Below are 56303 nucleotides of genomic sequence, written 5' to 3'. Positions count from 1 at the left end.
GTTGGAGGCCGCCGGCCAGCGCTTCTCCTCGGAGACGGATACCGAGGTGGTCGCCCAACTGGTCGACTTCCATCTGGCGCGCGGCGAGAGCCCTGCGGCGTCCGTCGCCGCGACGCTGAAGCGGCTCACCGGCGCCTTCGCGCTCGCCTTCCTCTTTCCCGGCCACGACGATCTCGTGATCGGCGCGCGTCGCGGCTCGCCGCTGGCGGTCGGCTGGGGCGAGGGGGAGATGTATCTGGGCTCCGACGCCATCGCGCTCGCCCCCTTCACCGACCGCATCGCCTATCTGGAAGAGGGCGACTGGGTCGAGATCACCCGCGCCGGCGCCACCATCCACGACGAGACCGACGCCGTCGTCGAGCGTCCGATCGTGGTGGTCTCCGCCGCCGCCTTCCAGGTCGATCGCGGCAGCTACCGCCATTTCATGGCCAAGGAGATCCACGAGCAGCCCGAGGTCGTCGGCCACACGCTGGCGCACTACCTCGATCTCTCCGAGTCGCGGATCCGCCTGCCGATCGCCTTGCCGTTCGACTGGGCGAAGCTCGAGCGGCTGTCGATCGTCGCCTGCGGCACCGCCTATTACGCCGGTCTGGTCGCCAAATACTGGTTCGAGCAGTGGGCGCGGCTGCCGGTCGAGATCGACGTCGCCTCCGAGTTCCGCTACCGCGAGCCGCCGCTGCCGAAGAACGGTCTGGCGCTGTTCGTGTCGCAGTCGGGCGAGACGGCCGACACGCTGGCGAGCCTGCGCTACTGCAAGGCCGAAGGCCAGCACACCGCCGCCGTGGTCAACGTCACCACCTCGACCATCGCACGCGAATCCGAGGCGATCTTTCCGACGCTGGCCGGTCCGGAGATCGGCGTCGCCTCGACCAAGGCCTTCACCTGCCAGCTCTCGGTGCTGGCGTCGCTGGCGGTCTCGGCGGGCCGGGCGCGCGGCGTCCTCTCCGCCGAGGACGAGCGCCGGCTGGTGCGCGCGCTCGGTGATCTGCCGGGGCTGATGGGGCGCGTGCTTCGGCTCGAGCCGAAGATCGAGAAGATCGCTCGTGAAATCTCCAAGGCCGAGGACGTGCTCTATCTCGGGCGCGGATCGAATTATCCGATCGCGCTCGAAGGCGCGCTGAAGCTCAAGGAGATCTCCTACATCCACGCCGAGGGCTACGCGGCGGGCGAGCTGAAGCACGGGCCGATCGCGCTCATCGACGAGACCATGCCGGTCGTCGTGATCGCGCCCCACGACAAGCTCTTCGAGAAGACCATTTCCAACATGCAGGAGGTGGCGGCGCGCGGCGGCAAGATCATCCTGATCACCGACGAGAAGGGCGCCACCGCCGCCTCGGTGCCGATCCTGGAGACGATCGTCCTGCCGGACATGCCGGCGGAAGTCGCCTCGATCGTCTATGCGCTGCCGATCCAGATGCTGGCCTATCACGCCGCCGTCTTCATGGGCACCGACGTCGACCAGCCGCGCAATCTGGCCAAGTCCGTCACCGTGGAGTGACGGACGGATCCTCCGCGACCTTCCTCTCCCGCCGTCGCCGGCGCGCTCGAAATCGGGCGCCGTCGACGGCGGCGCTCGTTCGGGCTCAGGTCTTGTTGATCCCGAGCCGCTTCATCTTCGACCACAGGGTCACGCGCGAGATGCCGAGGGCCTTGGCGGTGTCGACGATGCGGCCGTTGTTCTCCGCCAGCGTCGCCTCGATGGTCTGGCGTTCGGCGTCACGCCGGGCCGCCTCGAGCTTGTGATCGGCGCTCTCCTCGAGCACCGCGACGTCGGGAAAGAGGGCGGCCGCGTCGATCTCGGGGTGGTCGGCGAGCGTCACCGCGCGGACGATGCGATTGCGCAGTTCGCGGATGTTGCCGGGCCAGTCCCAGGCGGTCAGCGCCGCCTCGGCGTCGGCCGCGAAGGCGAGGCCGGCGAGGTCGGCGCGCAGGCGGCCGGCATCGGCGAGGAGCCCGAGCGCCAGCGGCAGAATGTCCTCGCGCCGCTCGGCGAGGGCCGGCACCGCGACCTCGAACACCGCCAGACGCTGATAGACGTCGCGCCGCAGGGTGCCGTCGGCGAGAAGCTCGGCGATCGGCCGGCTGGTGGTCGCCACCACGCGGCCGGCGAAGACCTTCTCCTCACGGGCTCCGAGCGGGCGCCACAGCCGTTCGCCGATCACCCGCGACAGGCGCGGCTGGAAATCGGTGGCGACGTCGCCGACTTCCGCCAACAACAACGTGCCCTCGCCGACGTCGTCGAGGAGGCCCTGGTGTTCGACCCCGCCCTCGATCGCGCCGAAGAGCAGCCGTTCGCCCTCGGCGCCGGTCAGGGCGGCGCCCTCGACGGTGACGAAGGGGCGGTCGGGGGCGCCGGAGGCGGCGTGGAGGCGCCGCGCCAGGGTCTGTTTGCCGATCCCGGTCGGGCCGGTCAGGAGCACGTTCTCGCGGTTTCCGGCGATGCGGTCGAGCGCGGTCAGGACCCGCGCCATGGCGGCCGATCCGGCGGGCATCTCGCGGCCGGCCGGGGCGTCCTCGGTGAGGTCGCGTAGGCGCGTGACGAGAGCGCCGAGATCATAGGGCTTCAGCAGGTAGTCGCTGGCGCCGAGCCGCACCAGCCGCACCGCCTGTTCGACGTCGCCGAAGGCGGTGGTGAAGATCGTCGGGGTCGGGCCGAGCCGTTCGTGCTCCGACCAGAACACGTCCTCGCCGGAGCCGTCGGGAAGGCGGATGTCGCTTACCACCGCGTCGAAGCGGATGCGGGCGAGGGCGTCGATCGCCGCCTCGCAGGTGGTGGCGAGCGTCGGGCGCATGCCCTCCAGGGTGAGCCGGGTGACGAGGGAGGCGGCGAGGATCTCGTCGTCCTCGACGATCAGAACGGCGGGGGCGCGGCTCATGACGCGGAGGTCTCCTCCTCGGCGACGCGGCGCGCCTTCGACAGCGGCAGCGACACCTCGATCTCGGTGCCGCCCGGGGTGCGGCCGCGCGCCACGATGCGCCCGTCGAGCGAGGCGACCGCGCGCACCACCACGCCGAGGCCGATGCCGCGCTCGGTGGTGTCGACCCAGGCGAGGTCGAGGGTGTTGAGCCGTTCGGTGAATTCCGGCTTCAGCCCGATCCCGTCGTCGGTGATGCGGATCAGGCCGCGCCCGCCGCGCCGCGCCACCGAGACCGTGACGACGCCGCCCGAGCCGGCGGCGGCGAGGGCGTTGATCGCGAGATTGAGCACGATCTGACGCACGATCGCGGCGTCGACCGCCCAGTCGTGACCGACGTCGGCGGTCCATTGCAGGCGCGTGTGCCGGCGCTCGGCGAGCGGCGCCAACAGGCGTTCGAGATCGTCGAAGTCGACCGGCTTCATCGCCGTGTGGCGCGTCGAGGGGCGGTGGAGGGAGAGGGTGGTCTCGACCACCCGGGCGATCGCGCGGAGCCCGCGCTCGAGCAGATCGAGCGAGGCGGCGACGGCATCGGGGTTGTCGCGGAAGCGGCGGGCGGTGTCGACCGCGTTGAGCATGCCGCTCAGGGGATTGCGCACCTCGTGGGCGATGGTGGCGGCGAGGCGGCCGAGATCGGCGCTGCGCAAGCGTTCGGCCAAAAGGAGTTGCAGCTGGCTGCGCTCGGTCGAGGCGGCGGCCATGCGATTGTATTCGACGAGCAGGCGATCGACTCGGGTCGCGGTCTCCTTGACGGTCTCGAGCGGGATCGGCCGGGGATCGCCGTCGACCGCGTCGACCAGCGCCGCCTCGAGCAGCCGCAGCGGCTGCAGGAGCCGGCGCATCACGAAGAAGCCGATCGCCGCCAGCAGCACCGCGAGCGCGGCGTTCAGGACGAGCGAGGTCATGTTGGCGGCGAAGCGTTCGTCGCGGATCGGCTTGACGTCGAGCTGCGCCGAGAGGACCGCGACGGCGTGGCCGCCGATCATCAGGGGACGCTGCACCCACAGGCGTCCGCGATCCTCGGTCGAGGTGAGCGAGACCTCCTCGCGGGCGGGCGGCAGTTCCGAGCGCTTCGCCGCGTCGTCGCGGGCGAGGTCGGCGAGCACCTCGCCGCCGACGGCGCGGATCACCAGACGGACCTCGCGCACGCCGTCGTGGTAGGACGCCATCCGCTCCAACACCTTCTGGAGCTCGTTGGTGCGGCCGTTCTCGAGATGCGGGGCGACGGCCGCCGACAGGCCGTCGAGATAGACGTCGCCGATCCGCTCGACGAGCCGCGTCGTCGCGCCCTCGTGCATCAGCACCGCGACCTGGGAGGCGAGCACCGTCACCGCGAAGATCATCAGCGCGCCGACGCTCGCCGCAACGATGGTCTTGGTCGGACGCCGCCGCATGTCCTCGAACTCCGCCTCTCCGTCGAGCGCCCATGCCGACCGACGCGGCGGCAGGCTCTCGGGGAGTCGGACGTTAGCAGTCTCGTCGACCGTCTTCCATGTCGACCGGACCTGTCCCACCTCGCCCTGCCCCCTCGAACTCCAGAACAATTCTTCTGTAGACATCGTGTATAGATCGCCGAAGAAAGAACATCAATCTCAAAAGCGGCATGTTACTATGTTAAGATGCCATGTTAAGAACATTTAACATTGACTTTACTTCATCTGGTTTGCGATAAGTGAATCGCGATACGTGCTTCGATCGGAGCGTGGCGAGAGTCCGCGAAAGGTCGGCGACTGCTTCTTCTCCCGGGGAGGGGAGGTGGACAGCGAAACTCTCGGACCGTCGGCCCGACGGCGCGGTTCGGGTTCCAGAGGAACGGTCGGATCCATCCATGACGAGGAACTTCAACAAGGTCGCGGCGGTCGCCCTGGCGAGCGCCTTCGTGTTCACCGCCGGCTCCGCCGTCGCGGCGCAGCGCCAGCTCGCGCAGGTCGGCGCATGGCGCGCGATCGTCGCCGACCAGGGCGCCGGGCGGGTCTGTTTCGTGATCGCCTCGCCGAAGGAGCGCCTGCCGGCGACCCTGAAGCGCGACCCGGGCTTCGCCTTCGTCACCAAACGCGGCGGCAGTTGGGAGATCTCGTTCGACTTCGGTTATCGCCTCGCTCAGGCGCAGCATTCGCTGCAGATCGGCGCGAGCGCGCACAAGCTCTTCTCCAAGGGGGCGGCCGCCTGGCTCGCCACCGACGTCGAGGAACGCCGGGTGGTCGAGGAGATGAAGGCGGGGCAGGAGATGCAGGTCTCCGCCAAATCCGGCCGCGGCAACGACACGACCGACGTCTACGATCTCGCCGGCTTCACCGCGGCGACGGCGGCGGTCGACAAGGAGTGTGGGCGATGATGCTCGATTGGGAGGCGTCGCGGTCGTTGCATCCGCCGTTGCGCGAGGCGATCGCCGGGCTCTTGGCCGATCCGCGCCGCAAGGCCTTCTTCATCGACTTCGACGGCACCCTGGTCGACATCGCGCTGACGCCCGACGACGTGGTGGTGCCGCGTCACCTGACCTCGTGTCTCGCCGAACTCTCGGTCTGCCACGGCGGCGCCGTGGCGATCCTGACCGGGCGGCCGATCGCCACGGTGGACAGGTTCCTGGCGCCGCTGCGGCTGCCGGGCTGCGGTCAGCACGGGCTCGAGCTGCGTCTGCCGGACGGATCGATGACCGAGGCGCGCTCGGCGGAGGAGATCGCGCCGATCCGCGAGCGTCTCGCAGCCCTGGCGCCGGGCCTGCCCGACGGCGTCACGCTGGAGGACAAGGGCCTCGCCGTCGCCGTGCACTATCGCGGCAATCCGGCGGCGCGCGTCGCGGTCGAGGCCCTGGTCGCGGCGGCGATCGAGGGCGTCGCCGGTCCGTTCCGCGTGCGCCACGGCAAGATGGTGGTCGAGGTGACCCTCGCCGGCGCCTCGAAGGGCGCGGCGCTGCACCGTCTGATGGAGACGGCGTGCTTCTCCGGCCGGGTGCCGGTCGTCTTCGGCGACGATCTCACCGACGACGAGGCCTTCCTGGCGGCGCGCGCCTTCGGCGGCGTCTCGTTCCAGGTCGGCGCGCGTCCCGGCCATGCGGCCGACTTCGAGGTCGGCGGCATCGCCGACGTCCATTGGTTGATCCGCGATTTCGCCGTCGAACGGACGGCGTTGCGAAAGGAGGCCGTATGAAGAATTCCCTCGATCTGGCCGTGCTCGGAAACTGTGAGATCGCGGCTCTGGTCGATGCCGATGCCACCATCGTGTGGTGCTGTCTGCCGCGCTTCGACGGCGATCCGCTGTTCCATGCGCTGGTGGCCGGTTCCCGGGCGGAGGAGGGGTCCTTCGCCATCGACGTCGCCGACAAGCTGTCGACCCGACGCCGCTATCTCACCAACACCGCCATTCTCGAGACCGACATCGCCTCGGCGACCGGGATCGTCCGGATCACCGATCACGTCCCGCGCTATCAGCACTGGGGGCGGATCCTGCGTCCGTCGATGATCGTCCGGCGCATCGAGCCGATCTCCGGTCAGCCGCAGATCACCATCCGCATGCGGCCTCTGACCGATTGGGGCCGGCGCCGGCCCGATCGCACGCGCGGCTCCAACCACGTCCGCTATCTGCTCGAGGATCAGGTGGTGCGCCTCACCACCACGGTGCCGGCGGAGTTCATCGATCGCGAGATCACCTTCGTGCTCGACCGGCCACACGTGCTGGTGCTCGGCCCCGACGAGGCGATCGTCGAGGAGCTGATGGAATTCGAGCGCCGGTCGCGCGAGTGCACCCACGACTACTGGACGACCTGGACACGGGGATTGGCGCTGCCGTTCGAATGGCAGGACGTGGTGGTGCGCTCGGCGATCACGCTGAAACTGTGTGCCTACGAGCAGTCCGGCGGCATCGTCGCGGCGCTGACGACCTCGATCCCGGAATACGGCTCGCCCGGCCGCAACTGGGACTATCGCTTCTGCTGGCTGCGCGACGCGTTCTTCTCGGTCCAGGCGCTCAACCGTCTCGGCGCCACCGCCGTGATGGAGAACTTCATGGGCTGGGTGAAGAACATCGTGGCGCGCTCGCCTTCCGGCTATCTCCAGCCGCTCTACGGGCTCACCTTCGAGAACCGCCTCGAGGAGCGCGAGGTGAAGGAACTGCCCGGCTATCGCGATCTCGGTCCGGTCCGGGTCGGCAACGGCGCCTATTCGCAGGTCCAGAACGACAGTTACGGCTCGGTGGTGCTGGCGCTCGCCCAGAGCTTCTGGGACACGCGCCTGACCCATACCGGCGACCACCACCTCTTCGCCATGCTGGAACCGCTCGGCGAACAGGCGATGCGCCGCTGGAACGAGCCCGACGCCGGCGTCTGGGAATATCGCGGCCGGCAGTCGGTCCACACCCATTCGGCGGTGATGTGCTGGGCGGCGTGCGATCGCCTCGCCCGCATCGCCGATCATCTCGGTCTCGCCGATCGCGCCGCCAAATGGCGCGCCTCGGCCGACTACATCCACGAGGGCATCGTCAAGGAGGCCTGGAACGAGGAACTGAACTCCTTCGCCTCGTGTTTCGGCGGCAAGGACGTCGACGCCAGTCTGCTGCTCCTCGCCGATCTCGGCTTCGTGGCGCCGCGCGACCCGATGGCGCTCGGCACGCTGGCGGAGGTCGAGCGCCGCCTGCGCCACGGCAATCATCTCTATCGCTACGCCGGAGAAGACGACTTCGGCGAACCGGAATCCGCCTTCAACATCTGCACCCTGTGGCTCGCCGAGACCTTGGCGCGTGTCGGTCGCGAGGAGGAGGCCCGCGAGGTCTTCGCCTCGGTCCTGGCCGTCCGCAACGACGTCGGCCTCCTCTCGGAAGGTGTCGAACTCGAAACCGGCGAGCTCTGGGGCAATTTCCCGCAAACCTATTCGATGGTCGGGCTCATTCGTTGCGCCCGGCGACTGTCGAAATCATGGGAGGATGCGTTTTGAGCCGGCTCGTCGTCGTATCGAACCGCGTTCCGAACCCCGCCAACGGCCGCACGCGCGCGGGCGGCCTGGCGGTGGCCTTGGAACAGGCGTTGAAGCAGCGCGGGGGCGTGTGGCTCGGATGGTCCGGCGAGGCGGTCGCCGAGCCCGATCCGACCCCGACGCTCCACGACGCCGGCAACGTCTCCTACGCCTATCTCGATCTGACCCCGGACGACGTCCAGGAATATTACAACGGCTATTCCAACCGCGCCCTGTGGCCGCTGATGCACACGCGGCTCGATCTGACCGAGTTCGCGCGGAAGGATCTCGCCTCCTATCTCGACGTCAACCGTCGTTTCGCCACGGCGCTCGCGGCGATGGTGCGCGACGACGACATCATCTGGGTCCACGACTACCACATGATTCCGTTGGCCTCGGAGCTGCGGCGCCTGGGGCTGAAGAACCGCATCGGCTATTTCCACCACATCCCGTGGCCGGCGCCGGACATCCTGACCGCGCTGCCGCGTCACGACGATCTGGTGCGCGCGCTCCTGCAGTTCGATCTGGTCGGGCTCCAGACCGAGGCGGACGCCGACAATCTCTTCGCCTATCTGACCCGTGAATACGGGCTGCGCTCGAACGGTCGCGGCATCGTCGGCTGGGACGACAAGACGACCCGCATCGCCCATTTCCCGATCGGCATCGAGACCGAGGGCTTCGCCAAGCGGGCGCGGCGAGCCGGCAAGGCTTCCTTCGTGCGCGAGATCACCGAGAGCCTGATGGGCCGCAAGATGATCATCGGCGTCGACCGGCTCGACTATTCCAAGGGCGTGCCGGAGCGGATGGCGGCCTTCGAGAAGTTGATCGAGAGCGACGCAGATTGGATCAACAAGGTCACCTATCTCCAGATCACCCCGCGCAGCCGCTCCGAGGTGCCGGAATATGCCGACATCGAGCGCTCGGTCTCGGAGACCGCCGGCCGCGTCAACGGGCGCTTCGGCGAGGCCAATTGGACGCCGATCCGCTACGTCAACCGTTCCTACGGCCGCACCGCGCTCGCCGGGCTCTACCGCGCCGCCGCCGTCGGCCTCGTCACGCCGTTCCGCGACGGGATGAATCTCGTCGCCAAGGAATACGTGGCGGCGCAGGACCCGGAGGACCCCGGCGTCCTCGTGCTGTCGCGCTTCGCCGGCGCGGCGGCCGAACTGCACGGAGCCATCCTCGTCAATCCCTACGACGGGGAGGGCGTCGCCAAGTCGATCGGTGTCGCCTTGGTGATGCCGCTCGAGGAGCGCCGCGCCCGCTGGCGCGAGATGTGGGCCAGCCTCGTCGAAAATCCCGTCGACGTCTGGGCCACGCGATTCCTCTCGGCCCTCGAGGACAGCCCCCCGAGCCTCGCGAGCCGTCTCCTCGGCTTCATGAAGTCGGCGGACAATCGGTTCGTGACGTCTCGAGGACGAGAGGCGCTCACCGCCCTGTGGTGAGTGCTCGCCCGCTCCGATGCCTCCTCGCCGCATCGGAGCGGGCGGGATCCACCGTGAGACACGCTGCCGCAGCGACCATGAAACACGTTCGATATCGACGGAGATGATCCATGTCTTTTCAGCAACTGTCCGACCGCCTCACCGATCTCCTCGGCGTCGACGTCGGCGTAACCTACGACGATCACGACAATCCCTCGCAGATCCGCCTCTATCGCCCCGATCCGATCGCCGACAGTCTGGTCCAGGATGCGATCGGCCGGGCGCGACAGGAATTTCCCGAGGAGATGCGCACGATTTCCGCCGTGCTCATCTCCTTCGAGGATGCGCTCGGACCGACCCGCCGTCGCGTGACGGTCGGCTGAGGTCCGATCCGCGTCCCCTCCGGCCGCGTCGCCGGTTCGCACCGTCCTCGTTCCACGAGTGAGGTAGCGCCGCCGAGCCGATCCGTCGTCGACGGGTCCGAAGAAGAGCGGTGCCCATGGTGCGAGCCGAGGCGACGGGGGAGGGCGCGGCGCGGAAGGGTGGTGGACGACGGCCTTCCCGACGGAGGACCGCCGTCCGCCGCTCGTTTCGCCGTTCGTCGCCGTGGATACGAACAGACGTTGCCGGAACCTTCGGGACATGCTTTGTGACGGAGCGACAGGGTCTTCGATCGGAAGATCGCCGCCGTTCGGGACGACGAGCATGACTTGGGAGGACAAACCGGCCTCGGTTCGCCGCGCCGCCGGTTTTTCGGTGCACATCTTCACCGCCTCGGGCGGGGCCGTGGCGCTGCTCGCGCTCTATGCGGCGATCGAGCGCGACTTCGCCGCCTGTTTCGCCTGGCTCGGCCTCGCGCTCTTCATCGACGGCATCGACGGCACGCTCGCTCGCGCCGCCAAGGTGACGGAGACGGCGGCCCGCATCGACGGCGTCGTGCTCGATCTCGTCGTCGACTTCCTCACCTATGTGCTGGTGCCGGTGATCGCGCTGTGGCGCTCGGACCTGATGCCGACGCCGGTGTCGTTCTGGCTCGGTCTCGTCGTCACGCTCGCCTCGACGCTCTATTTCGCCGACAACGCGATGAAGACCCGCGACTATTGGTTCCGCGGTTTTCCGGCGCTGTGGAACGTGGCGGTGCTCTATCTCTTCGTGCTGCGGCTGCCGTGGCCGGCGAGCGCGGCGATCCTGGTCGTCGGCACGGCGGCGATGTTCGCCCCCGTCGTCTTCGTCCATCCGTTGCGGGTGAAGAAGCTGCGGGTCGTCACCATCGCCGTGACGATGGCATGGTTCGCGCTCGCGGCGGCGGCGATCGTCGCCGATCTCCACGTCGGCTGGCCGATCAAGGCCGGGTTCCTCGCCGTCGGCCTCTATTTTCTCGCCTTGCCCTTCGCGCGCCATTCGCCCTGGGCCGACGACTGAGACCGAGCCCACGCCGTTTCGGCCCGGGTCGGAGACCGAGGCCTCCGTCGAACGTTCGGCAGCGTTGCGTCGAGCGATTTGGTCGCGCGTCGTTTCGGCATAAGGTCCCAGGGTCTCGGGCGCCCGGTGGCGCCCCTTTCCGATTCCTCCAGTCCAAAGGGACACCGCGCTCCATGACCCATGCGCCGAATTCCCCCGAAGCCCGCGACGTCGCGCATCACCTCCACGGCTACACCAACGCGATTCGCCACGAGGAGATCGGCCCCCTGGTGATCGAGCGTGGCGACGGCATCTACGTCCACGACATCCACGGCAAGCGCTACATCGAGGCGATGGCGGGCCTGTGGAGCGTCGGCGTCGGCTTCTCCGAGCCGCGTCTGGTCGCCGCCGCGACCCGCCAGATGGAGCGGCTGCCCTACTATCACACCTTCGGCCACAAGGCTCAGGGGCCGGTCATCGACCTCGCCGAGAAGCTGATCTCGCTGGCGCCGGTGCCGATGTCGAAGGTGTTCTTCACCAACTCCGGCTCGGAGGCCAACGACACGGTGATGAAGCTGCTGCGCTACCGCGCCAACGCCATGGGCGAGCCGCAGCGCAAGAAGTTCATCTCGCGGGTCAAGGGCTATCACGGCGTCACGCTCGCCTCGGCGAGCCTCACCGGCCTCGTCAACAACCATCGCTCCTTCGATCTGCCGATCGAGGGCGTGTTCCACACGACCGCGCCCCACTATTGGCGCGAGGGCCGTCCGGGCGAGAGCGAGGAGGCCTTCGCGACGCGCTGCGCCGAGGATCTCGAGGCGCTGATCCTGCGCGAGGGGCCGGAGACGATCGCGGCCATGTTCGCCGAGCCGGTGATGGGCGCCGGCGGCGTGATCGTCCCGCCCGCGACCTATTGGGAGAAGGTTCAGCCGGTGCTGGCGAAATACGGCATCCTGCTGGTCGCCGACGAGGTCATCTGCGGCTTCGGCCGCACCGGCAATCTCTGGGGCTCGCAGACCTACGGCATGAAGCCGAACGTGCTGGTGTGCTCCAAGCAGTTGTCCTCGTCCTACCTGCCGATCTCCGCCCTGATGATCGACGAGAGCGTCTATCGGCCGATCGCCGAGGAGAGCGGGCGCATCGGCACGCTCGGCCACGGCTTCACCGCCGGCGGGCATCCGGTCGCGGCGGCGGTGGCGCTCGAGAATCTGGCGATCATCGAGGAGCGTGGGCTGGTGGCGAACGCCGCCCGGGTCGGCGCGCATCTCCAGAGTCGGCTGCGCGCGCTCGAGAGCCATCCGTTGGTCGGCGAGGTGCGCGGTGTCGCGCTGATCGCGGCGGTGGAGCTCGTCACCGACAAGGCGGCCAAGACGGCGCTCGATCCGGCCGGCAAGCTCGGGGCGCTGGTCGCCGGGATCATGCAGGAGAAGGGCGTCATCAGCCGGGCGATGGGCGACGCGATCGCCTTCTGTCCGCCGCTGATCATCACCGAGGCCCAGGTCGACGAACTCGTCGATCTGTTCCGCGCCTCGCTCGACGAGGCGGCCGCCTCAGTGGGGCTCTGAGCGTTCGGTGACGACCGCCGGCCGCACGTCCGGGTAACGGAGCTTGCGTCGATTGCGCCGGCCGCCGAGGGCGAGCCGGTAGCGATCGACGACGCCCTTGGCGATCTCGGTCCAATCGAAGTCGGCGCCGCGCGCGAGCGCGGCCCGGCTCATCTTCGCGTGGGCTTCGTCGTCGACCAGAAGATGCGTGATGTGGGCGGCGAACCCCTCGACGTCGCCGTGGTCGACGAGGAGCCCGGCGCCGCTCGCGCCGATCACGTCGGGAATGCCGCCGACCCGGGTGGCGACGATCGGCAGGCCGACCGCCATCGCCTCGCAGAGGGCGATCCCTTGCGATTCCTCCTCGGAATGCAGGGCGAAGACGCGCGCGCCGGCGAGCGCCCGCAGCACCTCCGCGCGCGGCAGGTCGGCGCGGATCGCCACCCGCTCGGCGACGCCGAGCCGCGCGGCGAGGGCGTGCAATTCGTCGAGATGGTCCTTCGAGGTCAGCGAGCCGACCACCACGAGGCGCGCCTCGGGGACGCGCTCGAGCACGCGGGCGAAGGCGGCGATGGTCCGATCGTGACCTTTGCGCGGGTGGATGACGCCGAGCGCCAGCACCACCGGCGCGCTGCGGTCGTCCGAGCGGGCCGCCGCCAGTTCGTCGAGGAAGATGCCCTGGGGCAGGGCGGCCGGCTCGGCCCGGGTGTTGGCGGCGATCTCGCGCGCCACATAGGGCGTGTCGACGATCAGATCGGTCGCCAGACGCAGCTGCAGGCGTTCGCAGGCGGTATAGAGCCAATGCCGGGCCCGGGCGGCGAGGCAGGGCGCGCGCCGCCAGGCCTCCAGCGTCTCCTTCTCGGTGATGCCGTGCAGCGTCCACACGATCGGGATCCGGCGCAGGCGGCAGGCGGCGAGCACGGCGAGTTCGAAGAGGCCGGAGCCGTGCAGATGCACGACCGCGTTCGGCGAGCGCCTCATCAGGCGCAGGATCGCCGGGACGTGCAGGACGGTGGAGATCATCAGGCGATAGGGCGCGGTGAGATGGATCACCTCGATACCGCGCAGGCGGGTGCGCACGATGGCGCCGCCGACCCGGCGGGGCGTCGCCACGACCCTGAGGCCGTCGACGTCGCGGGTCTCGCCGAGCGTCCGGCACAGGCCGTAGACCGAGGCCTGAACCCCGCCTTCGATGCGTTGCTCCTCGGTCGGGAAAGGGCCGATCATCAAGACGTCGAGGCCGCTCATCACATCTTCCGCCGCTCTGCGTCGCACCCTCGAGGTGCTCTTCTCGTCGAGACGTCCAGCCCCGAGCACACGATGAGACGCCGGCCATGGGACAGGCCTCGTCTCACCGCGTCATCTTAACGAGGCGGGGGGAGGGGTGGAACTCGAGGAAACGTCAACCTTGATTCTTCGTTAACGCCGCCGCGCGGGCAGAGCCCGGCAGGGTGGCGACCTCGCCGGCGCGAAGCGCGAGCGTCTCGCCCGGCACCAGCTCGCGCCATTCCTCGTCGCGGGTGAGGGGGCGGGTCGCGACGACCGAGACGACGTCGTTCGGCGTCGTCTCGGCCGCGAAGTCGACCTGGAGATCCTCGTCGAGCAGGGTCGCCCGGCCGAAGGGGGCGCGCCGCGTCACCACCGAGAGGTGCTTGCCGCAATGGGCATAGAGCGTGCGCCCGTCGCTGAGGAGGGCATTGAAGACGCCGAGGTCGCCGAGGCGGCGGAAGAGCGCGGGCAGGGCGGCGTCGAGGCGGCGCGGCGAGGGCAGGGCGCTCCAGCGCGCCTCGAGTTCGCCGAGGAGCCAGCAGAAGGCGTGTTCGCTGTCGGTGGTGCCGATCGGGCGGTGGCGGCCGAGCGGCAGGCGCTTGACCCCGGCGAGCTGGCCGTTGTGGGCGAAGCTCCACGGCCGGCCCCACAATTCGCGGCCGAAGGGGTGGGTGTTCTCGAGCGCCACGCGGCCGCGATTGGCGCGGCGGACATGGGCGACGACGATGCGGCTCTTGATCGGATAGGCCCGGAGCAGCCGCGCCAGATCCGACCGCGCGCTCGGTTCGGGATCATGAAAAGTGCGGCAGCCGCGTCCCTCATAGAAGCCGATGCCCCAACCGTCGGCGTGCGGCCCCGTCTCGCCGCCGCGCCGGGCGAGGCCGGCGAAGGAGAAGCGGATGTCGGTCGGCACGTTGGCGCTCATTCCGAGGAGTTCGCACATCGATCGGTCCATGGGTCGAGAGGGGCGCCGCCGACTAAAGCGATCCGGGCGTCGGCTCGCCAGCCAGGGAATTGCGTTCGGCCGTCCGGCGAAGAGAAAATTTTGCTCCGAAACGGCGTCCCTTCGGGGGTGAGGAGAAAAAGGACGCGCGTTGCGCAATCACTTGCAGGAACGCATGGCTGGCGGCATTCCTTTCACGGCGAAAGGTGGAACTGGATGAAATATCTCTCGATATGCCGATCTTGCACGAAATATTGCCGAATATGAGTTCAAGTCGGATTAAATAGGAAGCCTTATCCCGGTATTTCAGGAGATCCTTCTCGTATCGAGGGCGAGGGGGATCCCCAATGGACGCGCTGCATCTCGGACTTCTTCTCTCCGGTTCGGTCGCCGCCGGGGTGGTCAATGCCCTCGCCGGCGGCGGGTCGCTGGTGACCCTGCCGATCCTGCTCGGCCTCGGCCTGCCGCCGGTCTCCGCCAACGCCACCAACGCGGTCGCCGCCTGGGCGGGACTGATCGGCGGCAGCCTGCGCTACGCGCCGACCCTCGCCCCGCATCGCCGCACCGTCGGCTGGTTCGCGGTGATCTCGACGCTGGGTGGGGCGATCGGCGGCGCCCTGATGTTGGCGACGCCGCGCGCGGTGCTCCATGCGGCGATGCCGTGGCTCGTCCTCGTCGCCACGCTGACCTTCCTGCTCGCGCCCTACATCCATCAGGCGGTGCGCGGCAAGGCGGCGTGGGACCTCGATCGCACCGGCGATCTCGCCGGCTGGCGCGGCGTCGTCCATTTTCTGGTGTCGATCGCCACGGGCTATTTCAACCCCGCCGGCGGGGTGATGATGGTCGCCGCCTTCCACGGCTACGGCCTGACCGATCTGCGCCTCGCCAATGGTCTCAAGATCGTGCTCGGCATGACGATGACCGGGGCTTCGGTGGCGGTCTTCGTGCTGGCGGGCGCGGTGATCTGGCCGATCGCGCTGCTGATGGTCGCCGGGACGATCCTCGGTGGCTGGCTCGGCGCCGGCCTGGCGCTGCGGGTCGACCGCCGTTGGCTCCGGGGGTTCGTCCTCGCCTGGGGCGGCATGATGTCGGTCGCCTTCCTGGTGCCGGCGTGACGCGCGGCGCGGGCGATCTCGCTCTGGACGCGGGTCGGCCGGCACCCTAGTCTTCCCGCGTCACCCGAGGCGGCGACGAGGAGGATGCGACTCATGAACCTTCGTGACGTTCTGGTTCATCTCGATTCGAGCCCGCGCTGCCGTAGCCGTCTCGATCTCGCCGTCTCCATCGCCGCGACCGACGGGGCGCGTCTCGTCGGCCTCTTCGCCGAGGTCGCGCCGCCGCAGCAGGTCGGCGTGGTGGCGAGCTGGCCGAGCGCCGACTATGCCGCCGCGGCCGCCGCCTCTCGCGAGCTCTTCGCCGAGGCGACGTCCGTCCTCGGCGCCGCCGCCGTCTGGATCGACGCCAATCGCGGCAGCGAGATGGAGGTGACCGGACGGGTGGTCGACTTCTCCCGCCTCTCCGATCTCGTGATTCTCGGTCAACCGCCGGAAGAGCGCGGGCGGACGCCGACCGATCTTCCCGAAAACGTGATTCTCTCCTGTGGCCGTCCGGTGCTGATGGTGCCGCATTCGGGCACCTGGACGACGATCGGCGAGCGGCCGCTCTTCGCCTGGACCAACGGTCGCGCCGCGGCCCGGGCGCTCTCCGACTCGCTCGCGCTGGTGCGCGCCGACGCCGACGCGCTGATCGTCGAGGGCGCGCCGCGCGGCGCACCGCCGGACGAGATGATCGCGCCGTTGGTCGCGCATCTGGCGACGCACGGGGTGCGGGCGCTGCATCGCGTCGTGGTGATCGAGGAGGTCCGTCTGATGGACACGCTGCTCAATCAGGCGGCCGATCATTCGGCCGATCTGATGGCCGTCGGTGCCTTCGAGCACGCGGGCTTTCCCTATGTCGGACGAGGCTCGGGGACGCGCTGGCTGTTGCGGCACATGACCGTGCCGATTCTCTTCTCTCACTGACGCCTGGCCGGATGCGGCCGGCGTCACGGCGCCGGAAAAAGCCGAAAGCCGCCGTTCCCAGAGAGAACGAGCGGCTTTCGTGGCTTCTCGTGAGAGAAGATGGCGGGAGTGACGGGGCTCGAACCCGCGACCTCCGGCGTGACAGGCCGGCACTCTAACCGACTGAGCTACACCCCCGCGTCTCGCCGCCAGGGGCTGACCCCGTCGGCGATGGCGCTCGTTTAAGGCCCACGACGAAGCGTGTCAAGCGGGTGACGAAGAGGAGGTTTCGCGACGAGGGGGCGGTTCTGTGGATAACCGCCGCGTCGACGGCCGCGCGAGCCGCGCTCCGCCACGACTTTCACGGGATCGCGCCCGGCGAGCGAAATTTCTTCGGATCGGAGGGTCGGCGCGGGTCGGCGCGGCGAGGGGAACCGATCGGCGCGAACCCGTCCGAAAGGATCGGGAAATCATCTCGCGGCTTCCTCGGTGCGGTGCGGCGACGCGACCGGGGCTTCCGACCAAAGAGCCTTTCCAAGGTGCTTGCGTCGGTGGTTGGGGTGGGCTAAGCGTGCCTCGTGACGAGACGTCGCACCCGACGTCGTCGTCGTGCCGCCGCCCCGGGGACCCCGTGAGATCGACGCATCGGCGTCCGTTTCCAGGGTGGGCGTGGCGGCGAGAGAAGACCGCGAGGCGCAACGAGGCGCCGCGGCCGTTCGGATCGGGGGAGAGGAACGGGATCGCCATGCAAGGCCTGCTCAGCGAATACCTGCCGATCGTCGTCTTCATCGCGCTCGGTGCCGTCATCGGCCTCGCGCTTCTGGTCGCGCCGTTCCTGGTCGCCTACAAGAAGCCCGACCCCGAGAAGCTCTCGGCCTACGAGTGCGGCTTCAATGCCTTCGACGACGCCCGGATGAAGTTCGACGTCCGCTTCTATCTGGTGTCCATCCTCTTCATCATCTTCGACTTGGAAGTGGCCTTCCTGTTCCCGTGGGCGGTCGCCTTCGGCAAGCTCGGCTGGCTCGGCTTCGGCTCGATGATGATGTTCCTCGGCGTGCTGACGATCGGCTTCGTCTACGAGTGGAAGAAGGGAGCCCTGGAATGGGATTGATCCAGCAACCCGGTCCCCTCGTGGCTCCGAGCCCGAAGGGAATCATCGATCCCAAGACGGGTGAGCCCGTCGGCGCGAACGATCCGTTCTTCATGAACATCAACGACGAGTTGGCCGACAAGGGCTTCCTCGTCACCGCCACCGACGAACTCATCAACTGGGCCCGCACCGGCTCGTTGATGTGGATGACGTTCGGTCTGGCGTGCTGCGCGGTCGAGATGATGCAACTCTCGATGCCGCGCTACGACGTCGAGCGCTTCGGTTTCGCCCCGCGCGCCTCGCCCCGCCAGTCCGACGTGATGATCGTCGCCGGCACGCTGACCAACAAGATGGCGCCCGCTCTGCGCAAGGTCTACGACCAGATGCCCGAGCCGCGCTACGTCATCTCGATGGGCTCCTGCGCCAACGGCGGCGGCTACTATCATTATTCCTATTCGGTGGTGCGCGGCTGCGACCGCGTGGTTCCTGTCGACGTCTACGTCCCCGGGTGCCCGCCGACCGCCGAGGCGCTGCTCTACGGCGTGCTTCTGCTGCAGAAGAAGATCCGCCGCACCGGCACCATCGAGCGCTGAGGCGCTCGCGGTCACACGTCGATGCCGGCTCCGCCGGCTGAGGGAAGAAGGGTCAGGCAAGCGATGGCGCACACGCTCCAGTCTCTCGGCGAGACGATCGCGGCGAAGCTCGAAGGCAAGCTCGAGGGCTGGTCCGTCGGCGTCGACATGGTGACGCTCGAGGTGGCGCCCAAGGCGCTCCTCGACGTGCTCTCGACCCTGCGCGACGACGGCGACTTGAAGTTCGTCAATTTCACCGACGTCTGCGGCGTCGATTATCCGGCGCGCGAGAAGCGGTTCGACGTGGTGCATCACCTGATGTCGCCGACGCTGAACATGCGCGTGCGCATCCGCGTGCAGACCGACGAGGTGACGCCGGTTCCCTCCGCCACGGGGCTCTTCCCCGGCGCCGACTGGTTCGAGCGGGAGGCCTACGACATGTACGGCATCCTGTTCTCGGGTCATCACGACCTGCGCCGGATCCTGACCGACTACGGCTTCGACGGCCATCCGCTCAGGAAGGACTTCCCCACCTCCGGTTTCGTCGAGGTTCGCTACGACGAGGTCGAGAAGCGGGTGGTCTACGAGCCGGTGAAGCTCGCCCAGGAATTCCGGAACTTCGACTTCCTCTCGCCCTGGGAGGGACCCGACTACGTCCTGCCCGGCGACGAGAAGGCGAAGACCAACTGATCGATCGGCGGCCGTCCCGGCCGTCGCATGAGAACGCTTCCCCGAAAGGGGCAAGGACTTGGGAAACGAGGGACCGCGCATGGGCGCCGAAGCGACCGTTCGGAACTTCAACATCAACTTCGGCCCGCAGCATCCGGCGGCCCACGGCGTGCTGCGCCTGGTCCTCGAGCTCGACGGAGAAGTCGTGACGCGCGTCGATCCGCACATCGGCCTGCTGCATCGCGGCACCGAGAAGCTGATCGAATCCAAGACCTATGCCCAGGCGACGCCCTATTTCGACCGGCTCGACTACTGCGCGCCGATGAATCAGGAGCATGCCTTCTGCCTCGCCGCCGAGAAGCTGATCGGGCTCGAGGTGCCGAAGCGCGGCCAGCTGATCCGGGTGCTCTATTCCGAGATCGGCCGTCTCCTCTCGCACATCCTCAACGTGACCACCCAGGCGATGGACGTCGGCGCGCTGACCCCGCCGCTGTGGGGCTTCGAGGAACGCGAGAAGCTGATGATCTTCTACGAGCGCGCCTGCGGCGCTCGCATGCACGCCAATTATTTCCGCGTCGGCGGCGTTCATCAGGATCTGCCCGAGCAGCTCCTGGTCGACATCGGCAAGTTCTGCGAGACCTTCCCGAAGGTGCTCGACGATCTCGAGAGCCTCCTCACCGAGAACCGCATCTTCAAGCAGCGCAACGTCGACATAGGCGTCGTCAGCCTCGAAGACGCGTGGAAGTGGGCGATGTCCGGCGTCATGGTGCGCGGTTCGGGCGCCAAGTGGGACCTGCGCAAGGCGCAGCCCTACGAGTGCTACGACGAGATGGAGTTCGATCTCGCCATCGGCAAGAACGGCGACTGCTACGATCGCTATCTGATCCGCATGTTCGAGATGCGTCAGTCGACCAAGATCATGAAGCAGTGCGTCGAGCGTCTGCTCGGCAAGGACCGCTTCGGCCCGGTGTCGTCGGCGACCCACAAGGTGGTGCCGCCCAAGCGTGGCGAGATGAAGCGCTCGATGGAGGCGCTGATCCACCACTTCAAGCTCTATACCGAGGGCTTCCACGTGCCCGCGGGCGAGGTCTATGCCGCCGTCGAGGCGCCCAAGGGCGAATTCGGCGTCTACCTCGTCTCCGACGGCACCAACAAGCCCTATCGCTGCAAGATCCGGGCGCCCGGCTTCGCGCATCTGCAGGCGATGGACTTCCTCAACCGGGGTCACATGCTCGCCGACGTGGCGGCGATCCTGGGTTCGATCGACATCGTCTTCGGCGAGGTCGATCGGTGAAGGAGATCGATTGTCCCCACCACGGGCCCCAGCCGCCCGCCGTCGTCTGCACCGCCGTCAAGGCGGCCCTCGACGACGGTGAGGTCCACGGGTTCCACTGGTGGGAAGACGATCGGGGAATTCCTTGCGCGCTGTGTGACGACTGCGCCGAGGCGATGGACTCCGACGCGGAACGACCCCACGCCCTCGAGGTGATCTGCGGGGCCTGTTTCGAGTCGATCTGGAACATGAACGATCAGCCGCCGAGGATTTCATGAGCGTCCGTAGGCTCGCCCCTGCCGAGGTCCAACCGGCCTCCTTCGCCTTCTCGCCCGAGAACGAAACCTGGGCGCAGATGGTGTTGACCCGTTATCCCGCCGGCAAGCAGGCCTCGGCGGTGATCCCCTTCCTGATGCGCGCGCAGGATCAGGAGGGTTGGGTCTCCAAGGCGGCGATCGAGACGATCGCCGATCGGCTCGGCATGAAGCACATCCGCGTACTCGAGGTGGCGACCTTCTACACCCAGTTCCAGCTCGGTCCGGTCGGCTCGGTCGCGCACGTCCAGGTCTGCGGCACCACGCCGTGCATGCTGCGCGGCTCCGACGAGATCCTCCACGTCTGCAAGAACCGCATCGCGCCGCATGCCCACGAGCTGTCGGCGGACGGCAAGTTCTCGTGGGAAGAGGTCGAGTGCCTCGGCGCCTGCGTCAACGCCCCGATGGTCGCGGTCTTCTCCGACACCTACGAGGACCTGACCAAGGAGAGCTTCGAGGCGCTGCTCGACGGGTTCGAGCGCGGCGAGACCCCGAAGCCCGGCCCGCAGAACGGCCGTACCGGCTGCGAGGCCGAGGGCGGCGCCACCACGTTGAACGATCCGGGTCTCTACGACGGGACCTACCGGGTCAACATCGTGACCGGCGGCGGAAAGTGAGTTTCGCGTCGCTTCTCCCGGCGAGGGAGGAGCGGGGGAGAGGGTCCGGCCTTCGGGTCGGGCGGTGCCGAGAGGCGAGTGGGAAGAGACCGATGCTCCACGACAAGGACCGCATCTTCACCAACATCTACGGCTTTCAGGACAAGAGCCTGAAGGGCGCGATGTCGCGTGGCCTCTGGGACGGCACCAAGCAGATCCTGGAGATGGGTCGCGACTGGATCATCGACCAGATGAAGGCCTCGGGCCTGCGCGGCCGTGGCGGCGCCGGCTTCCCGACCGGCCTCAAGTGGTCGTTCATGCCCAAGGTCAACGACGGCCGTCCCCATTATCTGGTGGTCAACGCCGACGAATCCGAGCCCGGGACCTGCAAGGACCGCGAGATCCTGCGCAACGACCCGCATCACCTGATCGAAGGCTGCCTGATCGCCTCCTTCGCGATGGGCGCCCATGTCGCCTACATCTACGTGCGCGGTGAGTTCATTCGCGAGCGCGAGGCGCTCCAGCGCGCCATCGACGAGTGCTACGCGGCCAATCTGCTCGGACCGAACAACGTCCACGGCTATCCGTTCGACCTCTACGTCCATCACGGCGCCGGCGCCTACATCTGCGGCGAGGAGACCGCGCTGCTCGAGTCCCTCGAGGGCAAGAAGGGCCAGCCGCGGCTGAAGCCGCCGTTCCCGGCGAACGTCGGCCTCTACGGCTGCCCGACCACGGTCAACAACGTCGAATCGATCGCCGTCGCCCCGACCATCCTGCGTCGCGGCGGCGCCTGGTTCGCCGGGCTCGGCAAGCCGAACAACACCGGCACCAAGCTCTTCTGCGTCTCCGGCCACGTGAACAAGCCCGCCACCTTCGAGGAGGAGATGGGCATTCCGTTCCGCGAGATGATCGAGAAGCATTGCGGCGGCATTCGCGGCGGCTGGGACAATCTGCTCGCGGTGATCCCCGGCGGTTCCTCGGTGCCGATGGTGCCGGCGGCGCAGATGATCGACGCGCCGATGGACTTCGACACGCTGCGCGGCCTCGGCTCCGGCCTCGGCACGGCGGCGGTCATCGTCATGGACAAGTCGACCGACGTCATCCGCGCGATCGCGCGCCTCTCCTACTTCTATCGCCACGAGAGCTGCGGCCAGTGCACGCCGTGCCGTGAAGGCACCGGCTGGATGTGGCGGGTGATGGAGCGCCTCGTGAAGGGCGAGGCCGAGGTCAAGGAAATCGACATGCTGTTCCAGGTGACCAAGCAGGTCGAAGGCCACACCATCTGCGCGCTCGGCGACGCGGCGGCGTGGCCGATCCAGGGTTTGATCAAGCATTTCCGCCCGGTCATCGAAGAACGCATCGCCGCCCGCAAGGGCACGGCGCGCGTGGCGGCGGAGTGAGGAACGGGCATGGCCAAGATCAAGATCGACGGCACCGAGATCGACGTCGCCCCGGAAGCGACCCTTCTCCAGGCCTGCGAGGCGGCGGGCGCCGAAGTGCCGCGCTTCTGCTTCCACGAGCGCCTGTCGGTGGCGGGCAATTGCCGCATGTGTCTGGTCGAGGTGAAGGGCGGCCCGCCGAAGCCGACCGCCTCCTGCGCCATGGCGGTGAAGGATCTGCGGCCCGGCCCCAACGGCGAGCCGCCGGAAGTCTTCACGACCACGCCGATGGTCAAGCGCGCCCGTGAGGGCGTCATGGAATTCCTGCTGATCAACCATCCGCTCGACTGCCCGATCTGCGATCAGGGCGGCGAGTGCGATCTCCAGGATCAGGCGATGGCCTTCGGCGGCGATTCCTCGCGCTTCGCCGAGAACAAGCGCGCCGTCGAGGACAAGGACATCGGGCCGCTGGTCAAGACGGTGATGACCCGCTGCATCCAGTGCACGCGTTGCGTCCGCTTCACGGCGGAAGTGGCCGGCACCGCCGACATGGGTCTGATCTCGCGCGGCGAGGACGTGGAGATCACCACCTATCTCGAGACCGCGATGGCCTCGGAGCTGCAGGGCAACATCGTCGACCTGTGTCCGGTCGGCGCGCTGACCTCCAAGCCCTACGAGTTCAAGGCCCGCCCCTGGGAGCTGACCAAGACCGAGTCGATCGACGTCATGGACGCGCTCGGCTCCAACATCCGGGTCGACGCCCGCGGCCGTGAGGTCGTCCGCATCCTGCCGCGTCTCAACGAGGACGTGAACGAGGAGTGGATCTCCGACAAGACCCGTCACGTGGTCGATGGTCTGAAGACCCAGCGTCTCGATCGCCCCTACGTGCGCGACGCCCACGGCAAGCTCGCCGCCGCGTCCTGGCCGCAGGCGCTCGGCGTCGTGGCCGAGAAGATCAAGGCGACCGCGCCGGAGAAGATCGGCATCATCGTCGGCGATCTCGCCTCGGCGGAAGAACTCTTCGCGATCAAGACGCTCGCCGCCTCGCTCGGCATCGCCTCGATCGACGCCCGCGCCGACGGCTCGCGCCTCGGCACCGGCGGCCGTGGCTCGTGGCTCTTCAACGCCACGATCGCCGGTATCGATCAGGCGGATGCGATCCTTCTGGTCGGCACCAATCCGCGCAAGGAGGCGGCGGTCCTCAACGCCCGCATCCGCAAGCGCTGGCGCAAGGGCGGCTGCCCGATCGGTGTCCTCGGTGAGGAAGCCGATCTCACCTATGCCTACAACTACCTCGGCGAGGGTCCGTCCTCGCTCGACTGGCTCGCCTCCGGCCAGAACGGCTTCCTCGACGTTCTCAAGAACGCCTCGAAGCCGCTGATCATCGTCGGCAACGGCGTCACCACCCGTCCGGACGGCGCGGCGGTGATGGCCAAGGTCGCCGAGATCGGCTTCGCGGTCGGCGCCGTCGGTCCCGAATGGAACCACTTCTCGGTCCTGCACACGGCGGCGAACCGCGTCGCGGCGCTCGACCTCGGGGTGATCCCGGCGGCGGGCGGCAAGTCGACCAACGAGATCCTGGCGGCCTGCGCCACCGGCGAAATCGAGACGCTGATCCTGATCGGCGCCGACGAGATCGACACCTCGAATTTGGGCAAGACCTTCGTGGTCTATCTCGGCACCCACGGCGACAAGGGCGCGCATACGGCCTCCGTGATCCTGCCGGGCGCGGCCTATACCGAGAAGTCGGGCACCTGGGTCAACACCGAGGGCCGGGTTCAGGTCGGTGCCCGCGCCGCCTTCCCCGTGGGCGAGGCCCGCGAGGACTGGGCGATCCTGCGCGCGCTCTCGGCGCTGGTGGGCAAGACCTTGCCCTTCGACAGCCTCGGAGGCCTGCGCGCGGCGATGGTCGCGGCTCATCCCACTTTCGCCGGGGTCGACGAGATCGTGCCCGCGAGCCATGAAGACGTCGCGGCGCTGACGTCGGGCGCCGGCGCGATGAGCGGGGCCGGATTCGTTTCGCCGATCGGCGACTTCTATCTGACCAACCCGATCGCGCGGGCCTCCGCGACGATGGCGGAATGCTCGGCGCTGGCGACGGCGCGGATGCGCGACGCGGCGGAATGAGGGGGAGAGCGTGATGTCCGCATTCTGGGCCGACTACCTCTGGCCTCTCATCATCATCGTCGCCGAATCGCTCGTCCTCCTGGTCGTGCTGCTGATCGGCGTCGCCTATGTCATCTACGCCGATCGCAAGATCTGGGCGGCGGTGCAGATGCGGCGCGGTCCCAACGTGGTCGGGCCCTGGGGTCTCTTGCAGTCCTTCGCCGACATGCTGAAGTTCGTCTTCAAGGAGCCGACGATCCCGTCGGGCGCCAACAAGGGCATCTTCATCTTCGCTCCGTTCTTCGCGACCATGGTGGCGCTGGCCGCCTGGGCGGTGATCCCGGTCGCCGACGGGTGGGTGATCTCCGACATCAACGTCGGCATCCTCTACGTGCTGGCGATCTCCTCGCTCGGTGTCTACGGCACCATCATGGGCGGCTGGGCGTCGAACTCGAAGTATCCGTTCCTGTCGGCGCTGCGCTCGGCCGCGCAGATGGTCTCCTACGAGGTCTCGATCGGCTTCGTGATCATCACGGTGCTGCTCTGCGTCGGCTCGCTGAACCTCTCCGACGTCGTCCGCGCCCAGAGCCATGGGCTGGCGAGCGCGCTCGGCGTGCCGTGGCTGTCGTTCCTGAACTGGTACTGGCTGCCGCTGCTGCCGATGATGGTGATCTTCTTCATCTCGGCGCTGGCGGAGACCAACCGTCCCCCCTTCGATCTGGCGGAAGCGGAATCGGAACTGGTCGCCGGCTTCATGGTCGAATACGGCTCGTCGCTCTACATGCTGTTCATGCTGGCGGAATATGTCGCCATCGTGCTGCAGTGCGCGATGCTGTCGATCCTGTTCATGGGCGGTTGGGCGTCGCCGATCGATCTGCCGCCGTTCAACTGGATCCCGGGCGTGATCTGGTTCGTGCTGAAGATCCTGTTCTGGTTCTTCATGTTCGCGATGGTGAAGGCGTTCGTGCCGCGCTACCGCTACGACCAGCTGATGCGACTCGGTTGGAAGGTGTTTCTGCCCCTCTCGCTGGCCATGGTGGTCATCGTCGCGGGCGTGCTGCAGGTGACGGGCTGGGCGCCCTGAGCCGGAGAAAGGGAGAGAGAGGATGAACATCTCTCTCGCCGGTCTGATCGGGGCCTTCATGGGCGCCGTGGTCGGAGTGATCGATTTCGGCATGATCGCGGCTCTGCTGCGGCGTGCCTGGGAAAAGACGGCGGTCGTCGGCGACACGGCGCAGGCCGCCCGTCGGGAAGTGCTTCTGAAGGTGGCCTTCGTGGTCAACCTCGCGGTGTTCGTCGGACTGGGCTATTGGTTCGGCGCGACGATGGCGGGGTGACCGGGGCGACCGGAAACGAGACGACCGTGGCCCCGGAGCGATTTCGGGGTGAGACGAGGGCAGGTGAGACGATGAGACTCGATCGGGCGGCGAAGTCCTTGTTGCTGAAGGAGTTCGTATCGGCGTTCTTCCTGTCGATGCGCTACTTCTTCGCGCCCAAGGCGACCTTGAACTACCCCTTCGAGAAGGGGCCGGTGAGCCCGCGTTTCCGCGGTGAGCACGCGCTGCGCCGTTATCCGAACGGCGAGGAACGCTGCATCGCCTGCAAGTTGTGCGAGGCGATCTGTCCGGCGCAGGCGATCACCATCGAGGCGGCGCCGCGCGGCAACGACCAGACGCGGCGCACCACGCGCTACGACATCGACATGGTGAAGTGCATCTATTGCGGCTTCTGCCAGGAGGCGTGTCCGGTCGACGCGATCGTCGAGGGGCCGAACTTCGAGTTCGCCACCGAGACGCGCGAGGAACTCTACTACGACAAGGCGAAACTGCTCGCCAACGGCGAACGCTGGGAACGCGAGATCGCTCGCAACCTCCAGATGGACGCACCCTACCGCTGACGAGTAGCTCGACCGGCGATCCCGCCGGGAGAGTGATCGGGGATGACCGATGATCCAGGCCTTTTTCTTCTATCTCTTCGCGGCCGTCACCGTGGCCTCCGCCTTCGGCGTGATCTCGGCGCGCAACCCGGTGCATTCGGTGCTGTTCCTGATCCTCGCCTTCTTCAACGCGGCGGGTCTGTTCGTGCTGATGGGCGCCGAGTTCCTGGCGATGCTCTTGGTCGTCGTCTACGTCGGCGCCGTCGCGGTGCTGTTCCTGTTCGTGGTGATGATGCTCGACGTCGACTTCACCGAGCTGCGCTCGGGGCTGCTCGAGTACATGCCGATCGGCAGCGTCATCGGGCTGATCCTGCTCGCCGAACTGCTGATGGTGGTGGGCGGCTGGGCGATCGAGCCGGGCATGATCGGCCACGGAGCGACACCGATCACGGCGGCGACCACCAACGTGGCGGCGATCGGCGCGGTGCTCTACACGAAGTACATCTTCTTCTTCCAGGTGGCCGGTCTGGTCCTCCTGGTGGCGATGATCGGCGCGATCGTTCTGACGCTGCGCCACAAGGCCTTCGTCAAGCGCCAGAACATCGAGGAACAGGTCGCTCGCGGCCCGGCCACCGCCATCGAGATCGTCTCGGTGGAGAGCGGCAAGGGTCTCTGAGCAAATCACGGCGGGGCAGGGGCCTCGCCGATCAGGGAATTCGCCTCGAGGCACGGCCTCGAAGTCGGGATACCTCGGACGAGACGGGGGAAGTCATGGAAATCGGCTTGTCGCACTACCTCTCGGTGGCCGCGATTCTCTTCACGCTGGGGGTGTTCGGCATCTTCCTCAACCGGAAGAACGTCATCGTCATCCTGATGTCGGTCGAACTGATCCTTCTCGCCGTCAACATCAATTTCGTGGCCTTCTCCACCGCTCTGGGTGACCTCGTCGGGCAGATCTTCGCCCTCCTGGTCCTGACGGTGGCGGCGGCCGAGGCCGCCATCGGCCTCGCCATTCTGGTCGTGTTCTTCCGGACCCGCGGTTCGATCGCGGTGGAAGACGTCAACGTGATGAAGGGTTGATCGATCCATGTTCACGGCGATCGTCTTTCTGCCTCTCCTCGGCTTCCTGATCGCGGGCGCGATGACGCTGCTCGGCCATCCGGTGGCGCCGATGGGAGCCGCCGCCCTCGGTCATGGTCACGACGACCATGGCGCGCAGGGTCATGCCGCCGACGCCCACGGTCACGACGACCACGGCCATGACGCGCATCACGAGGAGAAGCCGTTGGCGCGGCCGGCCGAACTGGTCACCTCCGGCCTCCTGCTGGTGGCTGCCGTGCTCTCTTGGATCGCCTTCGTCCAGGTCGGCCTCGGCGAGCATCACGGCGCCTTCAAGGTCAACCTGCTGCCGTTCCTTCACACCGCCGGTCTCTCGGTCGACTGGGCGATCCGCGTCGACACGCTGACCGCCGTCATGCTGGTGGTGGTCAACACGGTCTCGGCGCTCGTCCACGTCTATTCGATCGGCTACATGAGCCACGATCCGGATCGGCCGCGCTTCTTCGCCTATTTGTCGTTGTTCACCTTCGCCATGCTGATGCTGGTGACCTCCGACAATCTGGTGCAGATGTTCTTCGGTTGGGAAGGCGTCGGTCTCGCCTCCTATCTGCTGATCGGCTTCTGGTTCCAGAAGCCCTCGGCGAACGCGGCGGCGATCAAGGCCTTCGTGGTCAACCGCGTCGGCGACTTCGGCTTCATCCTCGGCACCTTCGGCGTCTATTGGCTGTTCCAGACGGTCGACTACGACACGATCTTCGCCGCGGCGCCGTCGATGGCCGGCAAGACCATCACCTTCCTCGGCATGCAGGTCGACGCGGTGACGACGATCTGTCTGCTGCTCTTCCTCGGGGCGATGGGCAAGTCGGCGCAGTTCCTGCTGCACACCTGGCTTCCCGACGCGATGGAAGGCCCGACCCCGGTCTCCGCGCTGATCCATGCCGCGACCATGGTCACCGCCGGCGTCTTCATGGTGGCGCGTCTGTCGCCGCTGTTCGAGCTGTCGCCGACGGCGCTCACCATCGTCACCCTGGTCGGGGCGGTCACCGCCTTCTTCGCGGCGACGGTCGGTCTCGTCCAGAACGACATCAAGCGCGTCATCGCCTATTCGACCTGCTCGCAGCTCGGCTACATGTTCGTCGCGCTCGGCGTCGGCGCCTACGGTCCGGGCGTGTTCCACCTCTTCACGCACGCCTTCTTCAAGGCGCTGCTGTTCCTCGGCGCCGGCTCGGTGATCCATGCCGTCTCGGGTGAACAGGACATGCGCTCGATGGGTGGCCTCAAGGGGCACATCAAGCTCACCTACCTGATGATGATCGTCGGCACCCTGGCGCTGACCGGCGTCGGCATCCCGATGACCGAGTTCGGCTTCGCCGGCTACAACTCGAAGGACGCGATCATCGAGGCGGCCTATGTCGGCGACAACGCCGTCTCCGGTCTCGCCTTCGCGCTCCTCGTCATCGCCGCGCTGTTCACCTCGTTCTACTCCTGGCGTCTGATCTTCAAGACCTTCTGGGGCGCTCCGCGCGCCTCGAAGGAGGTGATGGATCACGTCCACGAGAGCCCGGCGGTGATGACGGTTCCGCTGATGGTGCTCGCCACCGGCGCGGTTCTGGCCGGCATGGTGTTCTCGGGTCTCTTCATCGGCCACGCCTATGGCGAGTTCTGGAAGGGCGCCGTCTTCACCGGAGCGAACAATCACGTGCTCGAGCACATGCATCACGTCCCGACGGCGGTGAAGTTCGCACCCTTCGTCGCGATGCTGACGGGCCTGATCGTCGCCTATGTCTTCTACGTGGTGAACCCGGCGCTGCCGGAGAAGCTCGCCGCCTCGCAGCAGGGCCTCTATCAGTTCCTGCTCAACAAGTGGTACTTCGACGAGCTCTACGACTTCCTGTTCGTCCGGCCCGCCAAGGCGATCGGCCGCTTCCTGTGGAAGGAGGGCGACGGGCGTATCATCGACGGCTTCGGCCCCGACGGCGTGTCGGCGCGGGTCGTCGCGATCACCGGCAAGGTCGTCGCGCTGCAGTCTGGCTATCTCTACCACTATGCCTTCGCCATGCTGATCGGTGTCGCGGCGCTGGTGACCTATGTGATGTTCGGGGGAGTTCGGTGATGGGCAACTGGCCGGTGCTCACGATCGTCACGTTCCTGCCCTTGGTCGGCGTCGCCTTCATGGCGCTGGTCCGTGGCGACGACGATCTGGCGAAGCGCAACGTCCGCGTGATCGCGCTTCTGACCACGGTGGTGACCTTCCTCGTCTCGCTCCTGATCTGGGCCCGGTTCGATCCCTCGAACCCGGGCTTCCAGCTCGAGGAGAAGTCGGGTTGGCTCGGCAACCTGTTCAGCTACCACATGGGCGTCGACGGCATCTCCGTCGCCTTCGTGCTGCTGACCACCTTCCTGATGCCCTTCTGCATCCTGGCCTCCTGGGACAGCGTGCAGAACCGCGTCAAGGAATACATGATCGCCTTCCTGGTGCTGGAAACGCTGATGATCGGCGTCTTCACCGCCCTCGATCTGATGCTGTTCTACGTCTTCTTCGAAGCCGGCCTCATCCCGATGTTCATCATCATCGGCGTGTGGGGTGGACCGCGTCGGGTCTATGCCTCCTTCAAGTTCTTCCTCTACACGCTGCTCGGATCGGTGCTGATGCTGATCGCGATGCTGGCGATGTATTTCGAGGCGGGAACCGCCGACATCCCGACGCTGCTCGCGCACGGCTTCCCGCTGCAGCTGCAGATCTGGGCCTGGATCGCCTTCTTCGCCTCGTTCGCGGTGAAGATGCCGATGTGGCCGGTGCACACCTGGCTTCCCGACGCGCACGTCGAGGCGCCGACGGCCGGCTCGGTGATCCTGGCGGGCATCCTCCTGAAGATGGGCGGCTACGGTTTCCTGCGCTTCTCGCTGCCGATGTTCCCGCTCGCTTCCGAGATGTTCGCGCCGTTCGTGTTCACGCTCTCGGTGGTGGCGATCATCTACACCTCGCTGGTGGCGCTGGCGCAGGAGGACATCAAGAAGCTGATCGCCTATTCGTCGATCGCCCACATGGGCTACGTCACCATGGGCATCTTCACGATGAATCAGGCGGGCGTGCAGGGCGCCATCTTCCAGATGGTCAGCCACGGCTTCGTCTCGGCCGCGCTCTTCCTCTGCGTCGGCGTGATCTACGACCGCATGCATACCCGTGAGATCGCGGCCTATGGTGGCCTCGTCAATCGGATGCCGTGGTACGGCGTCGCCTTCCTGCTGTTCACCATGGCCAACATCGGCCTGCCCGGCACCTCCGGCTTCGTCGGCGAGTTCCTCACCCTGCTCGGCGCCTACCGCGCCAACACCTGGGTGGCGTTCTTCGCGGCGACCGGCGTCATCCTGTCGGCGGCCTACGCGCTCTATCTGCTGGCGCGGGTGATGAACGGCAAGCTCGAGAAGCCGGCGCTCGCCGGGATCCTCGATCTCGACTGGCGCGAGCGCGCGGTCCTGTTCCCGCTGATCGCGGCGACGGTGTTCTACGGTGTCTATCCGGCGCCGATCCTGAACGCCTCGGAGGCTTCGGTGCAGGCGATGTTGACCAAGGTGACGGCCGCCATCGCGGCGTCGTCCAAGATCGCCCTGTTGGCGAACTGATGAGATCCCCGACCGGGCGTTCCGTCCGGTCGGGCTGGCGAATGAACGGTCGGACCGCGGCTCGGGGGTGAGACGCGGTCACGATCCCGACGACTGGGGCTGAGAGTCAGTGACCATGACACCCGATCTGTTGCCGGCGCTGCCGGAGATTGTCCTCGCGATCGGCGCGCTCGCGCTTCTCATGTTCGGCGTCTTCGCCGGGGAGAAGTCGACCGGCGCGGTCACGTGGGGTGCCGTCGGCCTCCTGGTCGTGACCCTGGTGCTGGTGATCGCCGGTCCGAAGGCGGCGTCGGGTTTCGGCGGCGGCTTCGTCGTCGATCCCTTCTCCTCCTTCATGAAGGTGCTGGCGCTGATCGGCTCGGGCGTGGCGGTGATCCTGTCGGCGCGGCCGGCGAAGACCGACGGCTACGCCCGGTTCGAATATCCGGTCCTGGTGGTGCTCGCGACCGTCGGCATGCTGCTGATGATCTCGGCGAACGACATGATCTCGCTCTATCTCGGCCTCGAGCTGCAGTCGCTGGCGCTCTACGTCGTCGCGGCGATGGATCGCGACAACGTCCGGTCGACCGAGGCGGGTCTGAAGTATTTCGTCCTCGGCGCGCTGTCCTCGGGCATGCTGCTCTACGGCGCCTCTCTGGTCTACGGCTTCACCGGCCACACCGGCTTCGCCGCGATCGGCGCGCAGCTCCAGGGCGCGCACGGACCCTCGCTCGGTGTCGTCTTCGGCCTCGTCTTCATCATGGCCGGTCTCGCCTTCAAGATTTCGGCGGTGCCGTTCCACATGTGGACGCCGGACGTCTACGAAGGCTCGCCGACGCCGGTCACCGCCTTTTTCGCGGCCGCTCCGAAGATCGCCGCCTTCGCGCTCATCGTTCGCGTCTGCGCCGAGCCCTTCGGTCCGGTCGGCCATTCCTGGCAGCAGATCGTCGCCTTCATCGCCATCGCCTCGATGGCGCTCGGCGCCTTCGCCGGTATCGGTCAGAGGAACATCAAGCGACTGATGGCCTATTCCTCGATCGGCCACATGGGCTATGCGCTGGTCGGCCTCGCCGCCGGCACGGTCGAGGGCGTCTCGGGTGTCGCGATCTATCTGGCGATCTACATGGTGACGACGCTCGGCGCCTTCGCGATGATCCTGGCGATGCGTCGCGACGGTCGTCCGGTCGAGGACATCGCCGATCTCGCCGGTCTCTCGCGGAACCGGCCGATCGCCGCCTTCGGTCTGGCCATGCTGATGTTCTCGCTCGCCGGCATCCCGCCGCTGGCCGGGTTCTTCGGCAAGCTGTACGTGTTCCAGGCGGCGGTCGCCGGTCACCTCTACGTGCTGGCGGTGCTCGGCGTGCTCGCCTCGGTGGTCGGCGCCTTCTACTACATCCGCATCGTCAAGGTGATCTACTTCGACGAGCCGGCGGGTGAGCTCGATCCGGCGTCGCTCGAGCAGAAGGTCGTCTTCGCGCTCGCCAGCGTCTTCGTGGTGATCTTCGTCGTCGCCGGCAACGGCCTCACCTCGGCCGCGACCGCCGCCGCCAAGTCTCTGTTCTGATGATCGAGACCCGTCTCGGCCGGGGGCGGCCCGTCCCCGCCGAGGGCGCGCCGTGGCGGGTGCTGCGCAAGATCGCCACCGCTTCGACCAACGTCGACGTGCTCGATCTGGCCCGTGCCGGGGATCCCGGCCGGGTCTGGGTCGTTTCCGAGCGGCAGGACGGCGGGCGCGCCCGGCGCGGTCGCAGCTGGACCTCGGAGCCGGGCAATCTCTACGCCTCGGCGCTGCTGATCGACCCCTGCGCGCCGTTTCATCTCCCCGAATTGCCCTTCGTCTCGGTGCTCGCCGCCGCCGACGCGGTCGCGCGGGCGAGCGGTCGCCGCGCGCCGGGGATCAAGTGGCCGAACGACCTGATGCTGTCGGGGCGCAAGCTCGCCGGTATCCTGCTCGAGACGACGCGCACCGAGGCGGGGCGCACCGCCGTCGCGGTCGGTATCGGCATCAACTGCCGCCACTATCCCTTCGGCACCGAGACGCCGGCGACGAGCCTCCTCGCGGAGGGGATCGACATGCCGCCGGAATTGCTCCTCGACGATCTCGTCGCCGCGTTCGCCGCGCGGTTGGCCGAGTGGGACGAGGGGCGGGGCTTCGCGGCGATCCGGGCGGCCTGGCTCGAGCGCGCGGTCCGGCTCGGTGAGCCGATCCGGGTGCGGCTCGTCGACGGCGAGGACGAGGGGCTCTTCGAGGCGATCGACGAGGCCGGCCATCTGATTCTCGCCCGCGCCGACGGGAGCCGGCGTAAGATTTCCGCGGGCGACGTGTTCTTCCCCGATTCCGGACGGACGTCCGAGGAGTGACGATGCGAAAGCGACCCAGCAAGGGTGACGAATTGGTGTTCCTGCCGCTCGGCGGCGTCGGCGAGATCGGGATGAATCTCGCGCTCTACGGTTTCGGTCCGGAGGACGATCGCCGCTGGCTGATGGTCGACTGCGGCATCACCTTCGCCTCCGAATTCGACGAACCCGGCGTCGATCTGATCTTCCCGGACATTCGCTTCATCGAGGAGGAGCGGAAGAGCCTCGCCGGCATCGTCATCACCCATGCGCACGAGGATCACTTCGGCGCGCTGCTTGAGCTGTGGCCGCGCCTCGAGGCGCCGCTCTACATGACGCCCTTCGCCGCCGGCCTGCTCGAGGCGAAGGCCGCCGCCGAGCCCGGCGCGCGCCAGATCCCGGTCACGCGCTTCACCGCCGGTGACCGCCTGACGATCGGCGATTTCGAGGTGGAGGCGATCTCGGTCGCCCATTCGATTCCCGAGGCGGTGAGCCTCGCGATCCGCACGTCGCTCGGCTGCGTCATCCACACCGGCGACTGGAAGGTCGATCCGACCCCGGTCACCGGCTGGGCGACGGATTTCGACCGTTTCCGCGCCCTCGGCGACGAGGGCGTGCGGGCGCTCGTCAACGATTCCACCAACGTGCTGCGCGACGGGTCGAGCCCTTCGGAGCGGGACGTCGCCGAGTCTCTCGCCGAAATCATCGCCAAGGCGCCGGCCCGCGTCGGGGTGACGACCTTCGCCTCGAACATCGGCCGCATCCGCGCGATCGCGGAAGCCGCGCAGAAGGCCGACCGCAACGTCGTGGTGATGGGGCGGGCGATGCGTCGGGCGATCGACGTCGCGCGCGAATGCGGGCTTCTCGACGGCTTGCCGGAGTTTCTCGACGATCAGGCCTATGGCTGGCTGCCGCGCGACAAGGTGGTGGCGCTCCTGACCGGGTCGCAGGGCGAGAGCCGGGCGGCGCTCGCCCGCATCGCCGCCGGGGATCACCGCCATGTGGCGATGTCGCCGGGCGACATGATGATCTTCTCCTCGCGGACGATTCCCGGCAACGAGAAGTCCGTCAACGCGATCATGAACGCGCTCGCCGCCAAGGGCGTCAAGATCGTCACCGATCGCGACGGCCTCGTCCACGTCTCCGGCCATCCCCGGCGCGGCGAGATGCGGATGCTCTACGAGGCGGTGCGGCCGCAGGTTTCGGTGCCGGTCCACGGCGAGGCGCTGCATCTCGCCGTCCATGCCGATTTCGCCCGCTCGCTCGGGGTGCCCGAGATCGGCCATGCGCTCAACGGGCGCATGCTGCGGCTGGCGCCGGGGCCGGTCGCCGAGGTCGACGAGGTCTTCACCGGCCGGCTCTTCCGCGACGGCTCGATCCTGACCACGCCGGACAAGTCCGGCGCCTCGGCTCGCCGCAAGGCCTCCTTCGCCGGCGTGATCACGGTGGCGCTGGTGATCGATGCCAAGGGCACGGCGCTGGCGGACCCGGCGATCGTGCTGATCGGCATTCCCGAGGAGGACGCGCGCGGCAAGCTCTTCCGCGACACCGTCGAGGTCGCCGCCTCCGCCACGCTCGACGGGCTGCCGCGGCCGAAGCGCAAGGATACCGCCGTCGTCGCCGACGCGGTCAAGCGCGCGGTGCGCGGCGCCGTCAACGAGCGCTGGGGCAAGAAGCCGATCGTCGAGGTGACGGTCACGGTCGTCTGAGACCGATCGCCGAAAGCGGCATGGACGCGCGCGCGGCGGGCGTCTAATGCAGGATCGAAACGACTGACTGAGATGGAGAAGACGAGATGATCGGACGGCTCAATCACGTGGCGATCGCGGTGAAGGATCTGGCGGCGGCGACCGCGGTCTATCGCGACGTCCTCGGCGCCGAGGTGTCGGAACCGCTGCCGCAGCCGGCGCACGGCGTCACCGTCGTCTTCGTGCAACTCCCCAACACCAAGATCGAGCTGCTGGAGCCGCTCGGCGAGGCCTCCTCGATCGCCAATTTCGTCGAGAAGAACCCGGGCGGCGCGATCCATCACGTCTGCTACGAGGTCGAGGACATCATCGCCGCCCGCGACAAGCTGAAGGCGCAAGGCGCCCGCGTCCTCGGCAACGGCGAGCCGAAGATCGGCGCGCACGGAAAGCCGGTGCTGTTCCTCCACCCGAAAGACTTCTGCGGCACCCTGGTCGAGATCGAGCAGGTCTGATCGCGTTTCCCTCGCGCGCGGCCGCCGCCGGCTCGACCGGGCGGCGGCTTCGTCGTATCGTCGCGGGCGAGACCCGAGGGGAGGGACCATGCGGATCGGGACGGCCGTCGCCATCTATTTCGTGATCTGGTGGATCGTCCTCTTCGCGGTTCTGCCGTTGAAGGTGCGCACGCAGGGCGAGGCGGGAGAGGTCGTGCCGGGCACGCCCGCCTCGGCGCCGGCGCAGCCGGAGTTGCTCCTCAAGGCCGGGCTCACGACGGTGCTCGCCGGCATCGTCTTCGCGCTCTTTTGGGCGCTGATGCATTCCGGGATCGGCCTCGACGACATCCCGTTCCTGCCGAAATTCTCCGGCGCGGTGTGACCGATCGACGGGATTGATCGATCGGGTCGCCGAAATTCATCGTCGGCGGCCTCCCTGGAGCGAGACGAAGCTGCGATAGTGCGCGCCTTCGTCTCGCGAGGGTCCGCATGAATCAGATCGTCCCCGTCCGCACCGCGCGCACCACCTGTCCGCACGATTGTCCGTCGACCTGCAGCCTCGAGGTGGAGCTCCTCGACGAGCGCACCATCGGGCGGGTGCGCGGCTCGACCGAGAACAGCTATACGGCCGGCGTGATCTGCGCCAAGGTCGCGCGCTATGCCGAACGTGTCCATTCGCCGAACCGGCTGACGAAGCCGCTTCTGCGCACCGGCCCCAAGGGCTCCGGGCAGTTCCGCGAGATCTCCTGGGACGAGGCGCTCGACCGGATCGCGGCCGAATTCCTGAAGGCGGAGGCCGCGCACGGGCCCGAGAGCGTCTGGCCCTATTACTACGCCGGCACGATGGGGCAAGTGCAGCGCGACGGCATCAACCGGCTGCGTCACGCCAAGAAATATTCCGAGGAATACGGCACGATCTGCACCGCGCTCGCCTGGCCCGGCTGGATCGCCGGTCACGGCCGCCTGACCGGCGCCGATCCGCGCGAGATGGCGAAGTCGGATCTCGTGGTGATCTGGGGCACCAATGCGGTCGCGACCCAGGTCAACGTCATGACCCACGCGACCCGCGCCCGCAAGGAACGCGGCGCGCGCATCGCCGTCGTCGACGTCTACCGCACCCCGACCATGGAACAGGCGGACATCGCGCTCGTCGTGCGCCCCGGCACCGACGCGGCGCTCGCCTGCGCAGTGATGCACGTGCTCTTCCGCGAGGGCTGGGCCGACCGGCCCTATCTCGAGCGTTACACCGACGTGCCGGCCGAGCTCGAGGCCCATCTCGCCGAGCGGACGCCGGAGTGGGCGTCGGCGATCTGCGGCGTCTCGGTCGGCGAGATCGAGGCCTTCGCGCGGGCGATCGGCACCACGCCGAAGACCTTCTTCCGCCTCGGCTACGGCTTCTCGCGCCAGCGGAACGGGACGGTGGCGATGCATGCGGCGAGCTGCATTCCGGTCGTCGCCGGTTCTTGGCGCCACGAGGGCGGCGGCGCCTTCCACAACAACGGCGCGATCTTTCGGATCGACAAATCGCTGGTGGAGGGGCGCGATCTGCGCGATCCGAGCGTGCGCCGGCTCGACCAGAGCCGGATCGGCGCGATTCTCACCGGCGACGCGACGGCGCTGAAGGGCGGGCCGCCGGTCACGGCGATGTTGATCCAGAACACGAATCCGATGTCGGTCGCCCCGGATCAGGAGAAGGTCCGGGCCGGCTTCGCGCGAGAGGATCTCTTCGTCGCCGTCCACGAGCAGTTCATGACCGACACGGCGAAGATGGCCGACGTGGTGCTGCCGGCGACGACCTTCCTCGAGCACGACGATCTCTATCGCGGCGGTGGCAACCAGTATCTCCTGGTCGGGCCGAAACTGATCGAGCCGCCGGGCGAGGCGCGGGAGAATCACCGGGTGATCTGCGATCTGGCGAAGAGGCTCGGCGTCTCTCATCCCGGCTTCGAGATGAGCGCGCGTGAGCACGTCGACTGGATGCTGCGCCGGGGCGGTTACGGCACCTTCGAGGATCTGAAGGACCGGCCGCTGGTCGATTGCCAGCCGCCGTTCGAACATGCCCATTTCCTCGATGGCTTCGGCTATGCGGACGGGCGCTTCCGCTTCGCCCCGGACTGGACGAGCGTCGCCGCCGAGAACGACGGGCCGATGGGGCCGTGGCGGTCGATGCCGCGCCTGCCCGACCAATGGGACGTGTTGGAGGCGGTGGACGCCGACCATCCGTTCCGCTTGGTCACGCCGCCGGCTCGCAATTTCCTCAACTCGAGCTTCACCGAGACCGCGACCTCGCAGGCGCGGGAGAAGGGGCCGCGCGCCAAGGTGCATCCGGACGATCTCGCCCGTCTCGGCCTCGCCGACGGCGATCCGGTGCGGCTCGTCAACGCGCGCGGCGCGGTGCGGCTCCTCGCCGAGGCCTTCCCGGGCCTGCTCCCGGGCGTGGTGGTGGTCGAGGGGATCCATCCGAACTCCGCCCATCCCGACGGGCGCGGCATCAACACGCTCACCGGCGACGATCAGCCCGCGCCCTATGGTGGCGTGGCCTTCCACGACACCCGGGTTCGCGTCGAGCGGTGGAATCCTGTCGACGTGTCACCCGTCTGCACTTGAGGGGCGGCGAGGGACGGGCTATCCGAAGCGAATTCCCGAAGACCTCGACGGCTTTCGTCGCAGGATTCTCCCTTTCCTCGGAGACACCTCCATGGTTCGCGCCGTCGCATCCCTCCGCGCCGCTTCTCTCGCCGTTCTCGCGCTGGCGACGGCGGTCGGTCCCGCCCTCGCCGCGGAATCGATTCCGCAGGCCAAGGTCTCGCGCGAGTTGGTCCGCCGCGTCCTGCTCGATGCCTGCGTCTATCAGGAATCGGCCAAGGAAGAGCCGGACGCCGCCAAGGGCGCCAAGCCCGACGCTCGTTCCGCCAAACAGCAGAAGATCGTCGACGCCTGCCAGTGCGCCTCCACCAAGGCGATCAAGCCGGCCCAGGACGAGGAGATCGCCAAGGTCGAGGAGACCCGTCAGGTGCCGGACGGCTGGTACGCCGCCACCACCGAGGCCTACACCACCTGCCACCGTTGATCAGGGCTCACCGCTGCGGCTGGCCGAACCCGGCCGGCGGCGGCGGCGCGTAGGGTGGGGCGCCGCGCCAGCTGTTGCCGCCCCAGCCGAAGGGCATGAAAGTGTTCATCGCCCCCATCGCCGGGCCGAAGCTGCGGTCGAGGTTGGCGGTGGAATGCTGGATCAGGCCGACACTGCCGGCCATGTGGCCGACCGAGGCGTTCATCGCGCCGACGCTGTCGTTCATGACGGCGATCTTGTCGCCCATCCGCCCGATCGCCACGCGCATCGCGTCGACATTGGCGCCGATCGTCTCCATCGACCCGCGCATCGCCACCATTTCGTCGGCCATCCGTACCGTCTGCTCGACCATGCGATGGCTGTCGCGGGTGAGCTGATAGATCAGGAAGAAGCCGTAGATCGCCATCAGCACCGATCCGGCCATGAGACCGAAGACGATCAGCTTCAGCGAATGGACGGCGGCGACCGCCTTGTCGAGATAGGCGACGTATTCGGGCGGGCGATAGTCGGGGCGGGTGTAGATCTGCGCCGGATAGTCGTTCTCGAGCGCGGGCTTGCGGGGTGGTTCCATCACGAAGCCTCGGCTCGGGGGGACATCGGGGGGAAGACGGCGCGGTCGGAGAGGATCGCGCCGGCGAGCGCCTCGAATTCGGCGCTGGCCTTGGAGGCGGCGTCGAGTTCGAACACGGCGCGGCCCTCGCTCAGCGAGCGGCAGAAGGCGACGCGCCGCGTCAGGCTGGTCGGCAGCAGCGCGGTCGATCGCCGCATCCGGGCGAGGAGGGTGAGGGCTGCCAGGGCCTCGCGGGTCTCGCGACCGACCTCGCCGGGATCGGCCCGGTTGAGGACCATCCGCACCGCGCAATGATCGGGGCGACCGCCGTCGACCGCCTCCAGATGGCGCTCGGTCGCCCAGACGTCGGCCTGACCGGGCAAGACCGGCACCAGCACCAGATCGGCCCGGGCGATCGCCGCCGCCATGCCGTCGCGGTCGGCGGCGCCGACGTCGACGACGGTCCAGGCGCCGGTCCGCGCCGGGACCTCGTCGAGACGGTCGCTCGGGATCGGCAGATCCGGCGCGATCTCCATCTCCCGCCGCACCGCCACCAGATCGGTCAGGGTCTTCTGCGGATCGAGATCGACCAGCGCCGGTCGGGCGCCGTGGCGGGCGAGCCAGGCGGCGAGGTTGAAGGCGATCGTGCTCTTGCCCGAACCGCCCTTGAGATTGGCGACCACGACGAAGCCGCCGCCGGGTGGAAGGGCGGCGGCCTTGCGCTTGGCGCGCTTTCCGGGCTTCTTGGCCTTGCTCATGGGGTGCCCGGGGTCCTGGCGAGACGTCGGACGAGATCGTCGGCGAGGGCGGCATCGCCCGCGCGGATCGGCGCCGTGAGCGCCTCTGCCTCCGCCTTGCGTCCCTGCGCGATCAGGGCGACGGCGGCGCGGTGATAGCTCGCGGCGGCGTCGGCGTGCCGGCCGTTGGCCCACAGGACGTTGCCCAATTCGCCGGCGGCGGTCGCGTCGTTCGGTCGGTCGACCAGGAGATCCTCGTAGGCGCGGATCGCGCCGGCGACGTCACCGCGCGCATAGGCGGCGCGGGCGTCGGCGAGCGCATCGGTCTCGGCCGGCGCCACCGTGGCTGCGCTCGGCGCCGGTTTCGCGGGCATGGTGGGGGACGCGACCACGGGCGCCGGGGCGCTCGGTGTCGGGACCACGGCTGGCGCCGGTTTCGCCGCCGGGTCGCGCGCGGGCGCGGGTGGCGACGGCTTGAAGCCGGCGGGCGAGAAGGTCTCCTCCGCCCAGGCCCACAGTGCCACCGCGCCGTCACGGGTCGAGGCGACGCCCTCGTCGATCCAGCGCGAGGCGCCGCCCAGATGCGGCGCGGCCCAGACGCCGAGCCCGAAGAAGATCACGGCATAGAACAGTCGTGTGAAGATGCGCGCGAGCATCGGCTTTCCCCGTCGATCGAATGAGGATCGACACGGCGGCCGGCGGATGCCTCTCCGTCCGCCGCCGTGCCGCGATCGTCACCAGCCCCGCCACGGGCCGCCGCCCCAGGGCGAGCCACCCCAGGGGCTTCCTCCCCATGGGGTCCCGCCCCAAGGCGTGCCGCCCCAAGGGCTTCCCCCCCAGGGGGATCCGCCCCAAGGCGAGCCGATGCCGTTGCCGAGGCCGTTGCCCCAGCCGGACAGATCGGTGGAGAAGCTCAGGTTGCCGCGCCCGAGCCCCGATCCCCAGGGATTGAACCCGAGGCCCGGATAGCCGAGACCGGGATAACCGATACCCGGGTAGCCGAACCCGGGCGCGCCATATCCCGGCACGCCCCAAGGACCACCCCCCCACGGGCCGCCGCCCCAGGGGCTTCCGCCCCACCACTGCGCCTCGGCGGTCGCCGGGACGAGCAGCGCGGTCGCCACGGCGGCGGTCGCCAGAAGTCTTCCGATGCCCTTCATCTCAACGTCTCCTCAGCCGGGTGAGCCCTCGCTCCGGCCGCGCGGGCCGAAGCGAGGTTCCGCGACGTCGATCGCGCCGCGCGGCGAGCGGCCGGGTGAGGCCCGGACGCCGCCGCGAGGGGCGCGATCACCAGCCCCAACCGGGTCCGCCCCAGCCGGGTCCGCCGCCGTTCCAGCCGGGCATGCCCCAGCCGTTGCCGGAGGTGTTGGCATCGCCGCCGAAGGAGAAGTTGCCGCGCATGTTGCCGGTGCCCTGGCCGTACCCCTGGCCGTACCCCTGGCCATAGCCGCGGCCGTAGCCGTAATAGGGATGGCCGTAGGGGCCGTAGCCGTAGCCCGGGTAGCCGTAACCGTAGCCGGGGCCGTAGCCCGGATAGCCGCCATAGTAGGGCGGGGGCGGCGGCGGCGGGGGCGGCGGGGCCCAGCCCTGAGGCGCGGCCGGAGCGGCGGTCTTGCCGTCGGCGGCGGGAGCCGGCGGGGCGGGCTGGGCCCACGGCGGCGGAGCGCCCCAATAGCCGGGCATCGGCGGCTGGGTCGGGGCCTGAGCCGCCGGCTGCCCATAGGGACCGGCCGGGGGCGCGGCGGGGGTCTCGGCCGCGAAGGCGGCGCCGGCGGTGCCACCGAGCAGCATTGCGAAGGCGATGATCTCGAGTTTACGCATGTTTTTTTCCTCTCAGGCCTCCCGATGAGGCAGTCCGCGAGCGCGGCTACCAGGCGGGTGAACGCACGCCGGAACGCGCGCGCCACCAGTTCCATGTCTGGGCATTGGTCCAGCCGGAGAGCGGCGTGGACCACGGCACGAACATGAAAGGCGTACTCAGACCCCAGGGGTTGTAGGGGTCGGTGGTGGAGTTGATCTGGCCGAAGGTGCCCATCTGGAGCGCGCCGTTCGGCAGCGATCCGTCGCGGGTCATCGGCAGAAGAGCTTCGGGGGGGACCGACCAGGCCGGCGGCGCCGAGGCCGCGCCCGGCGCGTCGTAGGCGGCGGGCGGGCGGCCCTCCATCCCGAGTGCAGTTCCGATCTGCCGGCCCATCGGATCGGCGACCGGCAGGCACGGCGGGCAGGGGCCGTAGGCGGCGCCGGGCGCATGGGCGGGGCCGGGCGCGTAGGCGGCGCCGGAGCCGGGGACGGTCGCGGTGGACGGGCCCGGTCCTCGTCCGAGCTCGCCCCAGGTCGCGGCTGCAGTCGGCGCGGTCGTGGCCGGGGCCACGGCGCAGAGGACGAGAAGGATCGCGGCTCTCATGGCTCGTTCCCTTCGGGTTCGGGGGTGGCCTTCAGGCGAATGCCGCGCGGTTCGGCCACCTTCTTCGGCGCGCGCTTGCGCGGGGTGGCGGCGCGGCGCGGCTTCGCGGAGGCCACCGGCGCTTCGACGGGCGCGGCGATCGCGATCGGCGTTGGCGCGGGTTCGGGCGGCGGCGTCTCGGTCGCGGCCGGGGCGTTCACCGCGCGGCGGACGAGGCGGGGCGGACGGGGGGGCGACGCCTCGACGAACGGGGCGGGCGTCTGCGGCGCGGGAGCCTCCACAGGGGGTGGGATCGGCGTCGGCACGGGCGCGGTCTCGGTCGGCTCGACACGGCGGACGAGGCGCGGCGGGCGGGTGCTCGCGGGCGCGGCCGGGGGCGCCTCCGGCGTGGCCGGGGTGGTCGGCGCGGCGGGCTCGGGCGTTTCGCCGCGACGGGCGAGGCGGGCCGGGCGGCCGGCGGGCGGAGGCGCGTCCGGGGACGGCGCGACGGCCGGGGATGGCGCGGGCGGAGGCGGCGGCGGCGGAGCGGCCGTGCTCTCCTCGCCGCGACGGGCCAACCGGGCCGGACGCGAGCTCGGCGCGGCGCCCTCGGCCGGCGGGGCGGCCGGTGACGGGGTGGGCGTCGGGCCTTCCGGTGGGGGCGGCGGAGACGGAGCGGATCCGCCGTCGTCCGAGGGGCCGGTCTCGCGGGCCTTGAAATAGGTGCGCGATGAGAGGCAGCCGAGCGGGATCACCACCAGCGTCAGGAAGGTCGCGACCAGCGAGCCGAACAGGAGCGACACCGCCATGCCCTGGAAGATCGGGTCCGACAGCAGCACCATGGAGCCGATCACCAGCGCCAGCGCGGTGATCAGGATCGGCCGGAGACGCACCCGGCCGGCCATGACGATGGCGTCGCGCACGCTCCAGCCCTCGCCGACCTTCGATCGCGCGAATTCGACCAAGAGGATCGAATTGCGCACGATGATGCCGGCGAGCGCGATGAAGCCGATCATCGAGGTGGCGGTGAAGTCCGCCCCGAGCAGCCAATGGCCGGGGACGATGCCGATCAGCGTCAAGGGGATCGGCGCCATCACCACGAGCGGCAGCAGGAACGAGCGGAACTCGGCGACCACCAGGATGTAGATCAGCACCAGCGCCGCGCCGAAGGCGATCCCCATGTCGCGGAAGGTGACGTAGGTGACCTCCCATTCGCCGTCCCACTTGAAGCTCGAGACCGAGGTGTCGGCGGGGCGACCGAAGTAGCTGCCGGAGATGGTCAGCCCGTCGGGCGTGACGTAGTCCTTCAGCGCCGCGTCGATCGCCATCATCCCGTAGAGGGGCGCGCCGAGGTGGCCGATCACGTCGGCGGTGACGTATTCGAGCGGACGCAGGTCCTTGTGCCAGATCGGCGGCGCCACCGGGCGGCGCAGGAAGCGACCGAGTTCGCCGAGCGGCACCGAGACGCCGGCCTGATTGCGGATCGGCAGCACCAGGAGATTGCCGAGATTGACCCGGGTCGAGAGCGGCACCTGTAGGACGATGACGGTCTGCTCGAGCTCCATGCCGCCGGCGAGCGGGCCGACCTCGAAGCCGCCGGTCGCCATCTTCAATTCGCGATTGACGTCCTCGACCGAGACCCCGTAGAGGCCGGCCTTCATCCGATCGACCTCGAACTGGATGTCGTCGTGGGGGGCTTCCAGATAGGTGCCGACGTCGGCGACGTTCGGCGTCTTCTTCAGGATCGCCATGATGTCGGCGGCGACCTTGCGGCGGATCTCCGGCGTCGGCCCGTAGAGTTCGACGACGACGGGGGCGAGGACCGGCGGGCCGGGAGGCGCCTCGGCGATGGTCAGCCGCGCGCCGACGCTCGCCGCGATCGGCGTCAGCGTCTCGCGCACCTCGGCGGCGATCTCGTGGCTCGAGCGATGGCGCTGCTTCTTGTCGAGCAGTTGGACGGCGATGTCGCCCTGCCACGGCTGGGCGCGCAGGAAATAGTGGCGCACGAGGCCGTTGAAGTTGAAGGGCGAGGAGGTTCCGACATAGGTCTGGAACGCCGCCACTTCCGGCACCGCCTTCAGCTCGGTGCCGAGCCGGTGGGCGAGATTGGCGGTGACGAAGAGGTCGGTCCCCTCCGGCATGTCGATGACGACCTGCATCTCCGACTTGTTGTCGTAGGGCAGCATCTTGAACGGCACCGCCTCGACGACGAAGAGCGCCACCGCTCCGAGCATCGCCACGACGATCAGGATCAGCGTGATCAGGCCGAGGGGGCGGGAATCCATGATCGGGTCGATCAGGCCGCCGTACCATTTGGCGATCACTTCGGATTGGCGATGCTCGCGCGCCGCCGCCCGCTCGAGATCGGCCATCTTCGGCTTCACGCGCGCGGCGAGCCACGGCACGAAGACGAAGGCGGCGATCAGCGAGAAGATCATCGCCGCCGACGACAGAACCGGGATGGGCAGCATGTAGGGGCCCATCATGTCGGAGACGAAGCCCATCGGGAGCAGCGCCGCCACCACCGTGAAGGTGGCGAGGATGGTCGGATTGCCGACCTCGTCGACCGCCTCGACGGTCAGGTCGTCGGAGGTCTCGCCGTGGGCGAGCCAGCGCCGGTAGACGTTCTCCACCACCACGATCGCGTCATCGACGAGAATGCCGATGGCGAAGACCAGCGCGAACATCGACACGCGGTTGATCGTGAACTTCAACACATAGGCGACCGCGAGCGACATCAGGAGCACGGCGGGAATGGTGATCAGCACGATCACCGCCGGCCGCGAGCCCATGGTGAGGAAGGCGAGTACGGTCACCAGCGCCGAGACGATGAAGAGCTTGAAGATCAGGCCCGACACCTTGTCGTGGGCGGTGGCGCCGTAGTCGCGCGAGAGCGTCACCGTGACCTCGGACGGGATCAGGGTGCCGCGCAGGGTGGCGAGCTCGGCGTTGAGCCGCTCGGCCACCTCGACGCCGTTGGTGCCGCGCTTCTTGGCGACCGCGACCGTCACCGCCGGGCGGGTGAGGAAGCCGCCGTCCGGCTGGCGGACGCTGTCGTCGACCACGGTCTTGGTCTCGCGCTCGCCCTGCTGGATCGTGGCGACGTCGCGCAGGAAGATCGGGCGGCCGTTCACCACGGACACGACGAGGTCGGCGATATCGCCGCCGTGGGCGAGGAAGTCGCCGGTATAGACGTCGAACCAACGGTTGCCGTCGATCACGTCGCCGGCCGGCATCCGCTGATTGGCGGCGGCGACGACCTTGGCCACCTGGCCCATGGTGAGGCCGTGGGTCGCGAGCCGCGAGGGATCGATCTCGATGCGGACCTGTTCCGGGCTGCCGCCGACGACGAAGCTCTGGCCGGTGTCGGCGAGCGACTTGAAGCGCTGGGCGACGTCGAGGCCGAGCTTGCGCAACTGCACCAGATCGAGCGCCGCCGACGACAGGGTCACGGTCACGACCGGCACGTCGTCGATGCTCTTGGGCTTCACCAGGGGCGGCATCACGCCCTTGGGGATCAGGTCCATGTGGCTGTAGAGCTTGTCGTAGAGCTTGACGAGCGAGGGTTCCATCTGCTCGCCGACGTCGAAGCGCACCGTCACCATCGACAGGCCCTCGCGGGACATCGAATAGACGTGCTTGACCCCCGACAGTTCCGACATCAGCCGTTCGAGCGGCTCGGAGATGAGATTGGCGACTTCCGGGGCGGTGGCGCCGGGATAGGCGACGAAGATGTCGACCATCGGCACCGAGATCTGCGGATCCTCCTCGCGCGGCGTCACCAGCATGCCGAGCAGGCCGATCAGGAAGAAGGCCGCGAGCAGCAGGGGCGTCAGCGGGCTCTCGATGAAGGCGCGCGCGGTGCGGCCGGCGATGCCGATCGCGTGGTGGTGACGCGGCGCCGACGGGGAGGGGTGGGGCGACGACATCGGGCCCTCCCTCACGGCCGCCCGGCGAAGATCGTGTCGCCGGACTTGAGGTTGGGCGCGGGTTCGGCGACGACGCGTTCGCCGATGGCGAGGCCGGAGAGCACCGCGACGCGGTCGCCGGTGACGTCGCCGAGGCGGACGATGCGCATCTCGACCCGGCCACGGCCGTCGACCACGAAGGCGAGCGGCTGGCTGCCGCGCCGGGCGATCGCCGAAACCGGCACCGCCGGCGCCGAGGCGGAGGGGCCGTTGCCGGAGGCCTGGGCGATCCAGGCGAGGGCGTACATGCCGGGCGCGGCGGGTGCGCCCTCGGGCAGCGCCAGCTTGACCGAGACGGTGCGTTGCGCGGGGTCGGCGGTCGGGAAGATCTGCGCCACGGGGGCCCAGAGATTGGTCGCGCCGAGCGTCACCGGCACCTGATCGCCGACCACGAGCTGGCCGACCAGATTGGTCGGCACCTCGAGCCGGACGTCGAGACGGTCGACGTCGGCGACGTCGGCGAGCGGCTGGCCGGGCTGGACCACGTCGCCGACGCGGACGTGACGGCGGATCAGGACCCCGGCGCGCGGGGTGATCGCGCGGCGATCGCGCAGGCGTTGATCGAGCCCGTCGAGGCGCGACTGCGCGGCGATCAGGCCGGCCATCTGGCGCTCGTAGTCGGCGCGGGCGGCATTGATCGCGGGCCAGTTCTTCTGAGCCTGCGCCTGGGTCTGGAGCGGCGAGGCACCGCCGGCGAAACCGGGGAACATGGAACCCATCAGCCCCTGCGCCATGTTGTAGAAGGGCGTGAACATCCGCTCGTAGGCGTCCATCGCCGGACCGCCCATGGGGGCGGTGCGTTGGCCGTGGAGCGCGTGCCAGAGCTGGGTCTGGGCGTTCTGGCTCGCCGCCATGTCGCCGGCGAGCGCGGCCCAGGCGGCGCGGTATTCCGGCGCAAGGCCGTCGTCGTCGAGGGCGACCACGATCTGGCCGGCGCCGATCCGCTCGCCCTCCTGCGCCGCCACGAAGGTGACGCGCCCCGGAGCCTGCGCCGTCAGCCGGACGGTGTCGCGCGGCTCCACCGTGCCGCCGAGCTTCAGGCGCGCCGCGGCCGGCATGCGCGAGACCTCCACCAGCGGCACGGCCGGAACCGCCGCGTAGAGGCCGGTGTCGCGCGCGCGTCCGCCGTCGCCGGTGGGGCGTGGCGCGGCATGGTCGCCGAGCCAGGCCACGACCGCGCCACCGATGACCGCGGCGGCGAGAAAGCCCGCGAAGTTGAGAAGCTTGGACGACATGACGATCGAACCCCCGGGACGGCCGACTTCAGCTGCGAGCGACGGTGCCCATCACCGAGAAGCTCTTGATGAAGGGGCCGGCCATGGCGGGGTTCTTGATCATGGCGCCGTAGTCGCCGACTTTGAATTTCAGTTTGCCGGTGGTGTAGGCGAGGCCGAGGGCCATCATGCCGAGGCCGCCCTTGCACCATTTCTCCCAATCGGCGGCGGAGGCGCGCAGGTCCCAGTTGAGGGCCTCGCCGGCATAGGCGCCGGCGCCGGTGACGTAGCCGTTCTCGACCTTGATCGCGCCACGGGGCGTCTCCTCGCCGTCGAAGCCGTAACCGATGACGGAGGTGAAGCCGATCTTGGCGAGCGCGTCGCCGAGCGCCGGCTCGTCGTTCCAGGCGTTGCCGAAATCCACCATCCAATCGTCCGAAAACAGGGCAGGCATGTCGATCCCCCGATCGTTGCTCATGTGTTTCGTCGGCTCGACGGCGGGGCCGCGCGAGCGGTCCGCCGTCACACGAAGAGATTGATGTCGCCGTGAAGGGATTCCTCGAGGTAGGAGGCGGCGCCGCCGAGGGTGACGCCGTCGATCAGATCCGTCGGCTTCAGCTCGAACAGATCCATGGTCATCTGGCAGGCGATCAGCTTGGCGCCGGCCTCGACGGTCAGCGCCCTGAGCTCGCCGAGGTCGGCGACGCGGGTCTTCGCGAACATCCGCTTCATGTGATCGCCGATCTCGCCCTCGAAGCCGGGCAGGGCCGAGAGGAGGTTGATCGGCCGAAATCGAAGCCCGCCGACGGGCAGGCGAAACGCCGGGTTGCCCAGCGCCGAAACCCCGGCATCGAGCCGCCGACGCAGCAGGGAGAGACCGTAGAAGGTGAAGAACATCGTCACCTCGACCCCCATCGCCGCGCCCATCGTGGCGAGAATGAACGGGGGATAGGCGGCATCGAGCGCGCCCTTCGAGACGATGATCGTCATTCGCCGCGATTGCTCGCGGCGTTGCTCCTCCATGATCGTCTTCCTCCAAACTCGACGGCGCGGATCTTATGTCGGAAGTCGACGCCAAGATATTAGTTTATCATTCATTAGTAATCGAAACTATGCAAATCGGTTTAAGGGACGTCAAGACCTAAAATATAAATCTCGGAAATATATAGATGATCTGAAAGATTCGGAATATCAGAAATGTATTCTGGTGTTGTTTGTCATTTCAGATGAAAAAACGAGAATTTCAGTCATCTAACGTCTGCGCTCGTAACGGGGTTCGGCCCGGTGATGCGGTCGAAGCGACAGCATTCGATGCGACACGCAGAAGGTGAATTCGAAAGATCGCATGCGCGATCCTCGACAATGACGTTACGGAAGAAGGGATCTCTCCGAGGATGGCGGCGATACTGGCGCCCTCGGGCGTCATATCGTGACGCCGCCGGGTCAGGTCGAGCGCCGGAGCGCCTCGCCGACCCGCGCGGCACGCGCCGCGCCGCGCCGTTCGCCGCCGCGCGCGCCGGTGGCGCCGCCGCTCGGGCGGGTGCGCCAGCCGGTTCCGGTGACGATCACCGTGCGCTGGCCGCGAAAATCGGTCTCCGAGACGATCACGCCGCGCTCGGCCATGTAGGAGAGGAGCCAGCGCCCGCGCGAGGGCGAATGGCTGCCGTAGGCGCGCGCGAGCACGTCGTCGGAGGGGCAGGCCTCGCCCTCGCGGGCGGCGCGCGCCACCATCAGGAAGACGCCCTGCATCTCCTCCGGCAGGTCCTCGGCGGTGGCGAGCACCGCGCTCCAGGCCTCGTCGCCGTCGTTGGTGCCGACGCCTGCGCGGGCGAGGGCGAGGCGGCGGCGGAAGCTCGGCATGTCCTGCGCCACCTCGCCGAGCCGGCGCAGACGGCAATGGAAGGCGAAGTCCTGATAGATCACCGGCACCGGGCGGAACGCCGCCTCCGGCTCCGACAGGATCTCGGCGAAGATCTCGTCGAGGGCGCGCTCCAGCTCCTCCGGCGGCAGGCGAGGCGTCTCCTCCGCCGCCTCCGGCTCGGCCTGGGGGCGGGCCGCCGCGACCTGCGCCAGGAGCTCGGTGGTGCCGAGCTTGGGCGCGCGCGGGGCCGGCGCCGGCCGCAACGCCAGTTCCTCGGCCGGGACGGGGGCGAAGATCAGATCCTCGAGCGCGGCGCGGCCCATCTCCGGCAGCGGCATCAGCTCGGGCCGTCCGGAGCGGCCGCGAGTCGCGACCGTGCCGATCCGGACCGGGGTCGGCCGGCGGAAGAGGGCGGGGCCGAGCGCCACGAACTGGCCGGGCACGAGATCGCGGAAGGCCTCGGCCTGGCGGCGCTCCATGCCGAGGAGATCGGCGGCGCGGGCCATGTCGATGTCGAGGAAGGTGCGGCCCATCAGGAAGTTGGAGGCTTCCGCCGCCACGTTCTTGGCGAGCTTGGCGAGGCGCTGGGTGGCGATGATGCCGGCGAGGCCGCGTTTGCGGCCACGGCACATCAGGTTGGTCATCGCCTGGAGCGAGGTCTTGCGGGCCTCGTCGGAGACCTCGCCGGCGATCGCGGGGGCGAAGAGCTGCGCCTCGTCGACCGCCACCAACATCGGATACCAATGGTCGCGATCGGCGTCGAAGAGCCCGTTGAGGAAGGCCGCCGCCGCGCGCATCTGGTCTTCCGCGTCGAGGCCCTCGAGGTCGAGCACCACCGAGGCGCGGTGACGGCGGATGCGATCGGCGATGCGGGAGAGTTCGGCGGGCGAGCGCTCGGCGTCGACGACGACGTGGCCGAAGCCTTCCGCGAGGGTGACGAAGTCGCCTTCCGGGTCGACGATCACCTGCTGGACGTGCGGCGCCGACTGCTCCAGGAGACGGCGCAGCAGATGCGACTTGCCGGAGCCGGAATTGCCCTGGACGAGGAGGCGGGTGGAGAGCAGCTCCTCGAGATCGAGGCTCGCCGCCTCGTTCGTCGATGTGGTGCCCAGATCGATTCCGATCTTCATGCCGCGCTCGCGCTTCCCGCCTTCGAAGGCGGCGACCCTATCATGCCGCGCCGCGAGAACGATCCGTTTCGGGACGCCTCTCCACAGGCAATGCGCGGCCGGACGGGGAGGGGACGCGGAGTGGGGCCGGTCAGTCCTCGCCCGGCCGATCCGGAACGCCGGGGATCCTCGGCAGGAATTCGAGTCCCCGGCTGGTCACGAAGTCGACCAGTGCCCGCGTCGCCGGCATCGGCCGCTTGCGGGCGAGCCGCACCACGTACCAGCGCCGCCACAAGGGCAGGCCCTCGACGTCGATCAGGGCGAGGCGCTCGTCCTCGAGTTCGGCCGCCACCGTGTGCGCGGAGATGAAGGTGAGGCCGAGGCCGGCGATCACCGCCTGTTTGATGGTCTCGTTGGAGCCGATCTCCATGCCGATCTTCGGCGAAATGCCGGCCCGGGCGAGGAAGTGCTCCATCAGGGTGCGGGTACCGGAGCCCGGCTCGCGCACCAGGAAGGTCCGCCCGGCGAGCCGCTCCGGGGCGATCGGCCCGAGCCCGACCAGGGGATCGTCGGGGGCGGCGACCACCACGTGGGGGTGATCGCCGATGAGCGCGCTCTCGACCGGCACGTCCACCGGCGGCCGCCCCATGATCGAGAGATCGACGTCGCCGGCCTCGAACCGCGACAGAATGTCCGAGCGGTTGCCGACCACCAGCTCGAGCTCGACGCGGGGATGCTCGCGGGCGAAGGCGGCGAGGAGGCGCGGGGCGAAGTACTTCGCGGTCGAGACCACCCCGACCGTCACGCGGCCGCCGTCGGGCGAACGCATCGCCTCGATCGATTCGCGGGCGTCGGCGAGGATCTTCTCGATCCGCCGGGCCGCGTCGAGGATCTCCTGGCCCGCCGCCGTCGGCGAAAGTCCGCCGCCGTCGCGCTCGAACAGGGCGAGACCGACCTCCTCCTCGAGCAGCTTCATCTGCGCCGTCACCGCCGGCGGCGTGACGTGCAGCGCCTCCGCGGCGGCGGCGAAGGAGCGGCCGGCGTGAGCGGCGACGACCATGCGGAGTTGCTTCAAGGTGACATTGCGCATGTCATTCAGTTTATCTGAACTCTCAGCAAAGGAAATACGAATTTATTTAATCCGACGATGTGGGCAGTCTCCCTTCACACGAAAACCAGGGAGCGCCCCGATGACCGTCATGGAAAAGCCCACCGCCAAGATGGATGCCAAGAAGCGCTACAGCGCCGGTGTCTTGAAGTACGCTCAGATGGGCTACTGGGACGGCGACTACGTGCCCAAGGCGACCGATCTCCAGGCGCTGTTCCGCATCACCCCGCAGGAGGGCGTCGATCCGATCGAGGCCGCCGCCGCCGTCGCCGGCGAGAGCTCGACCGCGACCTGGACGGTGGTGTGGACCGATCGTCTGACCGCCTGCGACAGCTACCGCGCCAAGGCCTTCAAGGTCGAGCCGGTTCCCAATCAGCCGGGCCAGTACTTCTGCTGGGTCGCCTACGATCTGGTGTTGTTCGAGGAGGGCTCGATCGCCAACCTGACGGCCTCGATCATCGGCAACGTCTTCTCGTTCAAGCCGCTCAAGGCCGCTCGGCTCGAGGACATGTACTTCCCGCCGGCCTATGTGAAGACCTTCAAGGGTCCGCCGACCGGCATCGTCGTCGAGCGCGAGCGTCTCGACAAGTTCGGCCGGCCGCTGCTCGGCGCCACCATCAAGCCGAAGCTCGGCCTCTCGGGCAAGAACTACGGCCGCGTCGTCTACGAGGGTCTGGCCGGCGGGCTCGACTTCACCAAGGACGACGAGAACATCAACTCGCAGCAGTTCATGCACTGGCGCGACCGCTTCCTCTACTGCATGGAAGGGGTGATGCGCGCCACCGCCGCCACCGGCGAGACCAAGGGGCACTATCTCAACATCACCGCCGGCACCATGGAGGAGATGTATCGCCGCGCCCAGTTCGCCAGGGAGATGGGCTCGGTCATCGTCATGGTCGACCTCGTCATCGGCTGGACCGCGATCCAGTCCATGGCCGAGTGGTGCCGCGCCAACGACATGATCCTGCACATGCATCGCGCCGGCCACGGCACCTACACCCGCCAGAAGAACCACGGCGTGTCGTTCCGCGTCATCGCCAAGTGGCTGCGTCTGGCCGGCGTCGATCACCTCCACACCGGCACCGCCGTCGGCAAGCTCGAGGGCGATCCGATGACCGTCCAGGGCTACTACAACGTCTGCCGCGAGACCAAGAACGCAGTCGATCTGCAGCGCGGTCTCTTCTTCGAGCAGGATTGGTGCGACCTGCGCAAGGTCATGCCGGTGGCGTCGGGCGGCATCCATGCCGGCCAGATGCACCAGCTCCTCCACCTCTTCGGCGACGACGTGGTGATGCAGTTCGGCGGCGGCACGATCGGTCACCCGATGGGCATTCAGGCCGGCGCGATCGCCAACCGCGTCGCCATGGAGACCATGGTTCTGGCCCGCAACGAAGGGCGCGACATCATGGCCGAGGGTCCGGAGATCCTGCGGGACGCCGCCAAGTGGTGCAAGCCGCTCGAGGCCGCGCTCACCACCTGGGGCAACGTGACCTTCGACTACGCCTCGACCGACACCTCCGACTACGTGCCCACCCCCGTGGCGAGCTGAGCCTCCCTCGGCTCGACACTCGGAGACGGCGCTCGCGTGCCTGTCCGCGCGCCGTCTCCGCCCCCTTCACCGCTTCCGAGCGAGGACCGACCGATGAGACTGACCCAAGGCGCCTTCTCCTTCCTGCCCGACCTCACCGATACCCAGATCTCCGCCCAGATCGAATTTGCGCTGGCGCAAGGGTGGGCGGTGAGCATCGAGACCACCGACGATCCCCATCCCCGCAACACCTATTGGGACATGTGGGGCATGCCGATGTTCGACCTCAAGGACGCCGCCGGCGTGATGATGGAGCTGAAGGCGGCGCGCACGGCCCTGCCGGAGCGCTACATCCGCATCAACGCCTTCGACAGTACCCGTGGCTGGGAGACGGTGCGTCTCGCCTTCATCGCCCATCGTCCGCCGGTCGAGGCGCGCTTCGCGCTCGACCGGGTCGAGGCCGAGGGCCGTGTCCAGCGCTACGCGCTGCGTCGCGTCCCGGCGTGAGGCGAGGGGCGTTCCGTCACCCCCGGGCCCGGCCCGGGGGCTCCCATGCGATCCTTCGTTCCCCCGCGAGGACATGTCGCATGGAGGAGCGGGCCGCGCCCGGCCATGAGGGATGACGGACGACGACGGCGAAGGACGGTCCCGGCGCGGGGCCGACGGCAGAGGAACGATGCGGCTCCGGTCCGGCCGGGATCCGCGACACGAGGTTCGACCGATGACCATGCTCGCCGACCCCATGCCCGGCACCGAGACACCCGCCCCGCCGCTTCGGCAGGCGCTCAATCTCGCCGACATGTATCGCGACAGCGAGATCGGCCCGTTGCTCGCCGAACTCGATCGCGATCTGATCGGTCTCCAGCCGGTCAAGCAGCGCATCCGTGAGATCGCCGCCTATCTCCTCGTCACCAAGGCGCGGCGGGAGCTGGGGCTCGAGACCTCGACGCCGACGCTGCACATGGCGTTCACCGGCAATCCCGGCACCGGCAAGACCACGGTCGCGCTGCGGATGGCGGGGATCCTCCATCGGCTCGGCTACGTCCGGCGCGGTCATCTGGTCTCGGTCACCCGCGACGATCTGGTCGGCCAGTACATCGGCCACACCGCGCCGAAGACCAAGGAGGTGCTGAAGCGGGCGATGGGCGGCGTGCTGTTCATCGACGAGGCCTATTATCTCTATCGGCCGGAGAACGAGAAGGACTACGGTCAGGAGGCGATCGAGATCCTGTTGCAGGTGATGGAGAACCAGCGCGACGATCTGGTCGTCATCCTCGCCGGCTACGCCGATCGGATGCAGACCTTCTTCTCCGCCAATCCGGGCTTTCGCTCGCGCATCGCCCATCACATCGACTTCCCCGACTACGACGACGAGGAATTGCTCCGCATCGCCGATCTGATCGCGGAAAAGGAGGGCTACCGTTTCGACGAGGGGGCCCGGGCGGCGCTCGCCGACTATGTCGCGGCGCGGCGCAATCGTCCCGACTTCGCCAATGCCCGATCGATCCGCAACGCCTTCGACCGCGCCCGTCTGCGCCAGGCGATCCGCCTGTTCGAGGCCGGCGGCGAGGTCGACGCCGACGCGCTCTCCACCATCACGGCGGCGGAGATCCGCTCCAGCCGAGTCTTGTCCCGAGACGGTTGAGGCCGAGATCGGGACGCCAAGTTCGCGAAGACGAACAGAGTCAAGAAAACGATAAAAAGACAAAGGGAAACGACGAAAGGTTCACGTCATGCGCGAAGCAGCGAACACCCCCGATCTGGCCAGCCGGCTGGAGACTTGGGCGGGCACCGATCCGGTCCGTCTCGACGTCGCGAGCACGGTCAACGTCCTGGCGCGCGCCTGCGGCGAGATCGCCCTGCTGATCGCCGCCGGGCCGCTCGCCGGAGCGATGGGCGCCTCGCTCGGCGCCGACAACGGCGGCGGCGACGTGCAGAAGGAGCTCGACGTCCGCTGCGACACGATCATCCGCGAGGCCTGCAAGGCGGCGCCGGTCGCGGCGCTGGCCTCCGAGGAGGCCGACGTCGCGATCCCGCTCGACCCCGAGGGGCGTCTCCTGGTGGCGGTCGATCCGCTCGACGGCTCCTCGAACATCGACACCGACGTCTCGGTCGGCACGGTCTTCTCGATCCGGCTGCGTCCGGAGACCGGCGATCCGACGGCGGATGCCGCCTTCCTGCGGCCGGGCCGCGAGCAGCTCGCCGCCGGTTACGTCGTCTACGGTCCGCATGTCGCGCTGATGCTGACGATCGGCGAGGGGGTCGATCTCTACGTCCTCGACCCGGCGCGGCGGCGGTTCATGTTGGTGAAGGCCGGCGTGCGGGTGCCGGAGGAGGCGCGCGAGTTCGCCATCAACATGTCGAACTACCGCCACTGGGACGACCGCGTCCGCGCCTATGTCGACGATCTCATCGCCGGCCGCGACGGCCCGCGATCGAACGACTACAACATGCGCTGGATCGCCTCGATGGTCGCCGAGGCACACCGCATCTTCATGCGCGGCGGGATCTATCTCTATCCCGGCGACGACCGGAAGGGCTACGCGGCCGGCCGCCTGCGCCTCGTCTACGAGGCGGCGCCGATCGGCATGCTGATGGAGCAGTCCGGCGGCCGGGCCAGCGACGGCGAGACCAACGTCCTCGATCTCGTACCGGAGAAGCTGCACCAGCGCGTGCCGCTGATCTTCGGCTCACGCCTCAAGGTGGAGCGCGTGGAGCGCTACCTCACCAGCGGCTGGGGACATTCGGAGCGTTCGCCGCTCTTCTCCAATCGCGGTCTGCTCTCCGCCTGATCTCGCCCGTCCCGCTCGTTTCGACGCCTTTCGCACCAGAGGACGCCCGTCCCATGTCCGTCAAGCATCCGATCATCTCCGTCACCGGCTCCTCGGGCGCCGGCACCACCTCGGTCAAGCGCACCTTCGACCAGATCTTCCGCCGCGAGGGCATCACCGCCGCCAACATCGAGGGTGACGCGTTCCACCGCTACGACCGCACCGAGATGAAGCGCATGATGGCCGAGAAGGCCGCCGCCGGGGACCACCACTTCTCGCATTTCGGCGCGGAGTCCAATCTCCTCGCCGAGCTCGAGGAGACGTTCCGCTCCTACGGCGCCACCGGCAACGGCCGCACCCGCACCTATGTCCACGACGCCGACGAGGCGGAGCAATACGGCTCGCCGCCCGGCACATTCACCGACTGGCGCGCCTTCGAACCGGGGTCCGATCTCCTCTTCTACGAGGGTCTGCACGGTGCGGTCGTCGCCGACGGGATCGACATCGCCCGC

Annotated in this window: 53 protein-coding genes and 1 tRNA gene (2 of these 54 cut by a window edge); 37 read left to right on the top strand and 17 right to left on the bottom strand. The window is 68.5% G+C overall.

Translation table 11 applies throughout. The features are described 5' to 3' along the window. On the top strand, nt 1–1498 hold the 3' portion of the coding sequence (glmS, locus tag J3S89_RS10535) for a glutamine--fructose-6-phosphate transaminase (isomerizing) (protein ID WP_217927488.1). Its footprint begins 332 nt before the window's first position; the window shows 1498 of its 1830 coding nt (coding positions 333–1830); its start codon lies off the left edge, out of view; its stop codon occupies nt 1496–1498. Nucleotides 1499–1583: 85 nt separating this feature from the next. Here the strand turns inward: glmS and J3S89_RS10530 are convergent, their stop codons facing one another. Together J3S89_RS10530 and J3S89_RS10525 are read right to left on the bottom strand one after the other, a co-directional pair. Next, entirely contained in the window at nt 1584–2876 is a 1293-nt protein-coding gene (locus tag J3S89_RS10530) for a sigma-54-dependent transcriptional regulator (RefSeq protein WP_217927486.1), read from the bottom strand. Next, entirely contained in the window at nt 2873–4309 is a 1437-nt protein-coding gene (locus J3S89_RS10525) for a sensor histidine kinase (protein WP_217927484.1), read from the bottom strand. The genes J3S89_RS10530 and J3S89_RS10525 overlap by 4 nt, the downstream gene beginning before the upstream one ends. 434 nt (nt 4310–4743) lie before the next feature. On the opposite strand from J3S89_RS10525, the gene J3S89_RS10520 reads away from it, so the two are divergent. The 7 genes from J3S89_RS10520 (at nt 4744) to J3S89_RS10490 (ending at nt 12248) form a co-directional block, all read left to right on the top strand. Then, on the top strand, nt 4744–5250 hold the full coding sequence (locus J3S89_RS10520) for an invasion associated locus B family protein (RefSeq protein WP_217927482.1): 507 nt from the start codon (nt 4744–4746) through the stop codon (nt 5248–5250). Continuing rightward, nucleotides 5247–6062: a trehalose-phosphatase gene (gene otsB / locus J3S89_RS10515; protein ID WP_217927480.1), complete on the top strand. Its 816-nt coding sequence runs from the start codon at nt 5247–5249 to the stop codon at nt 6060–6062. Before J3S89_RS10520 ends, otsB begins: the two co-directional genes overlap by 4 nt. Continuing rightward, on the top strand, nt 6059–7840 hold the full coding sequence (locus J3S89_RS10510; RefSeq protein WP_217927479.1) for a glycoside hydrolase family 15 protein: 1782 nt from the start codon (nt 6059–6061) through the stop codon (nt 7838–7840). The genes otsB and J3S89_RS10510 overlap by 4 nt, the downstream gene beginning before the upstream one ends. Beyond that, entirely contained in the window at nt 7837–9303 is a 1467-nt protein-coding gene (otsA, locus tag J3S89_RS10505) for an alpha,alpha-trehalose-phosphate synthase (UDP-forming) (protein ID WP_217927478.1), read from the top strand. The genes J3S89_RS10510 and otsA overlap by 4 nt, the downstream gene beginning before the upstream one ends. 110 nt (nt 9304–9413) lie before the next feature. Beyond that, nucleotides 9414–9665, top strand: coding sequence for a hypothetical protein (locus J3S89_RS10500; RefSeq protein WP_217927477.1), 252 nt, complete (start codon nt 9414–9416; stop codon nt 9663–9665). A gap of 322 nt (nt 9666–9987) precedes the next feature. After that, nucleotides 9988–10704: a CDP-alcohol phosphatidyltransferase family protein gene (locus J3S89_RS10495; RefSeq protein WP_217927475.1), complete on the top strand. Its 717-nt coding sequence runs from the start codon at nt 9988–9990 to the stop codon at nt 10702–10704. 173 nt (nt 10705–10877) lie between these two features. Next, nucleotides 10878–12248 carry an aspartate aminotransferase family protein gene (locus J3S89_RS10490; RefSeq protein WP_217927474.1) on the top strand — a complete coding sequence of 457 codons (1371 nt, stop codon included), beginning with the start codon at nt 10878–10880 and terminating at the stop codon, nt 12246–12248. Here J3S89_RS10490 and J3S89_RS10485 read toward each other — a convergent pair. Both J3S89_RS10485 and J3S89_RS10480 read right to left on the bottom strand, forming a co-directional pair. After that, nucleotides 12234–13475, bottom strand: a complete 1242-nt coding sequence (locus J3S89_RS10485) for a glycosyltransferase family 4 protein (protein WP_217927472.1) — start codon at nt 13473–13475, stop codon at nt 12234–12236. The two genes, J3S89_RS10490 and J3S89_RS10485, sit on opposite strands and share 15 nt — an antisense overlap. Nucleotides 13476–13629: 154 nt before the next feature. Next, complete coding sequence (locus tag J3S89_RS10480) at nt 13630–14439, bottom strand: class II glutamine amidotransferase (protein WP_217927471.1); 810 nt, start codon at nt 14437–14439, stop codon at nt 13630–13632. 347 nt (nt 14440–14786) lie between these two features. Between J3S89_RS10480 and J3S89_RS10475 the strand changes: the two genes are divergently transcribed. Then, on the top strand, nt 14787–15554 hold the full coding sequence (locus J3S89_RS10475; RefSeq protein WP_217927470.1) for a sulfite exporter TauE/SafE family protein: 768 nt from the start codon (nt 14787–14789) through the stop codon (nt 15552–15554). Between the two features lie 93 nt (nt 15555–15647). Next, nucleotides 15648–16460, top strand: coding sequence for an adenine nucleotide alpha hydrolase family protein (locus tag J3S89_RS10470; RefSeq protein WP_217927468.1), 813 nt, complete (start codon nt 15648–15650; stop codon nt 16458–16460). Nucleotides 16461–16560: 100 nt separating this feature from the next. Here the strand turns inward: J3S89_RS10470 and J3S89_RS10465 are convergent. Then, a tRNA-Asp gene (locus J3S89_RS10465) sits at nt 16561–16637 on the bottom strand. Between the two features lie 547 nt (nt 16638–17184). Here J3S89_RS10465 and J3S89_RS10460 point away from each other — a divergent pair. The 22 genes from J3S89_RS10460 to J3S89_RS10355 all read left to right on the top strand — a co-directional run bounded on the left by J3S89_RS10460 (nt 17185) and on the right by J3S89_RS10355 (nt 38562). Then, nucleotides 17185–17550: an NADH-quinone oxidoreductase subunit A gene (locus tag J3S89_RS10460; RefSeq protein WP_217927467.1), complete on the top strand. Its 366-nt coding sequence runs from the start codon at nt 17185–17187 to the stop codon at nt 17548–17550. Further along, nucleotides 17541–18122, top strand: a complete 582-nt coding sequence (locus J3S89_RS10455) for a NuoB/complex I 20 kDa subunit family protein (RefSeq protein WP_217927466.1) — start codon at nt 17541–17543, stop codon at nt 18120–18122. The genes J3S89_RS10460 and J3S89_RS10455 overlap by 10 nt, the downstream gene beginning before the upstream one ends. 63 nt (nt 18123–18185) lie before the next feature. Beyond that, a complete protein-coding gene (locus tag J3S89_RS10450) occupies nt 18186–18791 on the top strand; it encodes an NADH-quinone oxidoreductase subunit C (protein ID WP_217927464.1) in 606 nt (201 codons plus the stop codon). Nucleotides 18792–18870: 79 nt separating this feature from the next. Beyond that, on the top strand, nt 18871–20064 hold the full coding sequence (locus tag J3S89_RS10445; protein ID WP_217927463.1) for an NADH-quinone oxidoreductase subunit D: 1194 nt from the start codon (nt 18871–18873) through the stop codon (nt 20062–20064). Further along, a complete protein-coding gene (locus tag J3S89_RS10440) occupies nt 20061–20321 on the top strand; it encodes a hypothetical protein (protein WP_217927462.1) in 261 nt (86 codons plus the stop codon). The genes J3S89_RS10445 and J3S89_RS10440 overlap by 4 nt, the downstream gene beginning before the upstream one ends. After that, a complete protein-coding gene (nuoE, locus tag J3S89_RS10435) occupies nt 20318–20974 on the top strand; it encodes an NADH-quinone oxidoreductase subunit NuoE (protein ID WP_217927460.1) in 657 nt (218 codons plus the stop codon). The genes J3S89_RS10440 and nuoE overlap by 4 nt, the downstream gene beginning before the upstream one ends. Nucleotides 20975–21066: 92 nt before the next feature. Further along, entirely contained in the window at nt 21067–22353 is a 1287-nt protein-coding gene (gene nuoF / locus J3S89_RS10430; protein WP_217927459.1) for an NADH-quinone oxidoreductase subunit NuoF, read from the top strand. A 9-nt stretch (nt 22354–22362) separates the two neighbouring features. Next, nucleotides 22363–24459, top strand: a complete 2097-nt coding sequence (gene nuoG, locus J3S89_RS10425; protein ID WP_217927458.1) for an NADH-quinone oxidoreductase subunit NuoG — start codon at nt 22363–22365, stop codon at nt 24457–24459. Between the two features lie 13 nt (nt 24460–24472). After that, nucleotides 24473–25522 carry an NADH-quinone oxidoreductase subunit NuoH gene (nuoH, locus tag J3S89_RS10420; RefSeq protein ID WP_217927456.1) on the top strand — a complete coding sequence of 350 codons (1050 nt, stop codon included), beginning with the start codon at nt 24473–24475 and terminating at the stop codon, nt 25520–25522. A 22-nt stretch (nt 25523–25544) separates the two neighbouring features. Then, on the top strand, nt 25545–25775 hold the full coding sequence (locus J3S89_RS10415; protein WP_217927455.1) for a hypothetical protein: 231 nt from the start codon (nt 25545–25547) through the stop codon (nt 25773–25775). Between the two features lie 71 nt (nt 25776–25846). Continuing rightward, complete coding sequence (gene nuoI / locus J3S89_RS10410) at nt 25847–26335, top strand: NADH-quinone oxidoreductase subunit NuoI (protein WP_217927454.1); 489 nt, start codon at nt 25847–25849, stop codon at nt 26333–26335. Nucleotides 26336–26384: 49 nt separating this feature from the next. Beyond that, nucleotides 26385–26990, top strand: a complete 606-nt coding sequence (locus tag J3S89_RS10405; protein WP_217927453.1) for an NADH-quinone oxidoreductase subunit J — start codon at nt 26385–26387, stop codon at nt 26988–26990. 95 nt (nt 26991–27085) lie between these two features. Then, a complete protein-coding gene (nuoK, locus tag J3S89_RS10400) occupies nt 27086–27394 on the top strand; it encodes an NADH-quinone oxidoreductase subunit NuoK (protein ID WP_217927452.1) in 309 nt (102 codons plus the stop codon). Between the two features lie 7 nt (nt 27395–27401). Beyond that, nucleotides 27402–29486 (top strand): NADH-quinone oxidoreductase subunit L, encoded by a 2085-nt coding sequence (gene nuoL / locus J3S89_RS10395; protein ID WP_217927451.1) that lies wholly within the window; start codon nt 27402–27404, stop codon nt 29484–29486. Next, entirely contained in the window at nt 29486–30997 is a 1512-nt protein-coding gene (locus J3S89_RS10390; protein ID WP_217927450.1) for an NADH-quinone oxidoreductase subunit M, read from the top strand. Before nuoL ends, J3S89_RS10390 begins: the two co-directional genes overlap by 1 nt. Nucleotides 30998–31112: 115 nt before the next feature. Beyond that, nucleotides 31113–32540, top strand: a complete 1428-nt coding sequence (gene nuoN / locus J3S89_RS10385) for an NADH-quinone oxidoreductase subunit NuoN (protein ID WP_217927449.1) — start codon at nt 31113–31115, stop codon at nt 32538–32540. After that, entirely contained in the window at nt 32540–33337 is a 798-nt protein-coding gene (locus tag J3S89_RS10380) for a biotin--[acetyl-CoA-carboxylase] ligase (RefSeq protein WP_217927447.1), read from the top strand. Before nuoN ends, J3S89_RS10380 begins: the two co-directional genes overlap by 1 nt. Before the next feature lie 2 nt (nt 33338–33339). Next, nucleotides 33340–35022 carry a ribonuclease J gene (locus J3S89_RS10375; RefSeq protein ID WP_217927446.1) on the top strand — a complete coding sequence of 561 codons (1683 nt, stop codon included), beginning with the start codon at nt 33340–33342 and terminating at the stop codon, nt 35020–35022. Between the two features lie 86 nt (nt 35023–35108). Continuing rightward, a complete protein-coding gene (gene mce, locus J3S89_RS10370; RefSeq protein ID WP_217927445.1) occupies nt 35109–35513 on the top strand; it encodes a methylmalonyl-CoA epimerase in 405 nt (134 codons plus the stop codon). 88 nt (nt 35514–35601) lie between these two features. Beyond that, nucleotides 35602–35874, top strand: coding sequence for a DUF1467 family protein (locus tag J3S89_RS10365; RefSeq protein ID WP_217927443.1), 273 nt, complete (start codon nt 35602–35604; stop codon nt 35872–35874). A 107-nt stretch (nt 35875–35981) separates the two neighbouring features. Beyond that, a complete protein-coding gene (locus J3S89_RS10360; RefSeq protein ID WP_217927442.1) occupies nt 35982–38099 on the top strand; it encodes a molybdopterin oxidoreductase family protein in 2118 nt (705 codons plus the stop codon). Between the two features lie 91 nt (nt 38100–38190). Further along, nucleotides 38191–38562 carry a hypothetical protein gene (locus tag J3S89_RS10355; protein ID WP_217927441.1) on the top strand — a complete coding sequence of 124 codons (372 nt, stop codon included), beginning with the start codon at nt 38191–38193 and terminating at the stop codon, nt 38560–38562. Nucleotides 38563–38569: 7 nt separating this feature from the next. Here J3S89_RS10355 and J3S89_RS10350 read toward each other — a convergent pair whose 3' ends face one another. The 12 genes from J3S89_RS10350 to J3S89_RS10295 all read right to left on the bottom strand — a co-directional run bounded on the left by J3S89_RS10350 (nt 38570) and on the right by J3S89_RS10295 (nt 51474). Next, the gene (locus tag J3S89_RS10350; protein WP_217927440.1) at nt 38570–39133 is read right to left on the bottom strand and encodes a hypothetical protein; all 564 of its coding nucleotides are present in this window, start codon (nt 39131–39133) and stop codon (nt 38570–38572) included. Beyond that, the gene (locus J3S89_RS10345; protein ID WP_217927439.1) at nt 39133–39870 is read right to left on the bottom strand and encodes a ParA family protein; all 738 of its coding nucleotides are present in this window, start codon (nt 39868–39870) and stop codon (nt 39133–39135) included. Before J3S89_RS10345 ends, J3S89_RS10350 begins: the two co-directional genes overlap by 1 nt. Further along, nucleotides 39867–40505: a tetratricopeptide repeat protein gene (locus tag J3S89_RS10340; RefSeq protein ID WP_217927438.1), complete on the bottom strand. Its 639-nt coding sequence runs from the start codon at nt 40503–40505 to the stop codon at nt 39867–39869. Before J3S89_RS10340 ends, J3S89_RS10345 begins: the two co-directional genes overlap by 4 nt. Before the next feature lie 78 nt (nt 40506–40583). After that, complete coding sequence (locus J3S89_RS23385; RefSeq protein WP_274383156.1) at nt 40584–41009, bottom strand: hypothetical protein; 426 nt, start codon at nt 41007–41009, stop codon at nt 40584–40586. A 127-nt stretch (nt 41010–41136) separates the two neighbouring features. Continuing rightward, the gene (locus J3S89_RS10330; protein ID WP_217927437.1) at nt 41137–41670 is read right to left on the bottom strand and encodes a hypothetical protein; all 534 of its coding nucleotides are present in this window, start codon (nt 41668–41670) and stop codon (nt 41137–41139) included. A 46-nt stretch (nt 41671–41716) separates the two neighbouring features. Beyond that, entirely contained in the window at nt 41717–42253 is a 537-nt protein-coding gene (locus J3S89_RS10325) for a hypothetical protein (protein ID WP_217927436.1), read from the bottom strand. Beyond that, on the bottom strand, nt 42250–46161 hold the full coding sequence (locus J3S89_RS10320) for an efflux RND transporter permease subunit (RefSeq protein WP_217927435.1): 3912 nt from the start codon (nt 46159–46161) through the stop codon (nt 42250–42252). Before J3S89_RS10320 ends, J3S89_RS10325 begins: the two co-directional genes overlap by 4 nt. Before the next feature lie 11 nt (nt 46162–46172). Continuing rightward, entirely contained in the window at nt 46173–47435 is a 1263-nt protein-coding gene (locus tag J3S89_RS10315; RefSeq protein ID WP_217927434.1) for an efflux RND transporter periplasmic adaptor subunit, read from the bottom strand. Nucleotides 47436–47463: 28 nt separating this feature from the next. Beyond that, nucleotides 47464–47892 (bottom strand): hypothetical protein, encoded by a 429-nt coding sequence (locus tag J3S89_RS10310; RefSeq protein ID WP_217927433.1) that lies wholly within the window; start codon nt 47890–47892, stop codon nt 47464–47466. A gap of 44 nt (nt 47893–47936) precedes the next feature. Further along, nucleotides 47937–48404, bottom strand: coding sequence for a DsrE/DsrF/DrsH-like family protein (locus tag J3S89_RS10305; protein WP_230488960.1), 468 nt, complete (start codon nt 48402–48404; stop codon nt 47937–47939). Between the two features lie 453 nt (nt 48405–48857). After that, nucleotides 48858–50405 (bottom strand): ATP-binding protein, encoded by a 1548-nt coding sequence (locus tag J3S89_RS10300; protein WP_217927430.1) that lies wholly within the window; start codon nt 50403–50405, stop codon nt 48858–48860. Nucleotides 50406–50535: 130 nt separating this feature from the next. Continuing rightward, nucleotides 50536–51474: a LysR family transcriptional regulator gene (locus J3S89_RS10295; protein WP_217927429.1), complete on the bottom strand. Its 939-nt coding sequence runs from the start codon at nt 51472–51474 to the stop codon at nt 50536–50538. Nucleotides 51475–51583: 109 nt separating this feature from the next. Between J3S89_RS10295 and J3S89_RS10290 the strand changes: the two genes are divergently transcribed. The 5 genes from J3S89_RS10290 to J3S89_RS10270 form a co-directional block, all read left to right on the top strand. Next, nucleotides 51584–53041: a form I ribulose bisphosphate carboxylase large subunit gene (locus tag J3S89_RS10290; protein ID WP_217927572.1), complete on the top strand. Its 1458-nt coding sequence runs from the start codon at nt 51584–51586 to the stop codon at nt 53039–53041. A 93-nt stretch (nt 53042–53134) separates the two neighbouring features. After that, nucleotides 53135–53527: a ribulose bisphosphate carboxylase small subunit gene (locus J3S89_RS10285; protein WP_217927428.1), complete on the top strand. Its 393-nt coding sequence runs from the start codon at nt 53135–53137 to the stop codon at nt 53525–53527. A gap of 220 nt (nt 53528–53747) precedes the next feature. Beyond that, complete coding sequence (cbbX, locus tag J3S89_RS10280) at nt 53748–54665, top strand: CbbX protein (protein ID WP_217927571.1); 918 nt, start codon at nt 53748–53750, stop codon at nt 54663–54665. 88 nt (nt 54666–54753) lie between these two features. Continuing rightward, nucleotides 54754–55812 (top strand): class 1 fructose-bisphosphatase, encoded by a 1059-nt coding sequence (locus J3S89_RS10275; protein WP_217927427.1) that lies wholly within the window; start codon nt 54754–54756, stop codon nt 55810–55812. A 53-nt stretch (nt 55813–55865) separates the two neighbouring features. Continuing rightward, nucleotides 55866–56303, top strand: the 5' end (the start) of a protein-coding gene (locus tag J3S89_RS10270; RefSeq protein ID WP_217927426.1) for a phosphoribulokinase. Its footprint extends 438 nt past the window's final position; 438 of the gene's 876 nt are visible here — the first part of the coding sequence; its start codon is at nt 55866–55868; the stop codon falls past the right edge of the window.

This window comes from Pinisolibacter aquiterrae, from assembly GCF_019160155.1.
Taxonomy (GTDB): Bacteria; Pseudomonadota; Alphaproteobacteria; order Rhizobiales; family Ancalomicrobiaceae; genus Pinisolibacter; species Pinisolibacter aquiterrae.
The sequence above is the reverse complement of the archived record's forward strand: the minus strand, read 5'-3'. Positions and strand labels throughout refer to the sequence as shown.

Coding starts and splice junctions, on each gene's coding strand:
- J3S89_RS10530 (WP_217927486.1), bottom strand. CDS start 2,876: ATGAGCCGCGCCCCCGCCGTTCTGATCGTCGAGGACGACGAGATCCTC.
- J3S89_RS10525 (WP_217927484.1), bottom strand. CDS start 4,309: ATGCGGCGGCGTCCGACCAAGACCATCGTTGCGGCGAGCGTCGGCGCG.
- J3S89_RS10520 (WP_217927482.1), top strand. CDS start 4,744: ATGACGAGGAACTTCAACAAGGTCGCGGCGGTCGCCCTGGCGAGCGCC.
- otsB (WP_217927480.1), top strand. CDS start 5,247: ATGATGCTCGATTGGGAGGCGTCGCGGTCGTTGCATCCGCCGTTGCGC.
- J3S89_RS10510 (WP_217927479.1), top strand. CDS start 6,059: ATGAAGAATTCCCTCGATCTGGCCGTGCTCGGAAACTGTGAGATCGCG.
- J3S89_RS10500 (WP_217927477.1), top strand. CDS start 9,414: ATGTCTTTTCAGCAACTGTCCGACCGCCTCACCGATCTCCTCGGCGTC.
- J3S89_RS10495 (WP_217927475.1), top strand. CDS start 9,988: ATGACTTGGGAGGACAAACCGGCCTCGGTTCGCCGCGCCGCCGGTTTT.
- J3S89_RS10490 (WP_217927474.1), top strand. CDS start 10,878: ATGACCCATGCGCCGAATTCCCCCGAAGCCCGCGACGTCGCGCATCAC.
- J3S89_RS10485 (WP_217927472.1), bottom strand. CDS start 13,475: ATGAGCGGCCTCGACGTCTTGATGATCGGCCCTTTCCCGACCGAGGAG.
- J3S89_RS10480 (WP_217927471.1), bottom strand. CDS start 14,439: ATGTGCGAACTCCTCGGAATGAGCGCCAACGTGCCGACCGACATCCGC.
- J3S89_RS10475 (WP_217927470.1), top strand. CDS start 14,787: ATGGACGCGCTGCATCTCGGACTTCTTCTCTCCGGTTCGGTCGCCGCC.
- J3S89_RS10470 (WP_217927468.1), top strand. CDS start 15,648: ATGAACCTTCGTGACGTTCTGGTTCATCTCGATTCGAGCCCGCGCTGC.
- J3S89_RS10460 (WP_217927467.1), top strand. CDS start 17,185: ATGCAAGGCCTGCTCAGCGAATACCTGCCGATCGTCGTCTTCATCGCG.
- J3S89_RS10455 (WP_217927466.1), top strand. CDS start 17,541: ATGGGATTGATCCAGCAACCCGGTCCCCTCGTGGCTCCGAGCCCGAAG.
- J3S89_RS10450 (WP_217927464.1), top strand. CDS start 18,186: ATGGCGCACACGCTCCAGTCTCTCGGCGAGACGATCGCGGCGAAGCTC.
- J3S89_RS10445 (WP_217927463.1), top strand. CDS start 18,871: ATGGGCGCCGAAGCGACCGTTCGGAACTTCAACATCAACTTCGGCCCG.
- nuoE (WP_217927460.1), top strand. CDS start 20,318: ATGAGCGTCCGTAGGCTCGCCCCTGCCGAGGTCCAACCGGCCTCCTTC.
- nuoF (WP_217927459.1), top strand. CDS start 21,067: ATGCTCCACGACAAGGACCGCATCTTCACCAACATCTACGGCTTTCAG.
- nuoG (WP_217927458.1), top strand. CDS start 22,363: ATGGCCAAGATCAAGATCGACGGCACCGAGATCGACGTCGCCCCGGAA.
- nuoH (WP_217927456.1), top strand. CDS start 24,473: ATGTCCGCATTCTGGGCCGACTACCTCTGGCCTCTCATCATCATCGTC.
- J3S89_RS10415 (WP_217927455.1), top strand. CDS start 25,545: ATGAACATCTCTCTCGCCGGTCTGATCGGGGCCTTCATGGGCGCCGTG.
- nuoI (WP_217927454.1), top strand. CDS start 25,847: ATGAGACTCGATCGGGCGGCGAAGTCCTTGTTGCTGAAGGAGTTCGTA.
- J3S89_RS10405 (WP_217927453.1), top strand. CDS start 26,385: ATGATCCAGGCCTTTTTCTTCTATCTCTTCGCGGCCGTCACCGTGGCC.
- nuoK (WP_217927452.1), top strand. CDS start 27,086: ATGGAAATCGGCTTGTCGCACTACCTCTCGGTGGCCGCGATTCTCTTC.
- nuoL (WP_217927451.1), top strand. CDS start 27,402: ATGTTCACGGCGATCGTCTTTCTGCCTCTCCTCGGCTTCCTGATCGCG.
- J3S89_RS10390 (WP_217927450.1), top strand. CDS start 29,486: ATGGGCAACTGGCCGGTGCTCACGATCGTCACGTTCCTGCCCTTGGTC.
- nuoN (WP_217927449.1), top strand. CDS start 31,113: ATGACACCCGATCTGTTGCCGGCGCTGCCGGAGATTGTCCTCGCGATC.
- J3S89_RS10380 (WP_217927447.1), top strand. CDS start 32,540: ATGATCGAGACCCGTCTCGGCCGGGGGCGGCCCGTCCCCGCCGAGGGC.
- J3S89_RS10375 (WP_217927446.1), top strand. CDS start 33,340: ATGCGAAAGCGACCCAGCAAGGGTGACGAATTGGTGTTCCTGCCGCTC.
- mce (WP_217927445.1), top strand. CDS start 35,109: ATGATCGGACGGCTCAATCACGTGGCGATCGCGGTGAAGGATCTGGCG.
- J3S89_RS10365 (WP_217927443.1), top strand. CDS start 35,602: ATGCGGATCGGGACGGCCGTCGCCATCTATTTCGTGATCTGGTGGATC.
- J3S89_RS10360 (WP_217927442.1), top strand. CDS start 35,982: ATGAATCAGATCGTCCCCGTCCGCACCGCGCGCACCACCTGTCCGCAC.
- J3S89_RS10355 (WP_217927441.1), top strand. CDS start 38,191: ATGGTTCGCGCCGTCGCATCCCTCCGCGCCGCTTCTCTCGCCGTTCTC.
- J3S89_RS10350 (WP_217927440.1), bottom strand. CDS start 39,133: ATGGAACCACCCCGCAAGCCCGCGCTCGAGAACGACTATCCGGCGCAG.
- J3S89_RS10345 (WP_217927439.1), bottom strand. CDS start 39,870: ATGAGCAAGGCCAAGAAGCCCGGAAAGCGCGCCAAGCGCAAGGCCGCC.
- J3S89_RS10340 (WP_217927438.1), bottom strand. CDS start 40,505: ATGCTCGCGCGCATCTTCACACGACTGTTCTATGCCGTGATCTTCTTC.
- J3S89_RS23385 (WP_274383156.1), bottom strand. CDS start 41,009: ATGAAGGGCATCGGAAGACTTCTGGCGACCGCCGCCGTGGCGACCGCG.
- J3S89_RS10330 (WP_217927437.1), bottom strand. CDS start 41,670: ATGCGTAAACTCGAGATCATCGCCTTCGCAATGCTGCTCGGTGGCACC.
- J3S89_RS10325 (WP_217927436.1), bottom strand. CDS start 42,253: ATGAGAGCCGCGATCCTTCTCGTCCTCTGCGCCGTGGCCCCGGCCACG.
- J3S89_RS10320 (WP_217927435.1), bottom strand. CDS start 46,161: ATGTCGTCGCCCCACCCCTCCCCGTCGGCGCCGCGTCACCACCACGCG.
- J3S89_RS10315 (WP_217927434.1), bottom strand. CDS start 47,435: ATGTCGTCCAAGCTTCTCAACTTCGCGGGCTTTCTCGCCGCCGCGGTC.
- J3S89_RS10310 (WP_217927433.1), bottom strand. CDS start 47,892: ATGAGCAACGATCGGGGGATCGACATGCCTGCCCTGTTTTCGGACGAT.
- J3S89_RS10305 (WP_230488960.1), bottom strand. CDS start 48,404: ATGACGATCATCGTCTCGAAGGGCGCGCTCGATGCCGCCTATCCCCCG.
- J3S89_RS10300 (WP_217927430.1), bottom strand. CDS start 50,405: ATGAAGATCGGAATCGATCTGGGCACCACATCGACGAACGAGGCGGCG.
- J3S89_RS10295 (WP_217927429.1), bottom strand. CDS start 51,474: ATGCGCAATGTCACCTTGAAGCAACTCCGCATGGTCGTCGCCGCTCAC.
- J3S89_RS10290 (WP_217927572.1), top strand. CDS start 51,584: ATGGAAAAGCCCACCGCCAAGATGGATGCCAAGAAGCGCTACAGCGCC.
- J3S89_RS10285 (WP_217927428.1), top strand. CDS start 53,135: ATGAGACTGACCCAAGGCGCCTTCTCCTTCCTGCCCGACCTCACCGAT.
- cbbX (WP_217927571.1), top strand. CDS start 53,748: ATGCTCGCCGACCCCATGCCCGGCACCGAGACACCCGCCCCGCCGCTT.
- J3S89_RS10275 (WP_217927427.1), top strand. CDS start 54,754: ATGCGCGAAGCAGCGAACACCCCCGATCTGGCCAGCCGGCTGGAGACT.